This window comes from Streptomyces sp. NPDC002838, from assembly GCF_040295365.1.
Classification (GTDB): Bacteria; Actinomycetota; Actinomycetes; order Streptomycetales; family Streptomycetaceae; genus Streptomyces.
Genome location: NZ_JBEOVF010000025.1, coordinates 56,160 through 113,393 on the forward strand (window position 1 = coordinate 56,160; position 57,234 = coordinate 113,393).

General features: G+C 71.8%; 48 protein-coding genes and 1 pseudogene (2 of these 49 running past the window's edge). 24 read left to right on the top strand and 25 right to left on the bottom strand.

Annotated features, from left to right (window positions below):
• The 6 genes from ABT063_RS28705 to ABT063_RS28730 form a co-directional block, all read right to left on the bottom strand.
• Positions 1-338: the 5' portion of a glycosyltransferase gene (locus tag ABT063_RS28705; protein ID WP_351062130.1), read on the bottom strand. The gene continues 613 nt to the left of window position 1, outside the view; only the first 338 of its 951 coding nucleotides appear in the window; the start codon lies at positions 336-338; its stop codon lies beyond the left edge, outside the window.
• Positions 335-1,351, bottom strand: coding sequence for a glycosyltransferase family 9 protein (locus tag ABT063_RS28710; RefSeq protein WP_351062132.1), 1,017 nt, complete (start codon positions 1,349-1,351; stop codon positions 335-337). The genes ABT063_RS28705 and ABT063_RS28710 overlap by 4 nt, the downstream gene beginning before the upstream one ends.
• Positions 1,348-1,941 (bottom strand): D-glycero-alpha-D-manno-heptose-1,7-bisphosphate 7-phosphatase, encoded by a 594-nt coding sequence (locus ABT063_RS28715; RefSeq protein WP_351062133.1) that lies wholly within the window; start codon positions 1,939-1,941, stop codon positions 1,348-1,350. The genes ABT063_RS28710 and ABT063_RS28715 overlap by 4 nt, the downstream gene beginning before the upstream one ends.
• Positions 1,938-2,975: a glycosyltransferase family 2 protein gene (locus ABT063_RS28720; protein ID WP_351062135.1), complete on the bottom strand. Its 1,038-nt coding sequence runs from the start codon at positions 2,973-2,975 to the stop codon at positions 1,938-1,940. The genes ABT063_RS28715 and ABT063_RS28720 overlap by 4 nt, the downstream gene beginning before the upstream one ends.
• The gene (locus ABT063_RS28725; protein ID WP_351062137.1) at positions 2,972-4,597 is read right to left on the bottom strand and encodes a carbamoyltransferase family protein; all 1,626 of its coding nucleotides are present in this window, start codon (positions 4,595-4,597) and stop codon (positions 2,972-2,974) included. The genes ABT063_RS28720 and ABT063_RS28725 overlap by 4 nt, the downstream gene beginning before the upstream one ends.
• 160 nt (positions 4,598-4,757) lie before the next feature.
• The gene (locus ABT063_RS28730; protein ID WP_351062139.1) at positions 4,758-5,720 is read right to left on the bottom strand and encodes a UDP-glucuronic acid decarboxylase family protein; all 963 of its coding nucleotides are present in this window, start codon (positions 5,718-5,720) and stop codon (positions 4,758-4,760) included.
• 154 nt (positions 5,721-5,874) lie between these two features.
• On the opposite strand from ABT063_RS28730, the gene ABT063_RS28735 reads away from it, so the two are divergent.
• Positions 5,875-6,315 (top strand): SRPBCC family protein, encoded by a 441-nt coding sequence (locus tag ABT063_RS28735; RefSeq protein WP_351062140.1) that lies wholly within the window; start codon positions 5,875-5,877, stop codon positions 6,313-6,315.
• 21 nt (positions 6,316-6,336) lie between these two features.
• On the opposite strand, the gene ABT063_RS28740 is transcribed toward ABT063_RS28735, so the two are convergent.
• The 5 genes from ABT063_RS28740 to ABT063_RS28760 all read right to left on the bottom strand — a co-directional run bounded on the left by ABT063_RS28740 (position 6,337) and on the right by ABT063_RS28760 (position 13,003).
• Positions 6,337-7,488 (bottom strand): XdhC family protein, encoded by a 1,152-nt coding sequence (locus tag ABT063_RS28740; RefSeq protein ID WP_351062142.1) that lies wholly within the window; start codon positions 7,486-7,488, stop codon positions 6,337-6,339.
• Between the two features lie 51 nt (positions 7,489-7,539).
• Positions 7,540-8,997: an NCS2 family permease gene (locus ABT063_RS28745; protein ID WP_351062144.1), complete on the bottom strand. Its 1,458-nt coding sequence runs from the start codon at positions 8,995-8,997 to the stop codon at positions 7,540-7,542.
• A 138-nt stretch (positions 8,998-9,135) separates the two neighbouring features.
• Positions 9,136-11,520 carry a xanthine dehydrogenase family protein molybdopterin-binding subunit gene (locus ABT063_RS28750; RefSeq protein WP_351062146.1) on the bottom strand — a complete coding sequence of 795 codons (2,385 nt, stop codon included), beginning with the start codon at positions 11,518-11,520 and terminating at the stop codon, positions 9,136-9,138.
• Positions 11,521-11,522: 2 nt separating this feature from the next.
• A complete protein-coding gene (locus tag ABT063_RS28755) occupies positions 11,523-12,113 on the bottom strand; it encodes a (2Fe-2S)-binding protein (RefSeq protein WP_351062148.1) in 591 nt (196 codons plus the stop codon).
• Positions 12,113-13,003, bottom strand: a complete 891-nt coding sequence (locus ABT063_RS28760; protein ID WP_351062150.1) for an FAD binding domain-containing protein — start codon at positions 13,001-13,003, stop codon at positions 12,113-12,115. The genes ABT063_RS28755 and ABT063_RS28760 overlap by 1 nt, the downstream gene beginning before the upstream one ends.
• A 374-nt stretch (positions 13,004-13,377) precedes the next feature.
• Here ABT063_RS28760 and ABT063_RS28765 point away from each other — a divergent pair, with 374 nt between their 5' ends.
• A complete protein-coding gene (locus ABT063_RS28765; protein ID WP_351062152.1) occupies positions 13,378-15,051 on the top strand; it encodes a PucR family transcriptional regulator in 1,674 nt (557 codons plus the stop codon).
• A gap of 128 nt (positions 15,052-15,179) precedes the next feature.
• Entirely contained in the window at positions 15,180-15,953 is a 774-nt protein-coding gene (locus ABT063_RS28770; protein WP_351062154.1) for a hypothetical protein, read from the top strand.
• Between the two features lie 42 nt (positions 15,954-15,995).
• On the opposite strand, the gene ABT063_RS28775 is transcribed toward ABT063_RS28770, so the two are convergent.
• Positions 15,996-16,793 (bottom strand): GntR family transcriptional regulator, encoded by a 798-nt coding sequence (locus ABT063_RS28775; protein WP_351062155.1) that lies wholly within the window; start codon positions 16,791-16,793, stop codon positions 15,996-15,998.
• 156 nt (positions 16,794-16,949) lie between these two features.
• On the opposite strand from ABT063_RS28775, the gene ABT063_RS28780 reads away from it, so the two are divergent.
• On the top strand, positions 16,950-17,795 hold the full coding sequence (locus ABT063_RS28780; protein WP_351062157.1) for a (2Fe-2S)-binding protein: 846 nt from the start codon (positions 16,950-16,952) through the stop codon (positions 17,793-17,795).
• Between the two features lie 302 nt (positions 17,796-18,097).
• Complete coding sequence (locus tag ABT063_RS28785) at positions 18,098-19,141, top strand: DUF2637 domain-containing protein (protein WP_351062159.1); 1,044 nt, start codon at positions 18,098-18,100, stop codon at positions 19,139-19,141.
• A gap of 87 nt (positions 19,142-19,228) precedes the next feature.
• Here ABT063_RS28785 and ABT063_RS28790 read toward each other — a convergent pair whose 3' ends face one another.
• Positions 19,229-19,690, bottom strand: coding sequence for an ATP-binding protein (locus ABT063_RS28790; RefSeq protein WP_351062161.1), 462 nt, complete (start codon positions 19,688-19,690; stop codon positions 19,229-19,231).
• Between the two features lie 252 nt (positions 19,691-19,942).
• Here ABT063_RS28790 and ABT063_RS28795 point away from each other — a divergent pair.
• Positions 19,943-22,957 (top strand): annotated as a pseudogene (locus ABT063_RS28795) (alpha-mannosidase).
• 74 nt (positions 22,958-23,031) lie between these two features.
• Here the strand turns inward: ABT063_RS28795 and ABT063_RS28800 are convergent.
• Positions 23,032-23,652: a hypothetical protein gene (locus ABT063_RS28800; protein ID WP_351062162.1), complete on the bottom strand. Its 621-nt coding sequence runs from the start codon at positions 23,650-23,652 to the stop codon at positions 23,032-23,034.
• A 240-nt stretch (positions 23,653-23,892) separates the two neighbouring features.
• Between ABT063_RS28800 and ABT063_RS28805 the strand changes: the two genes are divergently transcribed.
• Entirely contained in the window at positions 23,893-25,209 is a 1,317-nt protein-coding gene (locus tag ABT063_RS28805) for a helix-turn-helix domain-containing protein (protein WP_351062164.1), read from the top strand.
• Positions 25,210-25,221: 12 nt separating this feature from the next.
• On the opposite strand, the gene ABT063_RS28810 is transcribed toward ABT063_RS28805, so the two are convergent.
• Positions 25,222-26,796 (bottom strand): protein phosphatase 2C domain-containing protein, encoded by a 1,575-nt coding sequence (locus ABT063_RS28810; protein ID WP_351062166.1) that lies wholly within the window; start codon positions 26,794-26,796, stop codon positions 25,222-25,224.
• Between the two features lie 162 nt (positions 26,797-26,958).
• Between ABT063_RS28810 and ABT063_RS28815 the strand changes: the two genes are divergently transcribed.
• The 3 genes from ABT063_RS28815 to ABT063_RS28825 all read left to right on the top strand — a co-directional run bounded on the left by ABT063_RS28815 (position 26,959) and on the right by ABT063_RS28825 (position 28,716).
• A complete protein-coding gene (locus tag ABT063_RS28815) occupies positions 26,959-27,717 on the top strand; it encodes a LuxR family transcriptional regulator (protein WP_351062168.1) in 759 nt (252 codons plus the stop codon).
• A 46-nt stretch (positions 27,718-27,763) separates the two neighbouring features.
• On the top strand, positions 27,764-28,246 hold the full coding sequence (locus ABT063_RS28820) for a DUF456 domain-containing protein (protein ID WP_351062170.1): 483 nt from the start codon (positions 27,764-27,766) through the stop codon (positions 28,244-28,246).
• Positions 28,247-28,341: 95 nt separating this feature from the next.
• Positions 28,342-28,716: a PPOX class F420-dependent oxidoreductase gene (locus tag ABT063_RS28825; RefSeq protein ID WP_351062172.1), complete on the top strand. Its 375-nt coding sequence runs from the start codon at positions 28,342-28,344 to the stop codon at positions 28,714-28,716.
• On the opposite strand, the gene ABT063_RS28830 is transcribed toward ABT063_RS28825, so the two are convergent.
• The 6 genes from ABT063_RS28830 to ABT063_RS28855 all read right to left on the bottom strand — a co-directional run bounded on the left by ABT063_RS28830 (position 28,713) and on the right by ABT063_RS28855 (position 36,357).
• Positions 28,713-29,201 (bottom strand): methylated-DNA--[protein]-cysteine S-methyltransferase, encoded by a 489-nt coding sequence (locus tag ABT063_RS28830; protein WP_351062174.1) that lies wholly within the window; start codon positions 29,199-29,201, stop codon positions 28,713-28,715. The genes ABT063_RS28825 and ABT063_RS28830 overlap by 4 nt on opposite strands.
• Complete coding sequence (locus ABT063_RS28835) at positions 29,201-30,601, bottom strand: DNA-3-methyladenine glycosylase 2 family protein (protein ID WP_351062256.1); 1,401 nt, start codon at positions 30,599-30,601, stop codon at positions 29,201-29,203. Before ABT063_RS28835 ends, ABT063_RS28830 begins: the two co-directional genes overlap by 1 nt.
• An 82-nt stretch (positions 30,602-30,683) precedes the next feature.
• Positions 30,684-31,784, bottom strand: coding sequence for a ribosome small subunit-dependent GTPase A (gene rsgA / locus ABT063_RS28840; RefSeq protein WP_351062175.1), 1,101 nt, complete (start codon positions 31,782-31,784; stop codon positions 30,684-30,686).
• Positions 31,785-32,049: 265 nt separating this feature from the next.
• Positions 32,050-33,537 carry a cellulose binding domain-containing protein gene (locus ABT063_RS28845; RefSeq protein ID WP_351062177.1) on the bottom strand — a complete coding sequence of 496 codons (1,488 nt, stop codon included), beginning with the start codon at positions 33,535-33,537 and terminating at the stop codon, positions 32,050-32,052.
• Between the two features lie 393 nt (positions 33,538-33,930).
• Positions 33,931-35,250, bottom strand: a complete 1,320-nt coding sequence (locus tag ABT063_RS28850; protein ID WP_351062179.1) for a radical SAM protein — start codon at positions 35,248-35,250, stop codon at positions 33,931-33,933.
• Positions 35,251-35,379: 129 nt separating this feature from the next.
• Positions 35,380-36,357 (bottom strand): hydroxyacid dehydrogenase, encoded by a 978-nt coding sequence (locus ABT063_RS28855; RefSeq protein WP_351062258.1) that lies wholly within the window; start codon positions 36,355-36,357, stop codon positions 35,380-35,382.
• Between the two features lie 136 nt (positions 36,358-36,493).
• On the opposite strand from ABT063_RS28855, the gene ABT063_RS28860 reads away from it, so the two are divergent.
• From ABT063_RS28860 to ABT063_RS28910, 11 genes are all read left to right on the top strand, one after another.
• A complete protein-coding gene (locus ABT063_RS28860; RefSeq protein WP_351062180.1) occupies positions 36,494-37,747 on the top strand; it encodes an FAD-binding protein in 1,254 nt (417 codons plus the stop codon).
• A gap of 113 nt (positions 37,748-37,860) precedes the next feature.
• Positions 37,861-39,105, top strand: a complete 1,245-nt coding sequence (locus ABT063_RS28865; protein WP_351062181.1) for an ROK family transcriptional regulator — start codon at positions 37,861-37,863, stop codon at positions 39,103-39,105.
• A 122-nt stretch (positions 39,106-39,227) separates the two neighbouring features.
• Positions 39,228-39,644 (top strand): glycoside hydrolase, encoded by a 417-nt coding sequence (locus ABT063_RS28870; RefSeq protein ID WP_351062182.1) that lies wholly within the window; start codon positions 39,228-39,230, stop codon positions 39,642-39,644.
• Positions 39,645-39,909: 265 nt separating this feature from the next.
• Positions 39,910-41,175 (top strand): ABC transporter substrate-binding protein, encoded by a 1,266-nt coding sequence (locus ABT063_RS28875; protein ID WP_351062184.1) that lies wholly within the window; start codon positions 39,910-39,912, stop codon positions 41,173-41,175.
• Positions 41,176-41,195: 20 nt separating this feature from the next.
• Positions 41,196-42,161 (top strand): carbohydrate ABC transporter permease, encoded by a 966-nt coding sequence (locus ABT063_RS28880; protein ID WP_351062186.1) that lies wholly within the window; start codon positions 41,196-41,198, stop codon positions 42,159-42,161.
• Positions 42,158-43,054, top strand: coding sequence for a carbohydrate ABC transporter permease (locus ABT063_RS28885; RefSeq protein ID WP_351062188.1), 897 nt, complete (start codon positions 42,158-42,160; stop codon positions 43,052-43,054). Before ABT063_RS28880 ends, ABT063_RS28885 begins: the two co-directional genes overlap by 4 nt.
• Positions 43,055-43,066: 12 nt before the next feature.
• Positions 43,067-45,934 carry a glycoside hydrolase family 2 TIM barrel-domain containing protein gene (locus tag ABT063_RS28890; protein ID WP_351062190.1) on the top strand — a complete coding sequence of 956 codons (2,868 nt, stop codon included), beginning with the start codon at positions 43,067-43,069 and terminating at the stop codon, positions 45,932-45,934.
• A 128-nt stretch (positions 45,935-46,062) separates the two neighbouring features.
• On the top strand, positions 46,063-47,058 hold the full coding sequence (locus ABT063_RS28895) for an ABC transporter ATP-binding protein (RefSeq protein ID WP_351062192.1): 996 nt from the start codon (positions 46,063-46,065) through the stop codon (positions 47,056-47,058).
• Positions 47,058-47,861 carry an ABC transporter permease gene (locus tag ABT063_RS28900; RefSeq protein ID WP_351062194.1) on the top strand — a complete coding sequence of 268 codons (804 nt, stop codon included), beginning with the start codon at positions 47,058-47,060 and terminating at the stop codon, positions 47,859-47,861. Before ABT063_RS28895 ends, ABT063_RS28900 begins: the two co-directional genes overlap by 1 nt.
• Positions 47,862-47,866: 5 nt before the next feature.
• Positions 47,867-48,667, top strand: a complete 801-nt coding sequence (locus ABT063_RS28905) for an ABC transporter permease (protein WP_351062260.1) — start codon at positions 47,867-47,869, stop codon at positions 48,665-48,667.
• A 38-nt stretch (positions 48,668-48,705) separates the two neighbouring features.
• Positions 48,706-49,842, top strand: coding sequence for an MFS transporter (locus tag ABT063_RS28910; protein WP_351062196.1), 1,137 nt, complete (start codon positions 48,706-48,708; stop codon positions 49,840-49,842).
• A gap of 506 nt (positions 49,843-50,348) precedes the next feature.
• Here ABT063_RS28910 and ABT063_RS28915 read toward each other — a convergent pair.
• Positions 50,349-51,035 (bottom strand): TetR/AcrR family transcriptional regulator, encoded by a 687-nt coding sequence (locus ABT063_RS28915; protein WP_351062198.1) that lies wholly within the window; start codon positions 51,033-51,035, stop codon positions 50,349-50,351.
• 152 nt (positions 51,036-51,187) lie between these two features.
• On the opposite strand from ABT063_RS28915, the gene ABT063_RS28920 reads away from it, so the two are divergent.
• Both ABT063_RS28920 and ABT063_RS28925 read left to right on the top strand, forming a co-directional pair.
• Positions 51,188-51,817, top strand: a complete 630-nt coding sequence (locus ABT063_RS28920) for an NADPH-dependent FMN reductase (RefSeq protein WP_351062200.1) — start codon at positions 51,188-51,190, stop codon at positions 51,815-51,817.
• Positions 51,818-51,831: 14 nt separating this feature from the next.
• Positions 51,832-53,241 carry a DHA2 family efflux MFS transporter permease subunit gene (locus ABT063_RS28925; protein WP_351062202.1) on the top strand — a complete coding sequence of 470 codons (1,410 nt, stop codon included), beginning with the start codon at positions 51,832-51,834 and terminating at the stop codon, positions 53,239-53,241.
• A gap of 75 nt (positions 53,242-53,316) precedes the next feature.
• On the opposite strand, the gene ABT063_RS28930 is transcribed toward ABT063_RS28925, so the two are convergent.
• Positions 53,317-54,603, bottom strand: a complete 1,287-nt coding sequence (locus ABT063_RS28930; protein WP_351062204.1) for an MFS transporter — start codon at positions 54,601-54,603, stop codon at positions 53,317-53,319.
• Between the two features lie 147 nt (positions 54,604-54,750).
• On the opposite strand from ABT063_RS28930, the gene ABT063_RS28935 reads away from it, so the two are divergent.
• On the top strand, positions 54,751-56,205 hold the full coding sequence (locus ABT063_RS28935) for a phytoene desaturase family protein (protein ID WP_351062206.1): 1,455 nt from the start codon (positions 54,751-54,753) through the stop codon (positions 56,203-56,205).
• Between the two features lie 30 nt (positions 56,206-56,235).
• Here the strand turns inward: ABT063_RS28935 and ABT063_RS28940 are convergent, their stop codons facing one another.
• Together ABT063_RS28940 and ABT063_RS28945 are read right to left on the bottom strand one after the other, a co-directional pair.
• Positions 56,236-57,075 carry an SDR family oxidoreductase gene (locus ABT063_RS28940; protein ID WP_351062208.1) on the bottom strand — a complete coding sequence of 280 codons (840 nt, stop codon included), beginning with the start codon at positions 57,073-57,075 and terminating at the stop codon, positions 56,236-56,238.
• Between the two features lie 139 nt (positions 57,076-57,214).
• On the bottom strand, positions 57,215-57,234 hold the 3' end of the coding sequence (locus ABT063_RS28945; protein ID WP_351062210.1) for a hypothetical protein. It continues 493 nt past the right edge of the window; only the last 20 of its 513 coding nucleotides appear in the window; the start codon falls outside the window, past its right edge; its stop codon occupies positions 57,215-57,217.

The following is a 57,234-nucleotide window of genomic DNA, read 5'->3' on the forward strand; positions in this document are numbered from 1 at the left end:
ACGAGGGTGACGCCGGGGAGGCCGGCGGCCGGGTGGCGGGTGTCGGGCACGGCTCCGTGCGGGGCGTTGTGCTCCAGGTACACCAGCGGCGGGCGACGGCCCAGCCACCGGTCGACGAGGGCGAGTTCGTGCGGGCGTTGCAGCACGACGACGTCGATGTCCGTCTCCCGCAGCCGCTCCGGCGGGACCTCGACGACGGAGTCGGGCCAGTCGAAGGTGCGGGCGCGGCCCAGTCCGTCGGGTCCGCGGTCCGGGGTGACGGGGACGACGTAGGTGTGCGGGCCCTGCACGAAGGCCGTGGTCCACGACCCGTGCACATGCCAGAGCAGGATCCTCATGCCTGCCCCACCTCCCCCACCTCCGCCACCTTCGCGACGAGCTTCTCGACGGCGGACACCACGTCGTGCGCGGTCACCGACTCCAGGCACGGATGCCCCGGTACGGGGCACTCCCGGGCCCTGCTGTCGGCGCAGGGCGCCCGCTGGTCGCCGAGCAGCACGTAGGGGACGCCGTACGGCCGCCAGCGCTCGGCGGGCACGACCGGGGCGAAGAGGGAGACGACCGGGGTGTCCACGGCGGCGGCGAGGTGCGCCGGGGCCGTGTTGCCGGTGACGACGGCGTCGGCCCCGGCAAGGACGCCCGCGAGTTCCGTGGCGCCGGTACGGCCGCCGAGGTCGAGGCCGTGCTCACCGGCGACGTGCGCGGTCAGGTCCCGTTCGTCCGGGCCGCCGGTCACCACGACCCGGTGCCCGGCGGCGGCCAGGTCGCGCACGGCTTCCGCACTGCGCTCGGCGCTCCAGGCCCGGGCCGGGACGCTGGCGCCGGGATGCAGCACGACGTACGGCCCCGGGCCGGTCAGCGCCGTGGTGGGGGGCGGCTCGAGCACCCCCAACCGCCCGTCGTCGACCGCCGGGAACCCCGCGGCCTCCGCGAGGTCGAGCATCGCCTCCGCCTCGTGGGCGTGCGGGGCGCGGTGGTGGCGGACGTCGAGCAGGGACCCGGGGTAGTCCTCGCTGTCCGCGGCGATGTGCTCCACCCCGGCCAGGCGCAGCAGCAGCGCGGCGGGCAGCGGGGACTGGTGGAAGGAGGTCAGGATCAGGGCCGTGTCGGCGTCGATGGTGTCGATGAGCTGCTCGACCTCGCCGCGGCCGACGGGCGGGGGCGCGAACCCCACCCAGGGCGCGTCCCAGACGAGGAGGTCGTCCACGCCCGGCAGCAGCCGGGCTGCGGGCGCGCCGCGCGGCCCGCACAGCAGGGTGACGGTGTCGGCCCGGGCGGCGACGGCACGTACGGCCGGCCCGGCGAGCAGGACGTCACCGAAGCTGTCGAGACGGCTGACGAGGGCTTTCATCGAGGCCGCCCTCTCCCGGTGTCGTAGGCGGCCTCGATGGGCCGCTCGTCGGCCAGGACGCGGCCCTGCGGCGGCCCGTTCAGCACGGCGCGCACGGCGGTCGGCAGGTCCTTCGCCACGTGGTCGGCGTCCGCCGTCTCCTCCGGCCGGGTCGCGGGCGTCGGGACGAGGATCCCGTGGGCGCCCGCCCGGCGTGCGGCCTCGACGTCCGCGCCGATGTCGCCGACGACGACGCAGTCCGACGGCGCGACGCAGACGCGTCCGACGGCCCACAGGATCAGGCCCGGTTCGGGTTTGCGGCAGTGGCAGCCGTCGTCGGGACCGTGCGGGCAGACGGCCCATACGTCGAAGGGGCCGAGGAGCTCGTCGATACGGTGGTTGACGCGGCGCACGTCGGCGTCGGTGAGCAGTCCGCGTGCGATGCCGGACTGGTTGGTGACGACGCCGGTGCGGATGCCCCGCAGGCGCAGCAGGCCGAGGGCCTCGCGGGCGCCTGCGACGGGGCGGACGCGGTCGGGGTCGGCGTTGTAGGGCACGTCCTCGACGAGGGTGCCGTCGCGGTCGAAGAGCACGGCCTTGACGCGGCTCACTGCGCCACCTCCTGCCATGCGGGGGCGTTCCGGTACCGCCACCGGCCACTGAGCCAGTGCCAGGTGGCGATGGGCGGGATGAGCGCGCTGGTCGCGAGCATGGTGGTCACCTCGTACCGGGTGCGCGGCCCGGGGACGATGCGTGACCGGGCGAACTCGCCGGTGCCGGCGGCCCAGCCGAGCGCGGCGACCGTCGCGGCCCTGCGGCGGCCGAGGGCCGCGAAAGCGCAGGCGGCGGCACCGGCCGCGGTGATCGCGACGTGGGTCCGCAGCCGGCCGCGCGGGGCGACCGCCTTCTGCCACCAGTCGGGGCCGTGCAGATGCCGCATGAGGGCGTCGTCGGCGTTGCCCCGCTGGGCGCGCAGGGACACCCAGCGGGAGGCGGGGCGCACCGGATGGCGGGTGGTGCGGCGGCCCTGCCGGACGCGCCACCCGGCGTCGAGGACGCGCAGGGCTAGGTCGGCGTCCTCGCGGAAGGCGCGCCGGAAGCGTTCGTCGAAGCCCCCGACCTGCCTCAGCGCGTCGGTGCGGTAGGCCATGTCGGCGGTGATCCAGCGGGCCTGCGCGAGGCCGGCGGTGTTGCGTTCCCAGTCGGTGGGACGGCGCTCGCCGGGCAGCGGTACGGCGATCACGCCCTGGACGCCCGCGGTGTCGGGGGTCGTGTCGGCGAGGTCCTGTGCCAGTTGCTCGCACCAGTGCGGGCCGACCTGGACGTCGTCGTCGAGGAAGGCGACCCAGGGCGAGGCGACCGCGCGCAGGCCGGCGTTGCGGGCGGCGGCGGGGCCGCGTCCGCCGCCCCGTACCACGGTCGTGCGGTCGCGCAGGTCGCCCAGCACGCTGAGCGGGTGTTCCAGCGGGCCGGGATCGGGATCGGGCCGGTCGTCGACGAGGACGATCCGCTCCGGCTTCGGCCCGGTCGCGGCGGCGAGGGCGGCGAGGCAGTCGGCGAGGGTGTCGCGCACGAGGGTCGGGATCACCACGGCGTAGGCCGTACTCGTGCCGGTCGTCCTGGGGATGCTGGTCGTGCGGCTCATGCGAACGCCCTCCTCCGGCGCACCGCGTACGGCCCGATCGCCAGCAGGTCGACGGGCGCGGAGCCGAAGCACTCCAGCGCGTCACGCGGGTCGTCGACCATGGGCCGTCCGGCGGTGTTGAGGCTGGTGTTGACGACCACGGGCAGCCCCGTACGCCGTTCGAAGGCCCGCAGCATCCGCGCCACCAGCGGCTCCTGCCGCTCCTCGACGGTCTGGATGCGGGCGGTGCCGTCGACGTGCACGACGGCCGGGACGCGGTCGCGCCACTCCCGTACGACGTCGTGCACGAACAGCATGTACGGGCTCGGCAGCGGCCCGGCGAACAGTTCGTGGGCCCGCTCGGCGACCACCATGGGTGCGACGGGCCGGAACTCCTCGCGGCCCTTGACGTGGTTGAGCCGCTCCAGGTTCTCGGCCCGGCCGGGATGGGCGAGCAGGGAGCGGTGCCCGAGGGCGCGCGGTCCGTACTCGCTGCGCCCCTGGAACCAGGCCACGATGCCGTCCCGGGCGAGTTCCTCGGCGACGGTCTCGGCGATGTCGTCCGGCCGCTCGTACGGTACGGCGGCCTCGTCGAGCCGGGCACGCAGTTCCTGGTCGCTCCAGCCGCGGCCGAGGTCGGCGCCAGGCATGGCCTGCGGGTTCTCCGACATGTGGAGCGCCCCGCCGAGGGCCGTGCCGGCGTCCCCGGCGGCCGGCTGCACCCACACGTGCCGGTACGGCCCACGCGCGGCGATCTTGGAGTTGGCGACGCAGTTGAGGGCGACGCCGCCGGCCAGGGTGAGCGCGTCGCCGCCCGCCCTGCCGTGCAGCCAGTGGACGAGTTCGAGGAGGACCTCTTCGAGCACGGCCTGGGCGCTGGCGGCGAGGTCGGCGTGGTCCTGGGTCCACTCCTCCCCCTTGGCGCGGGGCGGGGCCAGGGCGGCCCAGTCGACGCCGTGGGCGCTGAAACCGCCGTCGCCGGTCGGGTGGACGTACTGCCGCAGCTGGGGCAGGAAGCGCGGCTTGCCGTAGGAGGCGAGGGCCATCACCTTGTACTCGTCGCTGCTGCGGAGGAAGCCGAGGTGCTCGGTGAGCTCCTCGTAGACCAGGCCGAGGGAGTGGGGCAGCGCCTGCGCGGCGAGGGTGTCGAGCCTGCCGTCGCGGTAGCGGCCGGCCAGGTGGGAGGCGGCCTCGCCGCGTCCGTCGAGGACGAGGACGGCGCTGTCCGGGTGCGGGGAGGCGGGCCCGGCGGAGGCGGCGTGCGCCACGTGGTGCGGGACGAAGACGACCCGGTCGGGGTCGAGGCCGGGCAGGGCCTCGGCCAGGAACTCGGGGGCCCGGCGCGCGTACTCCAGGCGCAGCGGGTCCCAGGGGTCGTCCAGCCCCATCTCCCTGGCGGGGCGGGCCAGTCCGGGGTCGAAGGAGTAGGTGACGGCGTCGAGTTCCTCGGGTCGCAGGCCCGCCCGCCGAAGGCACCAGCGGGCGGAGAGTTCGGGCAGCTCCCACGCGGAGAACGGCACCGGGCGCTTGCCGTGCTTGCGGCGGCTGAAGCGCTCCTCCTCGGCTGCCGCGACCGTACGGCCGTCGACTACGAGTGCGGCGGCCGGGTCGTGGAACAGGGCGTTGATACCAAGGATGCGCATGGGGTGTGCTCCGTCCCGTGCGGCTCGTGGGGGCTCTGAGCTTGGCGAGTGCCGCACTGCAGTTGTCTCAAACACTTGGAGACAACTTGGCATGAAATGCGCCGATTTTTCACCGTATGTACTGCCCTGATCCGCGCTCTGTCGCGGGTCCGGATCCGTCTCAGGCGGCCAGGGAGCGCGAGAACCAGCCAATCGTCCGCTCCAGACCCTCGCTCCACCCGACCCGCGGCTGCCAGCCCAGCCGCTCCCGGGCCAGCCGGGTGTCGGGCCGGCGCCGGGCGGGGTCGTCGGCCGGGCGCTCCACGAACCGGATCCGGGACGAGGAGCCGGTGAGCTCGATGATGCGGCGGGCGAGCTGGAGCATGGTGATCTCCTCGCCGCCGCCGATGTTCACCGGCCCGCTCTCGGCGGACGCGGCCAGGGCGAGAACACCGTCGACCGTGTCGTCGACGTAGCACAGCGACCGGGTCTGGCCGCCGTCGCCGGCGACCGTGAGGGGGGCGCCGTCCAGGGCCTGCGAGACGAAGGCGGGAACGGCGCGGCCGTCGCCGGTGCGCATGCGAGGGCCGTAGGTGTTGAAGATGCGCACGATGGCGGTGTCGGTGCCGTGCACCTTGCGGTGGGCGGTGACCAGGGCCTCGGCGAAGCGCTTGGACTCGTCGTAGACGCTGCGCGGGCCGATCGGGTTGACGTTGCCCCAGTAGTCCTCGTGCTGCGGGTGCTCCAGTGGATCGCCGTACACCTCGGAGGTGGAGGCGAGGACGAAGCGGGCGCCGTCGGCGCGGGCCCGCTCCAGCGCGTTGCGGGTGCCGGTACTGCCGACGTCGAGGGTCTCCAGCGGCAGCCGCAGGTAGTCGACGGGCGAGGCCGGGCAGGCGAAGTGCAGGACCAGGTCGAAGCGGCCGGGCAGGCCGCGCAGGGCGGCGGGATCGGTGGCGTCGGCGCGCACGAAGCGGAAGCCGGGGCGCTGTTCCAGGTCGGCGATGTTGGCGCGGGATCCGGTGGCCAGGTTGTCGAGGCACACGACATCGGTGTCCTCGGCGACCAGTCGTGCGCACAGATGGGATCCGACGAATCCGGCTCCGCCGGTGACCAAGGCCCGGCGCCGGGCGAAAGCGCTCATGGGGCTCTCCTCCCTCTCGGCTTCACTTTGGTGTGGGCGCGAGTAACCCGGCGGCGTTGGGACATGCGTCGCCCGAACGTTCGGTCAGTGCCGTGCGGGGGTCTGCCGTATACGAACGCACAGATCAGCGGCCCGGAGTCCTTACGATCGTCCTGTGGTCAACTTCCTCCTCGAACGCACGGCACCGCTCCCCCTCGACGAGGCGTGGCGCCGCCTCACGGAGTGGCCCCGGCACGCCGATGCCGTCCCGCTGACCCGCGTCACCGTGGTCACGCCCCCGCCGACGGACGAGGGCACGCGCTTCGTGGCCCGTTCGGGGCTCGGCCCGCTCGGCTTCGACGATCCCATGGAGGTCACGCTCTGGCGTCCGCCCACGGACGGCCTGCCCGGCCTGTGCCGCCTGGAGAAGCGGGGCCGGGTCGTCCTGGGGTGGGCGGAGATCGAGGTGCGGCCGGGTCCGGGCGGCCGCAGCCGGGTGATCTGGCGCGAGGAGTTGCGGGTCAGGCTGCTGCCCGGCTTCTTCGACCCGCTTCTGAGGGGTGCGGCGCGTTACACGTTCGGGCGGGCGGTGAACCGGCTGCTGAGGCGGGGGTGACAGGTACGGCGGAAACGCCGTTCAGGCCACCGACCCGATCCGCCCCGACGGCTCCGACGGCACATCGTGATGGATCGGCGTGTGGGCGCCGGTCAGTGAAACCCCGCTGCCTCCCCGCCGGTTGGCGACGATCTCGGCGGCGATCGACAGGGCCGTCTCCTCCGGCGTACGGGCCCCGAGGTCCAGGCCGATCGGGGACCTGAGCCGCGCCAACTCCATCTCGGTGACGCCGACTTCGCGCAACCGCTCGTTCCGGTCGAGGTGGGTGCGCCGGGAGCCCATCGCGCCGACGTACGCCACCGGCAGCCGCAGGGCGAGCTTCAGCAGGGGTACGTCGAACTTGGCATCGTGGGTGAGGACGCACAGCACCGTACGGCTGTCGACCTCCGTGCGCTCCAGGTACTCGTGCGGCCACTCGACGACTATCTCGTCGGCCTCGGGGAAGCGGGCCCGCGTGGCGAACACCGGGCGCGCGTCGCACACCGTCACGCGGTAGTTCAGGAACTTGCCGATCCGCACCAGCGCCGAAGCGAAGTCGATCGCGCCGAAGACGATCATCCGGGGCGACGGCACGGACGACTCGACGAGCAGCGTCAGCGATGCTCCGCAGCGAGAACCCCGCTCTCCGATCTCCAGGGTGCCGGTGCGTCCGGCGTCCAGGTAGGCGCCGCCCTCCGCGGCGACCGTGCGGTCGAGTTCGGGATGGGCGCCGAAGCCGCCGTCGTACGAGCCGTCAGGGCGGATCAGCATCGCGCGGCCCAGGAGGTCCGCGGGGCCGGACACGATCCGCGCGACCGCCGCCGTCTCCCCGCCCGCCGCAGCGGCGAGCGCGGCGGCGACCACCGGACGGACCGGGTCGCCCACCCGTACCGGCGTGACGAGGATGTCGATGACGCCGCCGCAGGTCAGGCCCACGGTGAAGGCGTCCTCGTCGCTGTAACCGAAGCGCTCCAGGACCGACTCCCCGTCCTGAAGCGCCTGTTGGCACAGCTCGTAGACCGCACCCTCCACACAGCCGCCGGAGACCGAGCCGATCGCCGTGCCCTCGGCGTCGACCGCGAGGGCCGCGCCGGGCTGTCGGGGCGCGCTGCCGCCGACGGCCACCACGGTGGCCACGGCGAAGTCGCGTCCCTGCTCGACCCACCGGTGCAGCTCTTCGGCGATGTCCAGCATCTGTCTCGGTCTCCTTGACTGCGGTTGTGTGGAGTGCGGTCGGGGGCGCGGCTAGTGCACGCCGAGCCAGCTCTCGATGGGGTTGAGGGCGAAGTAAACCAGGAAGATCGCCGTCAGGCCCCACATGAAGGCGCCGATCTCCCGTGCCTTGCCCTGGGCGAGCTTGATGGCCACGTACGAGATCACTCCGGCCGCGACGCCCGCGGTGATGGAGTACGTGAACGGCATGATCACGACGGTCAGGAAGACCGGGATCGCGGTGGCGCGGTCGCCCCAGTCCACATGGCGGGCGTTCATCATCATCATGGCGCCGATCACCACCAGGGCGGCGGCAGCGACCTCGCCGGGCACGATCGCCGTCAGCGGGGTGAAGAACAGGCAGGCCGCGAAGAACAGGCCTGTGACCACGGACGACAGTCCGGTACGGGCGCCTTCGCCGACGCCGGTCGCCGACTCGACGAACACCGTCTGACCCGACGCACCCGACACGCCGCCGATCGCGCCGCCCGCGCCGTCGATGAACAGCGCCTTGGACAGGCCCGGCATCCGGCCCTGCTCGTCGGCCAGCTTGGCCTCGGTGCCGACGCCGATGATGGTGGCCATCGCGTCGAAGAAGCCGGCCAGCACGAGCGTGAACACGATCATGCCGACCGTCATCACGCCGACGTCGCCCCAGCCGCCGAACTCGACGTCGCCGAAGATCGAGAAGTCGGGCATGGAGACCGCGCTGCCGTGCAGTTCGGGAGCGCCGCTCGCCCACTGCTTCGGGTCGATGACGTCGAGTGCGTTGAGGAGTACGGCGAGTACGGTGCCGCCGACGATGCCGATCAGGATCGCGCCGGGGACGCGGCGCGCCTGGAGCATGAAGATCGCGAGGAGGGTGACGGCGAACAGCAGCACCGGCCAGCCCGCGAGTTCGCCGGAAGGGCCCAGGCTGACCGGGGTCGCCTCGCCCTGGTGGACGAAACCGGCCTTGTAGAAGCCGATCAGGGCGATGAACAGGCCGATGCCCATGGTGATGGCGTGCTTGAGCGCGAGCGGGATCGCGTTCATGATCATCTCGCGCAGGCCGGTGACGACGAGCAGCATGATGACCACGCCGTACATCACGCACATGCCCATGGCCTGCGGCCAGGTCATCTGGGGGGCGACCTGGGAGGCGAGGACTCCGGAGACGGAGAGGCCGGCGGCGAGTGCGAGGGGCACCTTGCCGACGAAGCCCATGAGCAGGGTGGTGAGGGCCGCCGCGAAGGCGGTGGCGGTGATCAGGGCCTGCTGGCCGAGCATGGCCCCCGCGGCGTCCTTGCCGGACAGGATCAGGGGGTTGAGCAGGAGGATGTACGCCATCGCCATGAAGGTGGTGACGCCGCCGCGCACTTCTCGCGCGAGCGTGGATCCTCGGTGGGATATGTGAAAGTACCGGTCGAGCCAGGACCTGCCGGCCGGGACGCGGGTGCCTTCGCCCGCGTCCTCGGCCGTGGTTCTGGGCTCCAGTGACTGCTGGGTCATGGTGCCGTCTCCCAAGTTTCAGAGGGGATTGGGATGTGCACGACCCGGGGGACGGCCCGAGACGAACGTGTGGGGTGTGGTGGTGCGGCCGGCGCCGGGGTGGCCGTGGGTGTAGCAGTTGCCCGGCGGCGGCCGGTGTTACGCGGTGCCCGTCAGGTGTTCCGGACGTACCGGCGTGCGGTTGAGCTCCAGGCCCGTCGCGTTGCGGATCGCCGCGAGGACCGCTGGAGTGGACGACAGAGTGGGGGCCTCGCCGATGCCGCGGAGCCCGTACGGGGCGTGGGCGTCGGCGAGTTCGAGCACGTCGACGGGGATGGTCGGCGTGTCGAGGATCGTGGGGATCAGGTAGTCCGTGAAGGAGGGGTTCCGTACCTTCGCGGTCTTCGGGTCCACGACGATCTCCTCCATGACCGCGACGCCGAGCCCCTGGGTCGTACCGCCCTGGATCTGGCCGAGCACGGACAGCGGGTTGAGTGCCTTGCCGACGTCCTGTGCACAGGCCAGTTCGATGACCTTGACCAGGCCGAGTTCGGTGTCGACCTCGACGACGGCACGGTGGGCGGCGAAGGAGTACTGGACGTGGCCGTTGCCCTGGCCGGTGCGCAGGTCGAAGGCCTCGGTCGGCCGGTGCCGCCATTCCGCCTCGACCTCGACGGCCTCGCCTTCGAGCACGTCCACCAGGTCGGCGAGCACTTCGCCGCCGTCGGTGACGACCTTGCCGCCCTCCAGGAGGAGTTCGGCGGTGGCCCAAGCCGGGTGGTAGGAGCCGAACTTGCGGCGCCCGATTTCCAGGACCTTCTCGCGCACGAGCTCGCAGGAGTTCTTGACGGCGCCACCGGTGACGTACGTCTGCCGCGACGCCGACGTCGAACCGGCGCTGCCCACCTGCGTGTCCGCCGGGTGGATCGTCACCTGCGCGACGCCCAGCTCGGTGCGGGCGATCTGCGCGTGGACGGTGACACCGCCCTGGCCGACCTCGGCCATGGCCGTGTGCACGGTCGCGACGGGCTCGCCGCCCACGACCTCCATGCGCACCTTGGCGGTGGAGTAGTCGTCGAAGCCCTCGGAGAAGCCGACGTTCTTGATGCCGACCGCGTAGCCCACGCCCCGTACGACGCCTTCGCCGTGCGTGGTGTTGGACAGACCGCCGGGCAGCTGCCGTACGTCCGCGCCCTCGCTGCTCTCCCACTGGCGCTCCGGCGGCATGGGCATCGCCTTGACGCGGCGCAGGAGTTCGGCGACCGGCGCCGGGGAGTCGACGGGCTGGCCCGTCGGCATGATGGTCCCCTGCTCCATGGCGTTGAGCTGCCGGAACTCCACCGGATCCATGCCGAGTCGCTTCGCCACCTTGTCCATCTGCGCCTCGTACGCGAAGCACGCCTGGACCGCGCCGAAGCCGCGCATGGCGCCGCAGGGCGGGTTGTTGGTGTAGAGGGCGAGGGCCTCGATCTCTACGTCGTCGACGACGTACGGGCCGATGCCGAGCGAGGCCGCGTTGCCGACGACCGCCGGGGATGCGGAGGCGTACGCGCCGCCGTCGAGCACGATCCGGCACTTGACGTGGGTCAACTTCCCCTCGCGCGTCGCGCCGTGCTCGTAGTACAGCTTGGCCGGGTGGCGGTGAACGTGCCCGAAGAACGACTCGAACCGGTTGTAGACGATCTTCACGGGCTTGCCCGTGCGCAGCGCCAGCAGACAGGCGTGGATCTGCATCGACAGGTCCTCGCGCCCGCCGAACGCGCCGCCGACGCCGGACAGCGTCATCCGCACCTTGCTCTCGGGCAGGCCGAGGACGGGCGCGATCTGGCGCAGGTCGGAGTGGAGCCACTGGGTGGCGATGTAGAGGTGGACACCGCCGTCCTCGTCCGGTACGGCGAGGCCCGACTCCGGGCCGAGGAAGGCCTGGTCCTGCATGCCGAAGGTGTACTCGCCCTGGACGACGACGTCGGCGCGTTCCCGGGCGGCCGACACGTCACCGCAGACGATCGGCTGGCGGTGGACGATGTTCGGATGCGGCACATGGCCGATGTGGTGGTCGGTGCGGCCCTCGTGGACGAGGATCGCGTCCGGCGCGGTCGCGGAGGCCTCGTCGGTGATGACGGGAAGTTCCCGGTACTCGACCTTGATCTTCGCGGCGGCGCGGCGGGCGGTCTCCGGGTGGTCGGCCGCGACGATGGCGACCGGCTCACCGTGGTGACGGACCTTGCCGTGGGCGAGCACGGGGGTGTCCTGGATCTCCAGGCCGTAGTTCTTCACCTCGGTCGGCAGGTCGTCGTACGTCAGGACGGCGTAGACGCCCGGCAGGGCGAGCGCCTCGCTCGTGTCGATGGACACGATCTCGGCGTGAGCGACCGTCGAACGCAGGATCTGCCCCCAGAGCATGTCCTCGTGCCACATGTCGGACGAGTACGCGAACTCGCCGGTGACCTTGAGGGTGCCGTCGGGGCGGAGCGTGGACTCGCCGATGCCGCCCTTGGTCCGGGAGCCCTGGGTGATCTTCGTGGGTGCGCCGTTGGTGGGCATGCTCAGACCGCCTCTGACTGCCGGGCGGCCGCCAGGCGGACCGCGTCCATGATCTTCTCGTAGCCGGTGCAGCGGCACAGGTTGCCCGACAGCGCCTCGCGGATGTCCGCGTCGGTCGGGTTCGGGTTGCGCTCGAGCATCTCGTCGGCTGCGACCAGGAGACCCGGGGTGCAGAAGCCGCACTGCACGGCGCCGGCGTCGATGAACGCCTCCTGGATGGCGGAGAGCTGGGTGCTTTCGCCGGTCTGGGAGTCCTGTCCCTTGGCGGCCCACTGCTTGGCCTCATCCAGAGATGTGCCACATTCCGCGGAAGTGTCACACTTTTCGGAGCCACATGCCCGCTGCCTGGCGTACTCCGCGAGCCCTTCGACCGTGACGACCTCACGGCCTTCCACCTGGCCCGCCGCGACCAGACAGGAACACACCGGCACGCCGTCCAGCCGGACCGTGCACGACCCGCACTCACCCTGCTCGCAGGCGTTCTTCGAACCCGGCAGACCGAGCCGCTCCCGCAGCACGTACAGCAGGGACTCGCCCTCCCACACGTCGTCGGCTTCCTGCGGACGACCGTTGACCGTGAAATTGACGCGCATTACGCGACTCCCTCCGTGCGGGCGGCGGTGCCGCAGTACGACTCCCAGGTCCAGGTCAGCGTCCGGCGGGCCATCACGCCGACCGCGTGCCGGCGGTAGCTCGCCGTGCCCCGGACGTCGTCGATCGGGTTGCAGGCGGCGGCGCACAGGTCCGCGAACCGCTTGGCGACCGACGGGGTGATGATCTTCCCGTTGTCCCAGAAGCCGCCCTCTTCGAGGGCGGCGTTCAGGAACTCCTCCGCGGCCTTGGCGCGCACGGGCGTGGGCGCGGCGGAGCCGATCCCCGTCCGGACCGTACGGCTGCGCGGATGCAACGCGAGCCCGAAGGCGCACACGGCGATGACCATGGCGTTGCGCGTACCGACCTTCGAGAACTGCTGCGGCCCGTCGGCCTTCTCGATGTGCACGGCCCGGATGAGCTCGTCGGCGGCGAGCGCGTTGCGCTTCACGCCGGTGTAGAACGCGTCGATCGGAATCCGGCGCGAGCCGCGCACCGACTCCACCTCGATCTCGGCACCGGCCGCCAGCAGGGCGGGGTGGGCGTCGCCGGCCGGGGAGGCGGTGCCGAGGTTGCCGCCGACGCCGCCGCGGTTGCGGATCTGCGGGGAGGCGACGGTGTGCGAGGCGAGGGCGAGCCCCGGCAGCTCGGTGCGCAGGTTCTCCATGATCTTCGTGTACGGGACGGAGGCGCCGAGCCGCACGCTCTCCTCGCCGACCTCCCACTCGTAGAGGTCGCCGATGCGGGTCAGGTCGAGGAGGTACTCGGGCCGGCGGTGGTCGAAGTTGATCTCGACCATCACATCGGTGCCGCCCGCAATCGGCACAGCGGTGGGGTGCTCGGCTTTCGCGGCGAGCGCCTCCTCCCAGCTGGCGGGGCGAAGGAAGTCCATGACCGGCTCTCTTCTTCGTCTCGTGGATCGTGCGGATTGAGCCAATCCGTGTGCGGCGGGCCCGGCTCGTTCATGTGCTGTTCACGCTCAGTGGGGCCAGTACACAGCGCCGTGCGCCGACCGGGTCAGTCACGGAAACCATGAAGGAGTTGGCTGGCCAGGGCGGGCATCTTGTAGATTCGTATGAACGGAGGCCGGCAGAAACCCCCCTGTTTTCCCGTGGAAACGCGAGCCACACCGCGTGTGACCAGGGCCACAGCCGGAAAGCAGCCACGGCGACGGCGGCACCGCTCACCACCCCGCCGAACGGCCCCTCACCCCACACCCTCCACGACTCATCGTAGATTTCGAGACAAAGAACGGCGGCGACGAGAATGCGGCTGCGCGCACTGCTGGACACCGACGCGCTGGGCCTGCGGCTGCTCGGCGGCGAGGACGAGCTCGACCGCACCGTCCGCGGCGTCATGACCACCGACCTGAGGGACCCCAGCCGCTATCTCTCGGGCGGGGAGCTGGTCCTGACCGGCCTGGCCTGGCGCCGGAACGCCGCCGACTCCGAGCCGTTCGTGCGGATCCTGGTGCAGGCCGGCGTGGCCGCCCTGGCGGCCGGCGAGGCAGAACTGGGCGACATCCCCGACGACCTGGTGGTCGCCTGCGCGCGCCACCACCTCCCGCTCTTCGCGGTGCACGAATCAGTGGCTTTCGCGACGATCACCGAACACGTCGTACGGCAGGTCTCGGGCGAGCGGGCCGGAGACCTCGCGGCGGTGGTCGACCGGCACCGCCGGATGATGACGTCGGGCCCGGCGGGCGGCGGCCCGGACGTGGTCCTGGACCTGCTCGGCTCGGACCTGGACCTGCGCGCCTGGGTGCTCTCCCCCGCGGGCCGCCTGATCGCGGGCCCGAAGGCCGCGGCCCCCGGCCTGCCCGCCGACGTGTGCGCGACACTCGCGGCCGAACACCTGGCGGCCGTCCGCACGGGCCGACGCCGCCCCCACCGGGCGACGCTCGGCTCGACGACGTACTCCCTCTTCCCGGTCCGCAGCAGCGGCCGCTCCCCGCAGGCCTCCCGGGACGTACGGGAGACGGTCCTGTCGGACTGGCTGCTGGCCGTCGAGGCGGACGCCGGGGACTGGCCGGAGGAACGCCTGGACCTCCTCCAGGGCGTCACCCAGCTCATCGCGGTCGAACGGGACCGCAGGGACGCGGCCCGCACGGTCCGCCGCCGCCTGGCCCAGGAGGTCCTGGAACTGGTGCAGGCCGGCGCGCCCCCCGCCGAGATCGCGGCCCGCCTCCGGGTGGCCGCCCCCGTACTCCTCCCCGGCCTCGGCGCGGCCCCGCACTGGCAGGTGGTCGTGGCCCGAGTCGAATGGCAGGACGGAGACCTCGAAGGCGGCCCGGTGGCCCAGTCCCTCCTGGAGGAAATCCTGGTGGACCCGCTCGCCACGGGCCCCGAGCCCTCCGACCGCATCGCGGTGGCCCACACAGGCGACGAGGCCATCGCACTCGTACCCCTTCCCGCGGTCTCCTCGGAACACGACGGCTCGGAAGCGGGCATCGTCGCCGACGTGCTCCTGGAATCCGTACGGGATCCCCTGTCGGCCGGCCTGGACGACGACGGCCGGGTCACACTGGGCGTCAGCGCGTCCGTCCACTCGGCGGAGGGCCTGCGCGGCGCACTGGAAGAAGCCCGCCACGCGCGCCGGGTGGCCGCCGCCCGTCCCGGCCGGGTCTGCGCGGCAGGCCACCAGGAACTGGCCTCCCACGTCCTGCTGCTCCCCTTCGTCCCGGACGACGTCCGCCGAGCCTTCACGGCCCGCCTCCTGGACCCCCTGCGCGACTACGACCGCCGGCACCGCGCCGAACTGATCCCCACCCTGGAAGCCTTCCTCGACTGCGACGGCTCGTGGACGCGCTGCGCGACCCGGCTCCACCTGCACGTCAACACGCTGCGCTACCGAGTGGGGCGGATCGAGCAGTTGACGAGTCGGGACCTGTCGCGGCTGGAGGACAAGCTGGACTTCTTCCTGGCACTGCGCATGAGCTGAAACCTCAGGGCCCCCTAAGTCCCACGACTTTGTGAAATCCTTCACCCACCCCCTTGGCCAGGCCCGTCGATTCGTGCTGAGATGCCGCCACCACTCAACAGCTCGATGGCGTGCTCGGGGAGGGCAACGTGGCGCTTACCGCCATGTCTGGTAACGGAACGACCGCCGGTGACGATCCACTCCAGACCGCGGTATGGCGGCTGCGCTCACGCGCCTGCTGGGGCGACGCGGCCGCCCTGCTCCAACCGGTCACCGCGCCGGCCTCGCTCCAACGGGCCTCCCTGCTCGTGGAACGCTGCCTGTACACGGAGCAGGGCTGGGAGGAGGCCGAGGACGCGCTGCGCACGGCCGAGGCGCTGGCCCACAGTGACGACGAGCGGGGCGCGGCCGCTTGTGAACGCGGGCAACTTGCGTACGCGGCGACGCTGCACGGCGTACGGGACCGCGCGGACGAGGCTCGGGCGGCGCTCGGCCGAGCGGCGGCGCTGATCCCTCCGGGATCTCCTCAGCGGGCCCTGCTGGACTTCCGCCGGGGCCTGCTGGCGGAGAACCTGACCGGCTCGCCCCAGGCGGCACGCGCCGCCTACCGCCGCGCGCACGCGGGCGCCACGGCCCACGCCGACCCGCTCCTGCTCTCCTTCACCTGGCGCCACCTGGCCGGACTCGCCCTGCGGGACGGCGAGTTGACGGAGGCCCGGCACGGCTTCACCGAATCCCTGCGGATCCGTGAGGAGTTGGGCTACCTGGTCGGTACGGCCCCGGCACTGGCCTCCCTGGCAGACGCGGAAGCGGAACCGGAGGCGTCCCGCCTCCGCGAGGAGGCCCGCCGCTTGTTCCGCCTGCTCGGCGGCGTCCCGACCTGGCTGGCCGGCCAGTTGGCTCCGCCGGCGGCGACGGCGTAACCCTGACCGGTGAAGGCAGCCGTCGTGAGGCCCGTCAAGGCCTCACGACGCTCCGGCGAAGTGCTCCCCCACCAGTTCCCGCACCACATCCACGTCCCGCGCGATCAACGCGTCCAGCAACGCCATGTGCTCTGCCGCGTCCGCCAGCAGCTCCGCCCGCCCCCGCGCCCCGGGTGGTCCGCCCACAAGCGGCCACTGAGCCCGTCGATGGAGGTCCTCCGCTATCTGGACCAGCTGTTCGTTGCCCGCCAACGCGAGCAGCGCGCGATGGAAGGCCCGGTCGGACTCCGCGTACGTGGCCCGGCACCCGGAGGACGCGGCCCGAACGGTCACCTCGGCAAGGGGCCGTAGCTCGGCCCAGCGTTCGGCCGGCACCGTACCGGCCAGCCGCAGCATCACCGGCACCTCGATCAGCGCCCGCACCTCCGCCAGCTCCGCCAGCTCCCGCGCCCCCCGCTCGACGACCCGGAACCCGCGATTCGGCACGACCTCGACCGCACCCTCCAGCGCGAGCCGCTGCATGGCCTCCCGCACAGGAGTCGCGGACACCCCGAAGCGGTCACCGAGCGCGGGAGCGGAGTACACCTCGCCGGGCCGCAGCTCACCCGTCACCAAGGCGGTACGCAGGGCGTCGACGATCTGCCCCCGCACAGACGACCGCTGAACAGCGGGACGAGCACGCTCGTCGCCCGGGCACGGTATCGGCTGCTCGCTATGGGTGTGCTCACCCCGTGCGGCCCCAGCCGCGGCGCCCCGCTCCCGATCCACGTCCGCGGCCCGGGCTTGCGACGGCACCCGCACCGCCCCCACCCCGGAGGAGCCCTGCACACCCTGCTTCACGGGCTTCTCCTCCGGACGTGTCAGTACTTGGGGTCATTACGGCGGCTTGTTACTCGTCCGTCAAGCACCTTAGGCGCAGAAGCCACCAGTTCAAATCCCAATGATGTTCGATAAGGTAAGCCTTACCTCAAGACGTCAGCGAATCGGTGGTCCCGTATGTCAAGCCCCCACTCGCCCGTCACGGCCGCGTACACCCGCGTCACCCAAGCCCTCCCGGCCCTGACCGTCACGGAGCTCACCCCCGACCAGCAGGCGCCCGAAGGCGGTGGCTGGGTCGCCGCGACCGCCCTGGCGGAAGGCGGCCCCGGCCTCGACACCTTTCTCGCGTGGGACGACGCACAAGTACTCCGGGACCACGGCCGCCATGCGCGCCCCGACGTGATCGCCGGCTTCGGCCTGCACCGCTACGCCTGGCCCGCCTGCCTCCTGATCACCGCGCCCTGGTTCCTGGACCGCCGAGTCCCCCGCTACCCCGTGACGAACGTCTCGTACGACCGCACACAGGGCCCCATGGCCTTCGCCCTACGCCCCGGCCCCTTCGCCTGCCTGCCGGACGACCCCGCGGCGACACTCCCCGGCGCCCGCCCCGTCCCCGACGAGGAGGCCCTGCGGGCCGCGGTCCGCACGGCCGTCGCCGAGCACATGGAACCCGTCCTCGCCGGCTTCGGCCCCCGCATGCGCCGCCGCGGCCGCGCCCTGTGGGGCATGGTGACCGACGAGATCGTGGAGAGCCTCTGGTATGTCGCGGAGCTGCTCGGCGAGGACGAGCAACGGCGGGCCGAGCGCGAGCTGGAACTCCTCCTGCCGGGCGTGACCAAGCCCTACGTCGGCTCGGCCGCCTTCCGTGAACTGACCGGTCCGAACGGCGAGTCGCTGCCCACCCGGGACCGGGCGAGCTGCTGCATGTTCTACACGCTGGAGCCGGAGGACACCTGCGTCACCTGCCCGCGGACGAGCGACGCGGACCGCGTCACCAAACTCACGGCCGCCGCTGCCGGTTGAGCCACCCTCAGAGCCGAGCACACTGGGGCATCCCGTAAGATCCCGCGAGCAGGACTCCCGCCCAGGTAACAGGCAATTCACAATTTCCTCACCAGTCTCAGGAACTTTCCGAGGAACCACCCGTACGGGTAGTCTTATTCGAACTCAACTCCCGCCCCTCAAGCGGCAGTTCGAGCAGAACGTCGCCCTGGGCATCCCCTTGCACTTCCTTGGCGGCCTCTTGCCCCGAAACCCTCTGAGGGCCGGTGGGATTGGGTCACTATGGCGGGCGTTACGCCCTATCCCAATGCAAGGGACCCCAGATGAGACTGACCGACATATCGCTGAACTGGCTGCTTCCGGGCGCCGTACTGCTCCTGGGCATGCTGGCGGCGGTGGCGGTGCTCGCGCGCGGCAAGCGCTCCTCCGGGGAGAACGCGAGCGCGGACGACTCGTGGGAACGCAGCGAGGAGCGCCGAAGGCGCAAGGAGGCCATCTACGGCACCGCCTCCTACGTCCTGTTGTTCTGCTGTGCGGCGGTGGCCGCCGCCCTCTCCTTCCACGGCCTGGTCGGCTTCGGCCAGCAGAACCTGAACCTGTCCGGCGGCTGGGAGTATCTCGTCCCGTTCGGCCTGGACGGTGCGGCGATGTTCTGCTCCGTACTCGCGGTGCGCGAGGCCAGCCACGGTGACGCGGCGCTCGGCTCCCGGATACTCGTATGGACGTTCGCGGGCGCCGCGGCCTGGTTCAACTGGGTGCACGCGCCCAGGGGCCTCGGCCACGACGGTGCCCCGCACTTCTTCGCCGGCATGTCCCTGTCGGCGGCCGTGCTGTTCGACCGCGCGCTGAAGCAGACCCGCCGGGCCGCCCTGCGCGAGCAGGGCCTGGTGCCCCGTCCGCTGCCGCAGATCCGCGTGGTCCGCTGGCTGCGGGCGCCTCGCGAGACGTACAAGGCCTGGTCGCTGATGCTCCTGGAGGGCGTGCGCAGCCTGGACGAGGCGGTCGACGAGGTGCGCGAGGACAAGCGTCAGAAGGAAGCGGCCCGACTGCGCCGGCGCGAGCAGGAGCGCGTGGAGCGCGCGCAGCTCAAGGCGATCAGCCGGGGCCACCGCGGCTTCGTCGGCCGCGGCCGGCAGCTGGAGGCACAGACCACCCTGGAACGGGCCTCCGACCGAGTCTCCGCGGAGCCTGCCATATCGGCGCCGGAGCAACTGCCGCCCGTACGCCAACGGCCCTCCCTGCAGCCCGTCCGCAGCGGATCTGACCCGGTCACCGTCGACCTCACCGCGGAGGACGACACAATGGCCCTGCCGCGCCTCGACTCCCTGGAGCGCAAGCTCAAGGACCTCGAGCAGCAGTTCGGCTAGGCCCGCCGAATATCACGGGAGGGGGGAGCGGCTTCTTCGAGCCGCTCCCCCCTCCCGTTTGTTGATGGCCCGTCTGTTGATGCCCCGTCAGGCAACCCCCGCGTCCAGCTCGAACCACACCGCCTTCCCCACCCCGTGCGCCCGCACGCCCCACGCGTCCGCGAGGGACTGCACGAGGATCAGGCCCCTGCCGTGCGTACCGTCGTCGGCGTTCGGTACGCGCAGAGTGGGCCTGTGGGCCACGAAGTCCCGCACCTCCACCCGGAGCCCACGGGGTCCGACGGTGGCCGTCAGGACCGCGTCGTGGTCGGTGTGAATGAGCGCGTTGGTGACGAGTTCGCTGGTCAGCAGTTCCGCGATCTCCGATCGTCCGGGCCTGCCCCAGTGCCGTAGCAGCTCGCGCAGCGCCTTGCGTGCCTCGGGCACCGCCCCCAGGTCCGCCCGTCCGAGTCTGCGCTTGAGCTGCGGCGACGGAGCCTCTTCCCCGGCGCTTTCGGCGTTGTCGGCGTTGTCCCCCACGGTCTCCACCGAGAAGGCCCCTATCGCCATGGGACCGCCTCCTCGTGCCTGCCTCTTCATGACCCCCGCCCGCGTGCCGATGTCGGTTCCCCTCCTGCTCGAACACGTTCACGGGGATCCATGCCCCGCTGCACACGCGGCAGTCATGTCGAGTCCTTGACGACCAGGTGTTCGGCCAAGCTGCCGGCGCCTCCGTCGGCCCCTTCGCCGGCCACGGATGCGCCCCCGCCGTCCGGGTAGATGAACCTTCGACTGTGTCTCCCGAGCCGCCGAGGAGCCGCCGTGCACGACGATCGAACTCTGGTGGAAGCACGCCTGGAGCGCGCCCTCAGGCAGTTCGTACGGCCCGCCCGGTACGCGGCGCGCGTGCCGCTGGTCCTGTCCGTGTGGCATGTGCCCGGCGAGCCGGTGCCGGTGGACCAGGCGGTGCAGGCCGCCTACGAGCCCTTCACGACCGGCACGGCGTGGGGAAAGCCCTGGTCGACGAGCTGGTTCCGGTTGGCGGGGCAGGTGCCCGAGGAGTGGGCGGGCCGCCGCGTGGAGGCGGTGATCGACCCCGGATTCACCGGCGACGGGCCCGGCTTCCAGGCCGAGGGGCTGCTGTACGACGCCGCGGGCGTGCCCCTGAAAGGCATCCATCCCCGCAACCGCCACCTCCCGGTCGCGTCCCCCGCGAGCGGAGGCGAGCAGGTGCATCTGCTCCTGGAGGCGGCGGCCAACCCGGCCGTCCTGCACGGCTTCGAGCCTACGCACCTGGGTGACGTCCTGACCGCGGGCGATGGGCCCATCTACCGATTCCGCTCTGCCGACCTCGCCGTACTCGACGAAGAGGTGTGGCAGTTGGTCCTGGACGTCGAGGTGCTGTCGGAGCTGATGCACGAGCTGCCCACGGACCGGCCGCGGCGGCACGAGATCCTGCGCGCCCTGGAGGACATGCTCGACGCGCTCGACCTGCACGACGTCTCCGGTACGGCGACGGCGGCCCGGGCGGCCCTGGTCGACGTACTGTCCCGGCCGGCTTCGGCGAGCGCGCACCGGATCTCCGCGACCGGCCACGCCCACATCGACTCGGCGTGGCTGTGGCCGCTGCGCGAGACGGTCCGCAAGGCCTCGCGCACCTTCGCCAACGTCACCGCGCTCGCGGCCGACTACCCGGAGCTGGTGTTCGCCTGCTCGCAGGCGCAGCAGTACGCCTGGGTGAAGGAGCACCAGCCGCACATCTGGGAGCGGATCAAGCGGGCGGTGGCGGACGGCACCTGGGCGCCGGTCGGCTCCATGTGAGTGGAGTCGGACGCCAACATGCCGGGCGGCGAGGCGCTGGCCCGGCAGATCGTGCACGGCAAGCGGTTCTTCGCCGAGGAGCTGGGCGTGGAGACGGAGGAGATCTGGCTGCCGGACTCCTTCGGTTACACGGCCGCCTTCCCGCAGCTGGCGAAACTGGCCGGAATCCGCTGGTTCCTCACCCAGAAACTCAGCTGGAACCAGTCCAACCGGATGCCCCACCACACCTTCTGGTGGGAGGGCATCGACGGCACCCGCGTCTTCACCCACTTCCCGCCGGTCGACACCTACAACTCCCAGCTCCACGGCCGTGAACTCGCCCACGCGGAGCGAAACTTCGCCGACAAGGGCCGCGCGACCCGCTCCCTGGTCCCCTTCGGCTGGGGCGACGGAGGCGGCGGCCCCACCCGCGAGATGCTGGAGAAGGCCCGCCGGCTGCGCTCCTTGGAGGGCTCGCCACGAGTCACCGTCGAGCGGCCGTCCGCCTTCTTCGCGGCCGCCGAGGAGGAGTACGGGGCTCAGGCGCCGGTGTGGTCGGGCGAGCTGTACCTGGAGCTGCACCGGGCGACGTACACCACGCAGGCGAAGACCAAGCAGGGCAACAGGCGCTGCGAACACGCCCTGCGGGAAGCCGAGTTGTGGTGCGCGACGGCGGCGGTGCGCGTCCCGTCGTACACCTGTCCGTACGGCGACCTGGACCGGCTGTGGAAGACGGTGCTGCTGCACCAGTTCCACGACATCCTGCCCGGGTCGTCGATCGCGTGGGTGCACCGGGAGGCCCGGGAGACGTACGCGCGGGTGCTGGCGGAGCTGGAGGACATCACGGCGGAGGCGGTACGGGCACTGGGGCCGGGCGGCGGCGGTCCGGTGGTGCTGAACGCGTCGCCGTACGAGCGGACGGAGATGGTCGGGGACGGCGTGGTGACCGTGCCGGGGCTCGGGACCGCTCCAGTGACGGACACCCCTGCCGGGCAGGTACGGGCCGAACGGGACGGCGACGCGCTCCTGCTGGAGAACTCCCGGCTGCGCGTACGCGTCGATCGCGACGGCCTGCTCGCCTCCGTCCACGACCTGGCCGCCGACCGTGAGGTGCTGTCGGCCCCCGGCAATCTCCTCCAGCTGCATCCCGACCATCCCAACGCCTGGGACGCCTGGGACATCGACCGGCACTACCGGCGCCGGCACACGGACCTGACGGACGCCGAGTTGGTGGCACTGGTGGAGAGCGGGCCGCTCAGGGCGGCGGTGCGGGTGACGCGGACGTTCGGGAAGTCCCGGATCACGCAGGAGATCCGGCTGACGGCGGTCAGCCGCCGCCTGGACATCGTGACGGAGGTCGACTGGCAGGAGTCGGAGAAGGTGCTGAAGGCCGCCTTCCCCGTCGACGTGCACGCCGAACGGTCCACCGCGGAGATCCAGTTCGGCCATGTGCACCGCCCGACGCACACCAACACGTCCTGGGACGCGGCACGCTTCGAGATCTGCGCCCACCGCTGGCTCAGGGTCGCGGAGGAGGGCTACGGCGTGGCGGTCCTCAACGACTCGACGTACGGCCACGACGTCACCCGTACTCCGCACGCCGACGGTCTGGGCACGACCGTACGTCTGACACTGCTGCGTGCCCCGCACAGCCCCGATCCCGAGACGGATCTCGGCACGCACCGCTTCACGTACGCGCTGCTGCCGAACGCCGGCGTGGGAGACGCCGTAACCGAAGGACTGGCGCTCAACCTGCCGCTGCGGATGGCCGAGGCGCCGGAACTCGCCCCTCTGGTCAGGGTCGACAACCCGGCCGTGACGATCGAGTCGGTCAAGCTCGCCGAGGACCGTGGCGGTGACGTGGTGGTACGGCTGTACGAGTCCCGGGGCGGCCGGGCGCGGGCCGAGCTGACGCCCGGGTTCGCCGTCTCCCGCGCCGAGGTGACCGACCTACTGGAACGGCCGCTGCACGAATCCCCCCTGGCGTTCGAGCTGCGGCCGTTCCAGGTCCTGACACTGCGGCTGCGGCCGGCGTAGCCGCTGCCGCCGCGGAGCCGCCCGCCCGACCCCCGTGCGGGAGGGCGGCCCCGGTCCTTTCGATGGTCGTGCGGTCAGTGGAGCTTGGTCACCGCCGTGGTGGTCGTCTTCTTGAAGGCCTTCACCGGCGCGTCGTCGAAGTCGCCCAACTGGCCCCAGTCGACGACCGTCACCGTCCGGCCGTCCCGGCCGACCGAGAGGAGGCGGATGTCGGTGGCGCCCCAGGAGGCCTCGGTGTGCAGGCCGTAGACGTGGGCGCTTTCCTCGACGGGCAGCGATCCGTAGTCCTCGAGGGCGGCGTCGATCTCCGGGTCGTTCTGCTCGATCCACGCCGGGCAGGACCGGATGTCCTGGTTCAGCCGTGCGGCCAGGCCCTTCGCCGAGCGGATGTCCGGCAGGACGACGGTGATCTGACGGGCGCTCGCGTCGACGTCGGTCCGGAAGTCGCGGTGCCAGGAGGAGTCGTGGCCCGGCAGCGCCATGCTCAGGCAGCTGTCCACCTCCACTTCCTCCGGTACGCCCGCGGTGACCCTGCCGGCCGTCCAGGACGAGGTGGGGTGGGGCGGCAGGTCCGCGGCCGAGAGGAAGCCGGGCGCCTTGGTGGCGGCGCCCGCCGGGACGGCGAGCACGGAGCCGAGGGCGAGGCCCGCGGCGGCGAGTACGGTGAGCGGGCGGGCTCGGGTGTGGTTGGGCATGGGTGTTCCCCCGTGAGTGTGTGCATGGGTGTGGTAAGTGCATGAAGGTGGATGCCGCCACGACGCCGGATGGTCGGTCCGGTCCTGGTCGGTGCGACACCAAGAGCATCAGCGGTCACAGCGGGCGGACGCAACAGGGGACGCCGAATCCACCACGGTGGAACCGTCCCAGCCCGTCTGACGTGCAGGTACAGGGAGTGCCTGGGACGCCGTCCCGGGTCGGGAGGACACGGGGGAGCGGTGTCGGAACCACACGAGGACGTCGAGGAGTTCGCGGCGCTGCTGCGACGGCTGAAGGAGCGCACGGACCGCAGTTACGGTTCGCTGGCCCGCCGTCTGAACATGAACACCTCCACGCTGCACCGCTACTGCGCCGGTGAGGCGGTCCCCGTGGACTTCGCCCCGGTGGAGCGGTTCGCCGCGTTGTGCGGGGCGTCGGCGCAGGAGCGGCTGCAACTGCACCGGTTATGGCTCCCGGCGGTGGCGGCACGGCAGCGGCCCCGTACGGCGCCCGCGGCGCAGGACGATGCTTCGGAGCCGTCGGAGGAACCCGGCGCGAAGGAGGATCCCGCTCCCGCGAAGGACGATCCCGCTCCCCCACCCCGCCCCTGGTACCGCCGCCGGCGCACCCTGGTGGGCACGGCCGTCGCGGCGGTGCTCCTCGCCACCCTGGGCAGCCTCTCGGCCCTGCCGTCCGGCGGTCGCTCCCCGGCGGACGCCCCCGCGCGGGCCCAGGCCACGGGCCCGTCCCGGATGACGGCGCCGGGCGCACCCCACCGCCCGACGACCACTTCGCCGAGCCCCTCCGCCGGCACCCGGTCGCCCTCCCCCTCCTCCTCCCCGGCCGAGGGCACCCCGGCGAAGCCCTCCGGAAAATCGCCCGCCGAGAGCCGCGCCCCTTCCGGAAGCGGCACGTCGGACCGGCCCGCCGCCTCCGCCGCCGTCCCCCTCACCTGGACCGCCGACTCCCAGGTCTGGGCGATGGGCTGCGGTCACGACTACGTCATCGCCAAGCCGCCGCGGCAGGTCCCCCCGCCTCCGGCCCCGCAGGACGCCGGAACCTGGGCGGGAACCCAGAGCGCGGTGCACGGACGCGAGACGAACGTACGGATCTCGGTGCAGGGGCGGACCTCCACGGCCGTAGTCCTGGAGGCACTGCGCGTCCGGGTCGTCGGACGCGCGGACCCCGCCTCGGGCAACGCCTACGCCATGGACAACGGCTGCGGCGGTGCGGTCACCCCCCGCTACTTCGGTGTCGACCTGGACATCGACCGCCCCATCGCCCATCCGGTCGACGGCAACGACACGGGCACGCCGATCCCGGCCATGCGCCTGCCCTACCGCGTCTCCGCCGAGGACCCCGAGGTGCTGCTGGTCACCGCCCGCACCGAGGGCTGCGACTGCCGCTGGTACCTGGAGCTGGACTGGTCCTCCCAGGGCCGCACCGGCACGGTCCGCATCGACGACCACGGCAGCCCGTTCCGCACGAGCGCCATCAAGGGGCTGCCGCGCTACGCGTACGACACGTCGACGCGCCAGTGGGCGCCGTACGCCTGATGAGGCTGCAGGTCAGGCCTCCCAAACGGCGGCAGCCGTACGGTCGTCCGAGTACCCCTTGACCCTCACCTGGGCGTCGGCGAGGAACGCGGCGAGGCCCGGCGGGGTGGGGCCGGACCACCGGCCGGTCAGGTACTCGCACAGCTCCGGCTCGCCCCGCAGCGGCTCGGCCAGGCCGCCGGTGCACATCAGGAGCGTGTCGCCCGGGCGGGCGACGGAGGCACGGAAGCGGAAGGGTTCACGCAGCGGTGAGGGGGCGGGCTCGTACGGGCTCGGGGGCGTGGGTATGCCCAGGTCCATGGTGAGCCGGTCACCCTCCGGCGTCTCGGAGGGCAGGGAGCCGAAGCCGACCACGGGCTCGCCGGTGACGTCCTGGACGCGCGGCTCGATGTCCTGCCACTCGCCGTCCCTGAGCCGGAACAGTCCGCCCGCGCCGACGCCGAAGAACACACGCGTACGGCACCCGGGGTCGGCGGGGAGCAGCAGGCAGCGCAGGGTGGCCGCGTACTCATCCGGATCGATGCCCTGCTCGGCGGCGCCGGCGCGGAGCTTGCCGAGGCTGCGGTCGGTGAGACGGTGCAGGCCGGACTTCAGATCGCCGCGGCGGCCGGCCCTTATGTCCTCGGCGAGCCGTGCGTGACTGCGGCCGACGGCCTGGCCGATCCAGTGGCAGGCCTCGGCGGCCGCGCGGTGCGCGCCCGGCGTGGCGCGGGCACCGGTCGCCATCGCCACCAGGACCAGCGCGTGCTCGCCGGAGCCGAAGCGGGCGGTGAGGAGGGAGTCCCGGCGCGGCTCGCCCCGAAACCGCGCGGAGTCCCCACGGACGGAGACGGCCCGCAGCGTGCAGGGCCCGTACCGGGCTCCGTCGAGGACGGTGTCCGCGACCAGATCGTCGAGTTCGTCCGGGTCGGCGGGGGGCAGGGCGGTGGGTTCGGCCTCGTAGGTGGGCGGTCCGGAGCCGACGTAGTCGAGGGGCTCGGGCGGGAGCACGGGGAGGTCGACGCGGGTGGCGGTGCGGGGGCCCTGCGGGGCGGGGTCGGCGGGGGGCGAGGGGTCCGCGGGCGGGCGCTGCGGCGTCGGGCCGGCGGGGTGTGGGGGGTCCGCCGTGTCCTCCGGTGTGGGCGGCGGGGCCGCGGGCTGCGGTGGGCCGAACGGAGGCGGCGGGGGAGGTGGCGCGGACGGGGGTGGGGGCGTGGCCGGGGCGACCGGCGCGGTGGGTGTGCGGGCCTCCGTCGAGGTGCGGCCACCGGTCGGGGAGGGCGTACGGCCCCGGGGGGTCTGTTCCTCGAATCCCGGTGGCTTCGGTCCGGGCGGGAAGGTCGCGGGGCCCGGAGGAGGGTCGGGTGGCGGCTCCCAGGGGGCACGCCGTTGCGCCGGAACGCCCGACCGCGCCGGGCGCGGCGGCTCGTCCGCCGTATTCACGGCATCCACCGCGTCCACCGCCTCCACCGCCTCCACCGCCGAGGCGAACCGGTCGTCCAGTGAGTCGGGCGTGGCCGTGGGGCCCGTGTCCGCGGTGGAGTCGTCGTACAGCTGGCCCCACCAGTCGTCCTCGTGACCGGTGGGCCTTCCCCCCTGCTGGTTCATGCCCCTAATTGTCCACCGCACGGGCCATATGAAAACGGGGCAACCGGAAAATCCGGGGAGCCACGGCGCATCGAACAGGATGCCGAGTGAGCCCCCGAACGCCGGTCCGAAGGCGATGATGTGCCGAGGCGGGTTCTTGTTGTCAGGGAGGGGCGGCGCCAGGTGCTGGGAGCCACAGGTCTCGACGAGACGCACGAGTCGGCGTACCGGGCGCTGGTGTCCGTGGGCGCCGCCGGCCTGCCCGCCGTACCCGACCTGGTCGAGGTGGTGACCGGCGCGGCCGCGCTGTCGCAGCGCTTCCTCCAGCTCCGGCTCGGGGCGCGCGAGGAGGTGTGCACGCTGGTCACCGGCCATCCGGTCGTCGTGTCTCCCGAAGGGACCGACGCGGAGGAGCGGGCGGCCGAGCGCGGGGTCCGCCACCGCGTGGTCGTCGAGCGGTCGGTGCTGGACCTGCCGGACGGGATCACCGGGCTGACCGCCGCGCTCGGCCGCGGGGAGCAGGTGCGGGTGGTGGACAAGGTGCCCACCAAGCTGGTGGTCGCCGACCGTTCGCTCGCCCTGCTGCCGCTCACCCCGCACACCGCGGAGCCCGCCGCGCTGGTCGTGCGCGCGAGCGGGCTGCTGGAGCTGCTGTCGGGCGTGTTCGAGTCGGCGTGGCGGGACGCGCTGCCGCTCCGGCTCGGCGCGCGCGGCGTCACCGAGCGGGGGCCGGACGCCCCCGACGGCGTCGACCTGGAGGTGCTGTCCCTGCTGCTGGCCGGACTGACCGACGCGAGCGTCGCCAAACACCTCGACCTGGGCCTGAGGACCGTGCAGCGCCGGGTGAAGCGGCTGATGGAGCTGACCGGTGCCACGACCCGGCTGCAGCTGGGATGGCACGCGTACGAGCGGGAATGGGTGACCCGGGAGCGGCCCGAGTGAACATGGCCGGCCTGCGCCTTCTCCCGTACTCCGGCACTCTGGACAAATGGGAGTGGTGGACCTCCTGCTGGTCGGCCTGGTCATGCTGCTCGGCGTGGGCGGAGTGCTGGTGCCCGGTGTGCCGGGGTCGTGGCTGGTGTGGTCCGCGGTCCTGTGGTGGGCGCTGAAGGATCCGCAGCCGCTGGCCTGGGGCGTGCTCGTGGCCAGCACCGTCGCGCTGCTCCTCTCCCAGGTGGTGCGCTGGGCACTGCCGCCCCGACGGCTGCGCACGAGCGGCGCCACCCCCCGGATGGCGGTGTACGCCGGCGTGGGGGCGTTCGTCGGCTTCTTCCTGATCCCCGTGCTCGGCGCGATCCCCGGCTTCGTGGGCGGCATCTACCTCTGCGAACGCCTGCGGCTCGGCCGGCACGGCGAGGCCATGGCGGCGCTGCGGACGGCGATGCGCTCGGGCGGCTCCAGCGTGCTGACGGAGCTGTTCACCTGCCTGCTGATCATGGGGGCGTGGCTGGGGGCGGTGCTGTGGGGGTGAACCGGTCCCTCGCCGCGTGGGTCCCGCCGTAGGTCCCGGGACGTAGGACGAGGTTCCGATGCGCCGGGCGGAGCCGGAGTGTTTGGCTGGCTGCCATGACCGAATTCAGCGAGGCCGAACTCGCGTACCTGAAGTCGCAGCGGCTCGGGCGCCTGGCCACCGTCGACCAGCACGGGCAGCCACAGGCGAACCCGGTCGGCTTCTACCCGCGGGACGACGGGACCATCCTCATCGGCGGCTACGCCATGGGCACCACCAAGAAGTGGCGCAACCTGCGGAAGAACCCGAAGGTCGCCCTGGTCGTCGACGACATCGTCAGCCTGAGGCCGTGGAAGGTACGCGGCATCGACATCCGCGGTGAGGCAGAACTCCTCGTCGGTCCGCACGACTTGGGTCCGCACTTCAGCGAGGAGCTGATCCGCATCCTTCCGCGGCGGATCCACAGCTGGGGGCTGGAGGACGACGACTAGAGCGCACCTTCGAGCGTGAGCAGCCGCGTCTTGCGCTCCAGGCCGCCCGCATACCCGGTCAGAGACCCGTCGGCCCCGATCACCCGGTGGCACGGGCGGACGATCAGCAGCGGGTTCGCGCCGATCGCACCGCCGACGGCGCGTACAGCGGCCCGAGAGGCGCCGACCAGCGCGGCGATCTCGCCGTACGTCGCGGTCGCCCCGTACGGCACGGTCTCCAGGGCGGCCCACACCCTCTCCCGGAACTCGCTGCCCTCGCTCCGCAACTCCAGCCGGAACTCCTTCAGGTCCCCGGCGAAGTAGGCGGCGAGCTGTTCCTCGGCCGCGCGGAAAAGGGTCGGGTCGTGCCGCCAACCGTCCTGGACGGTACGGCCGTTCTTCTGGCCGGGCACGGAGAGGGAGGTCAGGGTGCCGTCCGGGCCGGCGGTCAGCAGGAGCCCGCCGACGGGGCTGTCCACGGTCGTGTAGTGCGTCTCGATGGTCATCAGTACTCCAACTCCCCTGCCGCACGCAGGTGTCGCAGGGCGTATGAGCGCCAGGGGCGCCAGGTGTCGGGGATGTCCGGGCCGGGCGGGGCGACGTCCGGGTCGCCGAGGGCGCGGGTGCGGATCGCGGCGACGGTGTGGGCGTCCAGGCCGGGCACGGCGAGCAGGGCGTCCTGCGCGTCGTCGCGGTCGGCGCCCGGGTCCAGGCGTACGGCGCCGTCGGCGAGGGCGGCTGCGAGCGCGCCCAGGGTGCCGTCCGGCTCGGCCTCGGCGAGGACGGCCGGTTCGGGGAAGACGTGGGTGAGGCTGCCGCAGGGGGCGTCGAGCGCCTTGCCGTACCGCCGCACCAGTCGCTCGGCCTCCGTACGCCCCACCAGTGCCCGCACCGCGAGCTCCTCCGGGTCGGCGGCGCCGGGCGACCGCAGTCCGGGGCGGGCGGCGACGAGCGGGGCGAGCCGTTCGTCGGCGCCGAGCCGCTCGTCCACGGCGTACGGATCGGCGTCGAGGTCGAACAGCCGTCGCAGCCGCTGGACGGCGGTGGTCAGGTCGCGGGGGTCGGTGAGCTGCAGCAGGGCGTCCAGCCAGCCGCCCGGATGGGCGCCGGACGCGGACCTCGCCGAGCCCGGCCGCTCGTCGACGGCGACGATGCCGGTGCCGTGCGGAAGGCGCAGGGTACGGCGGTACGTCCGCCGCCCGCGCGGCCCGCTCACCTCCTCTGCACCGGCCACGGCCTCGCCCTCCAGCAGGTCGAAGACGGCGCCCGCCTGGTACGGCCCCCGGTGGGCGAGCCGCAGCGGGATCCCCGCGGTCGGTGTGGCCGTACGCCGGGCGGCCCGGCCGCCGTGCGGGGCGGCGGCCCGCAGCTCGCTCGGCGTCGAGGCGTAGATCTCCCGCATCGTGTCGTTGAACTGGCGCACGCTGGCGAACCCGGACGCGAACGCGATCTGCGTGATCGCCAGGTCGGTGGTCTGCAGCAGCACACGCGCGGTGTGCGCCCGCTGGGCCCGGGCGAGGGCGACGGGTCCGGCGCCGAGCTCGGCGGTGAGCTGACGCTGCACCTGCCGCGCGCTGTAGCCGAGCCGTGCGGCGAGCCCGGCGACGCCCTCCCGGTCGACGACACCATCACCGATCAGCCGCATGGCCCGCCCCACGACATCCGCGCGGACGTTCCACTCGGCGGAGCCGGGCACGGCGTCCGGCCGGCACCGCCGGCAGGCCCGGAAACCCGAGCCCTGCGCGGCGGCGGCCGTCGCGAAGAACCGGACGTTGTGCCGCTTCGGCGTCACCGCCGGGCAGCTGGGCCGGCAGTAGATCCCGGTCGTCACGACGGCGAAGAAGAACTCCCCGTCGAACCGCCCGTCCCGACTCCGCACCGCTTCGTACCTGGTGTCTTCGTCCATCACGACATCCAGTGTCGACGGTGACCGGGGCACGGGCTAGCGGAAATCGGACGTGGAGCTGACCCACCGGCCCATCTGCTCCTTACTTCCAGCGCCCGCGCTTCACCTCCATGGCCGCCCGCCCCTCCGCCCCCTTCCGCTTCCAGTCCCGCCGGATCTCCGCCCGGAGCCTCGCATCGGTCTTGGCGACGATCCGCTGGTTCTCCCGGATGAGCTTCCGATAGCTGTCCAACCGTCGCTGGGGCAGCTCACCGGAGTCGATCGCGGCCAGCACCGCGCACCCCGGCTCACTCTCGTGCGCGCAGTCGTGGAACCGGCACTGCTCGGCCAGCTCCTCGATCTCGGAGAAGACCTGCCCGACCCCGCTCTCGGCGTCCCACAGTCCGACACCTCGAAGCCCCGGCGTGTCGATCAGTACACCGCCGCCGGGCAGCGCGAGCAGATTGCGGGTGGTTGTCGTATGACGGCCCTTGCCGTCCACGTCCCGCGCGGCCTGGACCTCCATGACGTCCTCCCCCAGCAGCGCGTTCGCGAGGGTGGACTTGCCCGCACCGGACTGCCCGAGCAGCACGGAGGTACCACCGGAGACGACGGCGACCAGGGCATCGAGCCCGTCCCCGCCCATCGCGCTGACCGGCACCACCGGCACCCCCGGCGCCGACGTCTCCACGTCCTGCACGAGGTGCGCCAGCGTCACCGCGTCCGGCACGAGGTCGGCCTTGGTCAGCACGACCACGGGCTGCGCCCCGGACTCCCAGGCCAGCGCGAGGAAGCGCTCGATGCGCCCGAGGTCGAGTTCGACGGCCAGCGACACGGCGACGATCGCGTGGTCGACGTTGGCCGCGAGGATCTGCCCCTCGGACCGCTTGGAGGAGGTGGAACGCACGAAGGCGGTACGGCGCGGCAGATACGTCCGTACGTAGCGCGGATTGCCGCCGGGTTCGACGGCGACCCAGTCGCCGGTGCACACGACCCGCATCGGATCGTGCGGGGTGACGAACGCGGTGTCCGCCCGGACGATCCCGCCGGCGGTGACCACGTCGCACTGCCCGCGGTCGACCCGGATCACGCGCCCGGGCAGCAGCCCCTCGGACTCGTAAGGGGCGAACTCGTCCGCCCACGCCTCGTCCCAGCCGTAGGGAGCGAGAGCGGAGTAGGCGGAGAAGAGAGAGGTGGAAGGCAAGGGTGACCCTTCACAAGGGCGGCCCCGGCAGCCACGCGCTCAGGCGCGCGGAAGGAAAGGAGTCGGTGTGTCAGCCGGCGGCCACGGAGGTGGACTTGATGGATTCCTGGATGCGGGCAGTGCCCGTCTCAATGACAGCCATCGGTCGACACCTCCTCATACGCTCTCGCTCGACGACACGGTTCGCCGTGACGCGCGGCAACTTTAACCCGCCCTCACGGCGCCCCGTCAACGCGTTTTCGCCCTCACGCGTGCCTGCGGGCCCTCACGCCTTCGCGCAGCGGTGCCCGTTCAACGTGAACCCGTACGCCGGCGAGTTCTTCCCCTGCCACGACGCCAGGAAGCCGAAGGCCAGGGAGCCGTCCGCCGGGACCGACTTGTTGTAGTCGGCGGCCGTGGCGGTCACCCGGGCGTCGTTCTGGGCGAAGCTCGCGTCCCACATCTGGCCGACCTTCTGGCCGTCGCGGAAGGACCAGGCGACGCGCCAAGTGTCCAGCGGACGCTCGGTGGTCACCGTCACGGTGGCCTGGAAGCCGTCGGGCCATTCGCTGACCAGGTCGTACTGGAACCGGCACGTGGGCGGCTCGCTCTTGTCGGGGTCCGGGGCGCCACCGCCGGCAGCCGTGGACGACGACGTGCCCTGGGGTGTGGTCGCGGGGTTCTCGCCGTCGGATTCCTCGGGCTTGCCCGTCGCCCCGGTGTCCGACGGCTTCGGGGAGCCGGACGGCAGCGGTGAGAGGGGCGGCACGGACACGCCGGGGTCGGCGGCCACCGGCTCGCGGTCGGACGCGTCTGCGGGTGTGACGCCGCTGTCGGTGCCGCCCGGCATCATCGACACGGCGAGTGCCAGCAGGGAGACGAGGACCGCGGCGACGAGGAGCCCGTTGCGCACGACGCGCGCCTTGTGCGCGCCGGGGTTCGGGGGCGCGCCGTCGCCGTCGGCCGGTGCGGGGCGCCCGGCTCCGAGGCGGACCTCGGCGGCCCTTCTGCGTCGCTCCAGGTAGGCGAGTCCGCCCCAGCCGATCACTCCGCCGGCCAGGGCCGCGGGCAGGCCGCCGCCGTGCAGCCGCAGGCACGCGGCGGCCTCGGCGCACTCCACGCAGCGTGCGAGGTGCCGGGAGAGGTCGTTCGGGGTGTCGGCGGCCGGTGACCGGGTGACCGCGTCGAGCAGCCGGGCGTAGCTGCGGCACTGCGCGTCCATCGGCGTGTCGAGGTGGTTGCGGTGGCAGCGGTCCCGGAACAGGCGGCGCACCTCGGCGAGTTCGTCGGGCACCGTGGCCGGGTCGAGGCCGAGTCGGCGGGCCACCGCGGACAGCGGCAGCGCCTCCACCTCGGCCAGCCACAGCAGTTCCGCGTCGGCTGCCTGGAGGTCGCGCAGTCCGCGCAGTGCGAGCGGGCGGCTCAGCGGGGGTCCGGTGTAGCGGGCGGCCTTGTCCGAGTTGAGCCACAGGCGCAGTTCCGGGTCGAGCCTGTGGCCGTGCCCCTGGGTCTCCCAGTCCGCCGCCGTCTCGCGTACGGCGGTCAGCAGCAGGGGGATCCTGGGCAGGCGGGCGGGGCGGCGGCCGGCGCTGCGGGCCGGAAGGGCCTCCGCGGCGCGGGCCTCGCGCATGCCGAGGGAGAATGCCTCCGTGGCCAGTTGGGTGGCCGCGGTGGAGCCGGCCGTGCACAGGTCGGCGTAGGAGAGCACGGCATCCCAGCACTCGGAGAACAGCGCGGCCTCGGCGGTGTCCTGGGGAGTCGGCAGGTCGGGCATGGGTCTCCTGCATTCAAAAGCGAGGTCAACTCGCCATACTGGCAAAGGAGTTGGGGGGAACCTCGCGGCAGGACACGAGCTTTTCACGCCTCCCACACAACTGACAAGCGGGGTATTCAAATCCGATGACGGGCGGTTGTGCGACCGGGCTCCGCACGCCCGGACCGCGCATCCCGTCTCCGTCCACCGGTTGGAGTACACCACCTCGACGCCCCGTCCGTCGATGGCCAGGGCCTCCGTACGGTGTTCCTGCGGCCACTCCTCGTTGCTCTGTGAGTTGGTTGCTCTGTGAGTTATACGTAAGGAAGGCCGGAAAGTATCGATGCCGGTCCACTCGGATCGGGCCGTCGACGCGGCAGGCCCGCCACCCGTGGCGAACGCTGACGCCGACGGTTACACCTCGACCGGTTCTGCCGCCGGAAGACTGTCCATGAACGAGCTGACGGAGAAGACCGCGCGGCCGGGGCCGGGCGGGCCGTACCCGGGGGGCGACGAGAGGCCGAAGTCGTCCATGGTGGCGCGGTAGGCCTCCAGCAGACGGATGTGGTACTCCAGCGGCGCGCCCTGCGGGTTGGCCTTGCCGAGCGGGGTCGTCGGCTCCGGGCACCAGGTGGTGAAGCGGGGCGTGATGCCGTGCGACATGAAGAAGCGCAGGCCCTCGGTGGTGGAGGCGATCGCCTCGTCGACGGTGGTGAAGCCGAAGGGCTCGGCCATCTCCACGCCCGCCACGAAGTTGGGGATCACGTTGCGGGCGCCGAAGACGTCGGCCGAGTCGAGGATGCGCTTGTGCCACTCGTCGCGGCCGACGTAGCGCTCCTTGCCCGGGCAGTACAGCTCGAACAGCCGGCGGTCCCACACCTCGAAGTTGGGGTGGTAGATCTGCACGCCGTAGTCCTTGAACCGCTGTACGTCGTCCCTCGGCAGGGCCTGGGCGACGACCTTGCCGATCCAGCGGCCCGGGAACCGCTCCTCGATGGCCTTGGCGTAGTGCCCGTAGAAGTCCGCCTCGTCACGCCCGGCGACCTTCGACGTGATCGCGCCGCCGGTGAGCGTGTAGGCGGTGGACGCCTTCTGGGTGTCGTACCGGTCGATGATCTCCAGGGCTTCGAGGACCTCCTCGACGTCCTTGACTCCCGTGTACGGGCGCCCGGCGGCCTTGTGCTGGCGCCAGTTGTGGTTGATGTCGCAGTACTGGCACTCCTCCTTGGCGCCGAAGTACTGGCAGACGCGGAAGACGGTGAGGTAGATCAGGTAGCCCCATTGGATGGTCGGGGCGACCTCCATCACGGACTTCCCGTTGGCGAGTGTGTGCCGGTAGTACTCCGGCATGGGCGGCACACCGACGTCGGCGATCCGCTTGCCGTCGAGGTAGAGCCCGAGCACGCCGTCCTCGTTCGCGGCGACCCGGTACGGCGAGGCGGGGTTCACGCGCACCGACACGACGGTCCGCCGCAGGTCGTACGGCCCTCCGGTGAGGATGATCTCCTCGGGCGGGCGCCGCAGCGCGGCCTCGCCGAGCTCGGGCAGGGTGCCGTGGTCGAAGGAGAAGATGAAGTACGACTTCGGCTTCACCTCCCCGCCCTCGTTGTCACTGAGCGCGGATGGGTCGAAGGCCACCCCGCCGCGGAGCAGATCCTCTTTGAAGACGGCTTCCCGCGGTACGTGCGGGAACCGCTCCATCAGATCCTCGACCAGCGCGGTACGGCTGCCCATCCCGTATCTCCTCCCGGTTCGGACGTACAACTCCTCACGGTATGCCCCCGCCCTCGCATCAGCCGTGCCGGGTCCCCTCGCGCCGCGCGATATGCCCCGGTACGGGGGTGTTCGCCAGAGTCATTCCCCTCACGCCGCCCGCTCCAGGGCCCCCGGATCGACCGGGTACGCGAGTCGCTCACCCGACAGCAGCCGTACGGCCTCCTGTACGACCGTGATGCCCAGGCGGGCCACCTCGTTGCCCTGAGAGCCCGCGAGGTGGGGGGTGATGAAGGCGTTCGAAAGGTCGAAGAGGGGCGAGTCGGCGGGCAGCGGTTCGGGGTCGGTGACGTCGAGGATCGCGGTGAGGCGCCCGGTGCGCAGTTCCGCGAGGAGGGCGTCGTGGTCGACGAGCCCGCCGCGCGCGGTGTTGATCAGTACCGCTCCGTCGGGCATCAGGGCCAGCTCGCGGCGGCCTATCAGATGCCGGGTCTCGGGGGTTTCGGGGGCGTGCAGAGTGACGATCTCGGAGGTGCGCAGGAGGTCGTCCAGCTCCAGCAGCGGTACGCCGAGCGCGGCGGCCTGGGCCTCGTCGACGTACGGGTCGGTGAGCGCGGGCCGCAGGTCGAAGGGGCGCAGCAACTCGATGAGGCGGCGGCCGATGCGGGAGGCGCCGATGACTCCGACGCGGCGGCCGTGGTTGCCGATGCCGGGGACCAGCTCCCAGCCGGGGAAGGCGCGTTCGGTGCGCAGGCGGTCGCGGGCGGCGAAGACGTCCTTGCCGGCCAGCAGGATCATGGCGAGCGTGTACTCGGCGACGGGCAGCGCGTTGGCCTCGGCCGCCGAGGAGACGGCGATGCCGCGCCGCCACAGCTCGGGTGTGGCGAAGCTCTTGACCGAGCCGGCCGAGTGCAGGACCGCGCGCAGCCGGGGGGCCGCGTCGAGGACGGCCGTGTCGAGGCGGGGGCAGCCCCAGCCGGTGACGAGGATCTCGGTGCGGGCGAGTGTCTTCGCGACGAGGGGATCGGTGAGGTCCTGTGCCACCAGGGCGGGATCGATGTCCAGGGCCTCCCGCAGCCGCGCCAGGACCTCGGGCGGGAAGACGAGCGGCACGTTCTCGGCGGTCATGGCGAACAGTGCCTGGGGACGGGTCAAGTGGGTGGCCTTCCGGCTCGGTGACATGGCGATAGAAACCGCTCTCTACGGTAGGTGGCGGTAAATGAGAAGGTCAACGCACAGGTACCTTCCGGGAGGGACGACGGACATGACGGAGACGGTCACGAACTGGGCGGGCAACATCACGTACGCCGCCAAGGAGTTGCACCGGCCGCACTCGCTCGACGCGCTCGGCGCCCTTGTGGCCGACAGTGCGAAGGTGCGGGTGCTGGGCAGCGGGCACTCGTTCAACGAGATCGCCGAGCCGGGCGCCGACGGCGTCCTGCTGTCGCTGGCCACGCTGCCGCCCGTGATCGACGTCGACACGGCGGCCCGTACGGTTCGGGTCGGCGGCGGCGTCCGTTACGCGGAGCTGGCCCGGCACGTGCACGCCCATGGCCTCGCGCTGCCCAACATGGCCTCGCTGCCGCACATTTCGGTGGCCGGGTCGGTGGCGACCGGGACGCACGGCTCGGGCGTCGGCAATGGTCCGCTGGCGTCGGCGGTGCGCGAGGTGGAGATCGTGACGGCGGACGGCTCGACGCTGATCATCGGGCGGGGGGACGAGCGTTTCGGCGGTGCGGTGACCTCCCTGGGCGCCCTCGGGGTGGTCACCGCGCTCACTCTCGACCTGGAGCCCTCCTTCGACGTCGAGCAGCACGTGTTCACCGAATTCCCCCTCGCCGGGCTGGACTCCGCGACGTTCGAGAGCGTGATGGCGTCCGCCTACAGCGTCAGCCTGTTCACCGACTGGCGTGCGCCGGGTTTCCGGCAGGTCTGGCTCAAGCGACGCACCGACCAGCCGCTGTCCGACTTCCCGTGGGCCGCGCCCGCCACCGAGAAGACGCACCCGGTGCCGGGGATGCCCGCGGTCAACTGCACCGAGCAGTTCGGGGTGCCGGGACCGTGGCACGACCGGCTGCCGCACTTCCGGGCGGAGTTCGTCCCGAGCAGCGGTGCCGAGCTGCAGTCGGAGTACCTGCTGCCGCGCCGGTATGCCGTCGACGCGCTGTATGCGATCGACGGAATACGGGAGACCGTCGCCGGTGTACTGCAGACCTGCGAGGTGCGTACGGTCGCCGCCGACGAGCAGTGGCTGAGCCCGGCGTACGGACGGGACACCGTGGCGCTGCACTTCACCTGGATCGAGGACACGACGGCGGTGCTGCCGGTGGTGCGGAGACTGGAGAAGGCCCTGGACCAGTTCGAGGCCCGCCCGCACTGGGGGAAGGTGTTCACCGCGCCGGCAGAGGTGCTGCGGGAGCGGTATCCGCGCCTGGGCGACTTCCGGGCCCTCGCGCACGACCTGGACCCGAGGGGCAAATTCGCCAACGCGTTCGTCCGGGAGGTGCTGGGCGGCTGACTTTATAAAACCCCTTTCCTAAGCCCTTGTCGAAAGTCCTCGCAGCCCATAGCCTTGCGCCGCGCCGGTGCCGATGTCGTCCCGGCATGAGCTGAAGGGATGGGGCAGGCCCGGTGAAGCGCACATCACGTGACATCCGTACCGCGAACCGCTACGAGGTGCTGCGCCAGATCATCGCCGAGTCGCCCACCTCTCGGCAGGAGCTGGCGGCCGCCACCGGCCTGAGCCTCGCCACGGTCGCCACGCTCGTCGGTGAGCTGCTCGACCTCCGGATGATCACGGAGGTCGGGTTCGAGGACTCGGCGGGCGGTCGCCCCCGGGGCCTCGTGGCCGTCAACGCGTCGGGGGGCGCGTTGATCGGCGTCGACATCGCGGAGACGTACGTCCATGTCGAGCTGTTCGACCTCGCACTGAACGTGCTGGCCCGCGCCGACGAGGAGATGCGGCCCGGCGAGAGCCGGCCCGAGCAGGTGGTCGGCCATGTCGCCGCCGCCGTCGGCTCGGTGGTCGCGCAGGCCGGCATCGAGGGCGCGCGGGTGCTCGGCGTCGGGGTGAGCGTGCCGGGGCAGGTGGACCGCGCCACCGGCATCTCGGAGTACGCGCCCAACTGGGACTGGCACGACGTGCCGCTGCTGGACCTGCTCACCGAGCACATCGCCTACCCCCTCTACCTGGACAACCCCTTGCGCGCCTGCGCGGTGGCCGAGCTGTGGTTCGGGGCCGCGCGCGGGAGCGGGGACGCCGTGGTGGTCAACCTCGGCACCGGAGTGGGCGCAGGGCTGGTGCTCGGCGGCGGACTGCACCGAGGCGTGAGCAACAGCGCCGGCGAGTGGGGGCACACCACACTGGTCCTCGACGGGCGGCTGTGCCACTGCGGCAACCACGGCTGTGTGGAGACGTACGTCGGCGCGCCGGGCATCATGCTGAACCTGCGGGAGCTCAGCCCCCGCAGCACGCTGCTGCACCCGGAGGACCAGACGGCCACCATCGACGCGCTGTCCCGCGGGGTCGCCGCGCACGATCCGGTGGCGCTCAAGGTGGTCCGCGACACCGCCCGCTACCTCGGCGCCGGCATCGCCGACCTGGTCAACCTGTTCAACCCCGAAGTGGTCGTGCTCAGCAGCTGGGTCGCGGCCGCCCTCGGCGAGCCGCTGCTCGCCGAGGTGCGTGAGGCCGTCGCCCGGCACGCGCTCAGGCGGCCGCTGGCCGCCACCGAGATCGTCCTCTCCCCCATCCCCACCGACCCGGTGTGCCTGGGAGCCGCGACCTTCGCGCTCGAAGGCGCACTCCAGTCGGTCGGGCAGAGAAACGGAAAACGCACGACCCCCGCAAGAAGCCGCACCGCACCACCTTCATGACGACGGAAGGGATGCATATGCTTCGCCCTCACCCGAGGAGATCGGTCCTCCTGACAGCCGCAGCCGCGCTCGCCGTCGCCGGACCCCTCATATCCGCCCCGACCGCCTCGGCCGCTCCCCCCATGGCGGCCGAGGTTTCCCCGCCCGCCGCCCAGGCCGTCGACAACATCGGCGGCGGCGGTACGGCGGTCACCACGCCGTCCAGGGCTCCCGAGGACTTCCGGGGCGCTGACGGGACGTACGACTGGTCCAAGGACAAGGGCGGCCGCACCTTCCTCGGGTACGCGGCGAAGTACGGCGTCGAGGACCTCGTCGCGTTCGCGAACAGCGCGCCCGCCGTCACGGGCGCCTGGCAGGGCAAGCAGTCCGGCAAGTGTCTGACCGCGAGCGTTTCGGGGGCGGCGATCGCCGCCTGCATGGGTGGGGCGGGGCAGTCGTGGTCGTACGCCGCGAAGTGCGGTGAGGCGACCGCCGACGGCAGCAAAGTGACCCTTCACAGCTGCACCGGAGGGGCCAACCAGGCCTGGTTCCGCCAGTAGTCCACGGGGGGGCGGGCCGCTGGTGCGGCGTCCCACCACTCCCCATGTCCGATATTCCGAACGCTATGCAACGCTTCGAACAGCCTTCGTCCAACCCCTTGCCGAAGCCTTAGCCGAAGGTTAACGTCCCGCACCGCAACCCCCTTTGAGCCATCTGGCGCTGAGCCATCGAGCCGCAGCCGATACAAGCCGCACACGATCCGGACACAAGAGCCGTACACACATCCGTACACACGCTCCGGGCACAAGAGACAAGGACGTCAGCATGTCGGCATTGAGCAACAGCAACTGGGACCGCCGCAACGTACTGCGGGCCGCCATGGGCCTGGCCGCCGCCGGCGGGCTCGCCGCGTGCGGTGGCAACAACGGACGGGGCGGGGGCAGCGGTTCGGGCACGAACCTGACGCAGTACTTCCACGCCTACGGTGAGGCCGGGACCGAGCAGGCCATCAAGAGGTACGCGAAGGCCTACGACAAGGCCAACGTGACCACGCAGTGGATCACCAGCGCCGACTTCGAGAGCAAGCTCTTCGCGACGCTGCTCACCGACAACGCGCCCGACCTCTTCGAGTTCCACCCGCAGATCCAGATGGTCAAGAGCGGTCAGGTGGCGGACCTGACCGACATCATCGAGCCGGTCAAGGACGACTTCAACCCGGCGGACATCCAGTCGCACACGGTGGACGGGAAGATATACGGCGTCCGCATGATCGACGATCCGCAGTTCTTCTTCTACCGCAAGTCGATGCTGGATAAGGCGGGCGTCGACGTACCGACCACGCTCGACGAGCTGATGGAGGCCGCCGCCAAGCTCACCACCGGCAAGGTCAAGGGCCTGTACATGGGCAACGACCTGCACAGCGTCAACGACACGTTGATCTGGTCGGCCGGCGCCCAGCACCTCACCGAGAAGAACGAGATCGCCTACCACACGGACGGCGTCGTCGAGGGCCTGAAGAAGATGCGCAAGCTGTTCACCAGCGGCGACCTTCTCCTCGGCGCTCCGACCGAGTCCTGGGACCCCTCCTCGTTCAACCAGGGCCTGTGTGCCATCCAGTTCTGCGGCATGTGGGCGATGCCGGCGATCCAGGACGCGCTCGGCGACGACTGGGGGGTCTTCCCCTTCCCGAAGGTCACGGACTCCGGCAAGCAGTCCGTCTACAACGGCGGCTGGTCGATGTTCGTCAACGCCAAGGGCAAGAACGTCGAGGCAGCCAAGGAGTACGTCAAGTGGCTGTGGATCGACCAGAAGGAGTACCAGGAGGACTGGGCCACCTCCTACGGCTTCCACATCCCGCCGCGCACCTCGATCGCGGAGAACGCCGACAAGCTCAAGTCGGGCAACGCCGCTGAGGGCGTCAAGCTCTTCAACGAGTTCGGGCACTTCGACAACATCGGCTGGACCCAGGCCATGCGCACCGCCTTCGAGGACGTCTTCGCCAACTGCGTCCGCAAGAACATGAACCCGGAGGCCGCCCTCGACAGGTGCGACGCGGCCGTCAACCGCGAACTCAAGAAGCTGTTCGGATAGACCGCGGGACGGACCACGACATGTCGACGACCAAGACGCGCGACCTCGCGCGCCCCGCCCCGGCGAAGGCCTCCTCGGCCAAGCCGCGGCGGGGTCTGCGGGGCAGCCCCACTTTCAACTTCTGGATCTTCACCGGACCGTTCCTCATCGGCCTGGCGATCTTCGTCTACGCCCCGATCCTCTGGAGCCTCTGGCTCAGCTTCTTCGAGGCCCGCTTCACCGTCACACCCGACAAGTTCATCGGCTTCGACAACTACAAGTACATGCTGACGAACGACGACTTCGTCGGCTCACTCGGCACCTTCACCGTCTTCGCCGCGTTCATCGTGCCCACCACCTGGGCGCTGTCGCTGGGCCTGGCCCTGCTGGTGAACCGACTGCGGTTCATGCGGGCGTTCTTCCGGTCGGTGTTCTTCCTGCCCACCGCCGTCAGCTATGTCGCCGCCTCGCTGATCTGGAAGATGTCCATCTTCAGCGGCGTCCGCTTCGGCCTGATGAACACGGTCCTCGGCTGGTTCGGGATCGAGAACATCGCCTGGCTGTCCGACCCCAATCCGCCCTGGTACTGGCTGGTCATCGTCACCGCACGGCTGTGGCTGCAGGCCGGCTTCTTCATGATCCTGTTCATCGCGGCGCTGCAGAACATCCCGGACGAGCTGTACGAGGCCGCCGCCATCGACGGCGCCAAGCCCGGCTGGCAGACCTTCCGGTACATCACCCTGCCCCAGCTGCGCGCCACGTCCACCGCGGTGATCCTCCTGCTGCTCATCGCCGCCTACCAGGCCTTCGACGAGTTCTACAACCTCCTGTCGAAGACCACATGGGGCCGCCCGCCCCTCGTCGAGCTGTACTACAAGGCCCTGGGCGAGAGCCAGGACTACGGCTCCGGCAGCGCGGGCGCGGTCATCCTGACCGTGTTGATCTGTGCCGTGACCCTGCTCCAGGGCAAGATCATGGGCTTCGGAAGGGGGGAGGAGTCCAAGTGACCACCACCATGCCCGAGGTGCGGGAACCCGCGCCGTCGTCAGGCAAGCCCCGCCGCAACAGGCGCGGTGGCGGCGTGATGAGCTCCACCGGCCTCTACATCGCCACCGGAATCGCCGGCTTCCTCTTCCTGGTCCCGTTCTACCTGATCATCCGCAACGCCCTCTCCACCGACGCCGAGATCACCGGAGAGAACTGGAAGTTCTTCCCCACGGACATCCAGTGGGGCAACATCAGCGAACTGTTCACCGACGAGACGGTGCCCTTCGCCCAGTCCCTGTGGAACTCGGCGATCGTGGCCACCCTGCACACCGTCGGCGTCCTGCTGGTGTGCTCCCTCGCGGGCTACGGTCTCGCCCGCATCCCGTACAAGCACGCCAACAAGGTCTTCTACGCCGTCCTGGGCACCCTGATGGTCCCGACGGCGGTCACCTTCGTCCCGAGCTTCGTGCTGGTGTCGTCGCTCGGCTGGGTGGACACCTACCGGGGTCTGATCATCCCGGGCCTGTTCAGTGGTTTCACCTGCTTCCTGTTCCGGCAGTACTTCCTGGGGTTCCCCAAGGAGCTGGAGGAGGCGGCGCGCGTGGACGGACTGGGGTACTGGGGCGCGTACTGGCGCATCGTGGTGCCCAACTCGCTGAACTTCTTCGCGGCGATGGCGACCATCACCTTCATCAACGGCTGGAACGCCTTCCTGTGGCCGCTGGTCATCGGCCAGGATCCGGGGTCGTGGACCGTCCAGGTCGCGCTCTCCAACTACATGACCAACCAGACCGTCGTCTTCCATCTCATCTTCATGGCCACCGCCTTTTCCATCCTGCCCCTGGTGTTCGTGTTCCTCTTCCTCCAGCGCTGGCTGGTGCAGGGGATCGCCCAGACCGGCATCAAGGGCTGAGCAAGGAGACCGATGTCTTTCCGCACCACCACGGCCGTCGACTACGTCGAGGACGTCTCACCGGGCAGCGGTGCCCTGCCGCCCCGCGCCTGGTACGCGTCCTCGGACGCGAAGTCCCTGTCGCTGAACGGCAGCTGGCGCTTCCGTCTGTCGGCGACGGCCGACGCCGAGGACGAGTCGTTCGCCGAGGAGGGGTACGACGCCCGGGACTGGGCCGAGGTCACGGTCCCGGGCCACTGGGCCCTGCAAGGCCATGGCTCCCCCATCTACACCAACCACCTCTACCCCTTCCCGGTGGACCCGCCGCACGTGCCGACGGAGAACCCGACCGGTGACCACGTGCGGGTCTTCGACCTGCCCGAGGACTGGCCCGCTCTGTCCGAGGGCGGCGCCGTCCTGCGTTTCGACGGCGTGGAGTCCTGCGCCCGTGTCTGGCTCAACGGCACGGACATCGGCGAGTTCAAGGGCTCCCGGCTGCCGCACGAGTTCACGGTCGGCCATCTGCTGAAGCCTGTAGGCAATGTACTGGCGGTCCGCGTCCACCAGTGGTCGGCGGGCTCGTACCTGGAGGACCAGGACCAGTGGTGGCTGCCCGGCATCTTCCGTGACGTGACGCTGCTGCACCGCCCGGCGGGCAGCGCGGGCGACTTCTTCGTGCACGCCTCCTACGACCACCTCACCGGCGAGGGCACCCTGCGCGTCGACTCCGACGTCGACGGCCGGGTGACCGTGCCCGCCCTGGGCATCGATGTCGCGACCGGCGAGTCGGTGACGGTGGCGGTTCAGCCGTGGACTGCCGAGACGCCGACGCTGTACGACGGTGTCCTCGCGACCGAGGGCGAGCGGGTACCCCTGCGCATCGGCTTCCGCACGGTCGCCCTGGAGGACGGCCTGATCAAGGTCAACGGCAAGCCGATCCTCTTCAAGGGCGTCAACCGCCACGAATGGCACCCGGAGAAGGGCCGCGCGCTCGACCTGGAGACCATGCGCGAGGACGTGCTGCTGATGAAGCGGCACAACCTCAACGCCGTGCGCACCTCGCACTACCCGCCGCACCCCGCCTTCCTCGACCTGTGCGACGAGTACGGGCTGTGGGTGATCGACGAGTGCGACCTGGAGACCCACGGCTTCACCGAGCAGGGCTGGCGGGACAACCCCGTCGACGACGACCGCTGGACCCCGGCCCTCCTGGACCGCGCCGCCCGCATGGTCGAACGCGACAAGAACCACCCGTCGGTCGTCTTCTGGTCCCTCGGCAACGAGGCCGGCACCGGCCGCGGCCTGACCGCGATGGCCGAGTGGATCCACGGCCGGGACTCCGCGCGCCTCGTGCACTACGAGGGCGACATCAACTGCCGGGACACGGACGTGTACTCGCGGATGTACGCCTTCCACGACGAGGTCGAGAAGATCGGCAAGGGCCTGGACGGGGGCACGGGGAAGAGGCGCGAACTGCCCTTCATCCAGTGCGAGTACGGGCACGCCATGGGCAACGGCCCCGGCGGACTCGCCGACTACCAGCGGCTGTTCGAGTCGTACGACCGGCTCCAGGGCGGCTTCATCTGGGAGTGGATCGACCACGGCATCAAGCACCCGGAGCTGGGCTACGCCTACGGCGGCGACTTCGGCGAGGAGCTGCACGACGGCAACTTCGTCTGCGACGGACTGGTCTTCCCGGACCGCAAGCCCTCCCCCGGCCTCGTCGAGTACAAGAAGGTCATCGAGCCGGTCCGCATCGAGGGCGACGGCACGGACGGCTCCGTACGGATCACCAACAACTACGACTTCGCCGACCTGTCGGCGCTGGCTTTCGAGTGGTCGTGCCAGGTGGACGGCGAGACCGTCGAGTCGGGCTCGCTGTCGGTGCCGGCACTGGCCGCGGGCGAGTCCGCGGAGGTGAAGCTGCCGGAGCCCCCCATGGACGGGCGCGGCGGCGAGCGGCAGTGGACGGTGCGGGCGCTGCTCTCCGCCGACACCGCGTGGGCGCCGAAGGACCACGTGGTCGCCTGGGGTCAGTTCGCCGTGGCCGCCCGGCCGCTGCCGTCCGTCCCCGCCACCGACCGGCCCGTGCGTGGCGATGGGCGGATCACGCTCGGCCCGGCCTCCTTCGACGCCCGTACCGGGGCGCTGAAAACCATCGGCGGTGTCGATGTGAGCGGACTGCGGCTGGACGTGTGGCGGGCGCCGACCGACAACGACGACGGCGCGGAGTGGCAGTCGGACACCCGGTACGGGGTGCTGTGGCGGACGCTGGGCCTGCACCGCATGCAGCACCGCCTGGACGGCGTGGAGTTGGGCGACGACGCGCTGACGGTACGGACCCGGGTGGCGCCCGCCGCCCGCGAGGTGGGCCTCGGCACGGTGTACCGATGGACCTCCGACGGGGACCGGCTGCGGCTGACGGTGTCCGTGGCCCCGGAGGGCGACTGGACGCTGCCGCTGCCCCGGCTCGGCGTTCGCTTCGCACTGCCGACCGCCGGCAGTGTGCGGTGGTTCGGCGGCGGCCCGGGTGAGGCGTATCCGGACACCAGGATGGCGTCGATGGTCGGCCGTTGGCAGTCGACTGTAGACGATCTACAGACGCCGTACGTCCGTCCGCAGGAGAACGGCGCGCGGGCCGACGTGCGCTGGCTGGAGATCGGCGGACTCAGGATCGAGGGCGACCCGGAGTTCTGGTTCAGCGCGCGGCGCTGGACCACCGAGCAGCTGGACGCGGCGCGGCATCTGACCGACCTCGCACCCGGCGACTCGGTGTGGGTCAACCTCGACCACGGCCAGCACGGCATCGGCTCGCAGTCCTGCGGTCCGGGCCCGCTGCCGCAGTACTTCCTGCGGGCCGAGCCGACGGAGTTCTCGTTCGTGTTCTCCGCGACCGAGTAACCGGTGATCGACTAATCGATTGACTGATTGATCGACATTCTGCAACGGTCATGAGGTCGTCCGCGGCCGATCGGCTCATCAGCCGACCGGCCGCGACTCGCTTTTGCGCAAGGGAGTTGATGGGTCGAGTGAGCGGCAGTATCGAGGTCCGCGGCCTCTCCCGTACTTTCCACACCACCGTCCGCCGCCCCGGCTTCACCGGCGCGCTGCGTTCCCTGGTCAACCCCGAGCGGGTGGCCAAGCACGCCGTCTCCGACATCACCTTCGACGTCTCCCCCGGCGAACTCCTCGCCCTGCTCGGCCCGAACGGCGCGGGCAAGTCCACCACCATCAAGATGCTCACCGGCATCCTCACGCCCACCTCCGGCGAAGCGCGGGTCGCGGGCGTGGTGCCGTACGTGGAGCGCGAGCGCAACGCCCGGAACATCGGCGCGGTGTTCGGCCAGCGCACCCAGCTGTGGTGGGACCTTCCGGTGCGCGAGTCCTTCTCGATCCTCCGTGACATCTACGAGGTGCCGAAGGCCGAACACGCCACCCGGCTCAAGGAGTTCGACGAGCTGCTGGACCTGTCGTCCTTCTGGGACACCCGGGTCCGGCATCTCTCCCTGGGCCAACGCGTGCGCAGCGACCTCGCCGCCGCCCTGCTGCACGATCCGCCGGTCGTCTTCCTCGACGAGCCGACCATCGGCATGGACGTGGTGGTCAAGGAGCAGGTGCGGGAGTTCCTCAGACATCAGGTCGAGGAGCGCGGCCGCACGGTCCTGCTGACCACCCACGACATGACAGAGGTCGAGCGGCTCGCCGAACGCGTCGTCCTCATCAACCACGGTCGGCTCGTGCTCGACGGCTCCCTCGACGAGATCCGGCGCAAGTTCGGCTCGACCTGGCAGGTCCGGGCGACGCTCGCCGACGCGCACACCGACGTCGTACCGCTGCCGGGGATCGCGGTGCTGCGCCACGACGGACCGCAGGTGGTGTTCGGACCCGACGGGACCGACGCGCCCACCGTGCACCAGGCGCTGAAGGCGGTCATCGAGCGGTACGAGGTGACAGGCGTCGCCATCGACGAGGCCGATCTCGAGGACGTGATGCGGGCCGCCTACGTCCAGGCCGGAAGCGTGTGATGGCCGCCGCCCACGCCTGGCGCGCCGCGCGCGTCACCCCGCTCGGCGAGCTGCACGCCCCGCCCAGGATGACCGCCGTCCTGGTCCGGCTGACCGTGCAGGTGGTGCTGGTGGCGTCCCTGTGGCGCGGCCTGTACGCGCACACCGGCACCACCGCCGGACTCGACCGCGACCAGGCGGTGACGTACGCCGTGCTGGCCGTACTCACCTCCCGGCTGCGGGAGTTGGACCAGTACGCGGGCCGGGACTCCGTGCTGCAGCACATGCACTTCGGCACGATCGTCTACTGGTACCTGCGCCCGATGCCGCCCCAGCGCTACTACGCCCTGCGCGCCGTCGGCGAGCAGTTGTACGGACTGGCGTGGGCGCTGGGCGGATACGCGGTCTGCCTCGGGGCGGGGGTGATCGAGCCGCCCAGGTCGGCCGCCGTGGCAGGGGTGTTCGCGCTCAGTCTGCTGCTCGGCCAGTGGGTCCTGTACTACGTCATGCTCCTCCTGGACCAGCTGTGCTTCTGGACGGTGCGCAACACCGCCGCGATGCTGATCCTGATCTTCGCGCAGAACCTGCTGTCCGGGGTGTACGCGCCCCTGTGGTTCTTCCCGGACTGGTTCGTGACGCTGAGCTCGTTCCTGCCCTTCCAGGCGACGCTGAGCGTGCCGCTGTCCCTGTACATCGGCCGCATCCCGTTGTCGGACGCGGGCTTCCAGCTCGCCGTGCAGGCCGGGTGGGTGGTCGTGCTCGCGTTGTTCACCCGTTTCCTGTGGCGGCGGGCCGCCCGTCGTGTCATCTCCCAAGGAGGCTGATGCCTATGAATGCCGTCCGGATCGCGTGGCGTATCACGCGTCTCAACTTCCGTGCCCAGCTGGAGTACCGCACCGAGTTTCTGCTGATGGTCGCGATCGGCGCGATCTGGCAGGTGTCGGTGCTCGTCTTCGCGACGGTGCTGCTGTCCCGGTTCACCGGGATGGGTGGCTGGGACAGTTCGGAGGTGCTGCTGATCCCGGCGACGCGGATGCTCGCGCACGGGTTGTTCGTGCTGTTCCTGGGCAGGTTGCACGGCGCCGGCCGGCAGATCCAGGAAGGCAGGATCGACGTCTATCTGACCCGCCCCATGCCGGTGCACCGCCAGCTCCAGCTGTCCTACTTCCCCACCAACGCGATCGGCGATCTGACGGTCGCGGCGGGCCTGATGGTGGGCGCGCTCAGCCGCAGTGAGCTGGACTGGACGACGGGCCGCGTCTCGTACCTGATCGCCGCCGTGATCGGCGGCATGTTCCTGGAAGCGGCCCTGTTCACGGTGGTGACCTGTGCCTCGCTGCGCTTGCCGGCCGCCGACTACTGGGGCAGCTGGCTGGAGGAACTTCTCGGCACGTTCGGCAGTTACCCGCTGAACGTGCTGCCCAAGGCGGTGGGGGGCTTCCTGACGTACGGCCTTCCGCTCGCGTTCGTCGCGTACTTCCCGGCCGCCGTCCTCACCGGCCACGGCCACGACACCGGTGTCCCGTACTGGCTGGCGGCGATCTCGCCCCTGCTGGGGGTGCTGGCCTACCTGGGGGCGCGGCTGCTGTGGCGATGGAGCCTCGCCCACTACGCGGGGGTGAACGGATAACCACCGCCACCCGCTCCGGATTACGTCCGCGTCTCGCGGTGAGCCTCGTCTTCGTCGTCCTCGGCGCCACGCAGGGCGGCTGGATGGCCCGTATCCCCGCGATCCGGGACCAGGTCGGCGTGGACACCGCGCGATGGGGGCTGTTGAGCAGTTCTTCGGCCGCCGGGGATCTCGTCGCGATCGTGCTGATCACCTTGCTGATCGGCCGGGTGAGCTCCCGTCTGCTGAGCCTCGCCGCCGCCGCGCTGGTGCTGCTCAACGCGCCCGTGCTGGCGGCCGCTTCGGCCGTGCCCGCGCTGGTCGTGGGGTTGACGATGTGGGGTGTGGGCGCGACCTTCCTGGCCACGCCCGTCAACGCGCTCGCGGTCGCGGTGGAGCGTCACCAAGGCAGGCCGCTGATGTCGGGCTTCCACGCCTCCTACAGCGGCGGGGTGCTGGCGGGCGGCGCCCTCGGCACGCTCGCGGCGGCCACCGGCGTCTCTCCGGGTGTTCAGATGGCGATCAGCAGCGGCGTTCTCGGGACGCTGCTGCTGGCGTGGGCGGGATGGCTGCCGGAGGAGGAGGTCCCCGCGACGCACAAGGAGGAACGCCGGCCGCTCCGGCAGCGGTTCACTCCCCAGCTGGTCCTGCTCGCCTCCATCGCGTTCCTGGCGTCCTTCGTCGAAGGGGCGGCGTCACAGTGGAGTTCGGTGTTCACGGCCGACTACCTGGACGAGGGCGCGGCGCTCGGCGCGGCGACGTACACGTGCTTCTCGGTGGCGATCCTCGTGGCGCGGCTGCTGGGCGACCGGTTCGTGGCCCGCCTCGGCCGCGGCACCTTCGTACGGCTGTCGCTGCTGACCGCGGCACTGGGTACGGCCCTGGCCCTCGCCCGGCCCGGCCTGCCGCTCGCCATCGCCGGGTTCACCGTGGCCGGCCTGGGCATCGCCTGCGTGCTCCCGGCGCTGATCGCCCTGGCCGGGCGGCAGCCCGGGGTGCCGGCCGGCGAGGGCGTCTCGGTCGTCACGATCGGCCAGTGGCCGGGCTTCCTGATGGCGGGCCCGGCGGTCGGCCTGCTGACGGGGGCGGCGAGTCTGCGGGTGGCCCTGGTGTCGCTGATCGCGGCGGCCCTGGGGGCCGCCGTGCTGAGCAGGTGGGTGGTGGTTGGTCGGGAGCCGGTTCACGCGGGCCGGTAGGCCGCACCGCCCCGCCGACCAGCTGGGTGACGGTCGACCCAGAAGCGCCTCACACGACCCGACAGACCCGCACCGCCCCGCGAGCAAGTGACTGACGGACAGCCCAGAACCGCTCACCCCGATCGACAGACCCACACCGCCCCACCGACCAGCTGGGTGACGGTCGCCCCGGAAGCGCCTCACACGACCCGACAGACCCGCACCGCCCCGCGAGCAAGTGACTGACGGACAGCCCAGAACCGCTCACCCCGGTCGACAGACCCACACCGCCCCACCGACCAGCTGGGTGACGGTCGGCCCGGAAGCGCCTCACACGGCCCGGCAGACCCGCACCGCCCCGCCGAGCACATGGATGGGCGGACGGACCCGAGCCGCTCACCCGGCCCGCGAGACCCACACCGCACCGCTGACCAGCTGCTGACGGACGGCCCCGAAACCCCTCACCCGGCCCAGCAGACCAGCACCGCCCCGCCCACCAGCTGGCTGACGGACGACCCCAAGCCTGCTCACCCGGCCCGATAGGCCCGTAGAAACGCCGCGACACCTCCTCTGATCAGACGGTCCGTCTCCTCCTCCGGCAGGGGCCGGACGCCGTAGTGGGAGAGCTGCGCGATGTGGGTCGAGATCAGCGACAAGAAGTGGGCGCCCGCGAGAGCCGCGTCGCCGTGCACGTCGATCAGGCCGGCCGCGGCGAGGCCCTCCATCGCGTCGGCCATGCCGCGGCCCACCGGCCTCGGCCCGGCGTCCTGCCACGCCTCGAGGACCTCGGGCGGTACGTGGTCGGCCTCGGCGTGGATGTGGCGGACGAGGGCGAAGTGGTCCGCGAACTGGGTCATCAGGCCCACCATGGCCTGGGCCAGGGCGACGAGATCGCGCTCCAGGTCTTCCGGGCGGGGCGGGCGTTCAGGGTCCAGCATCGCCTTCAGCATGCCCAGTTGGGCGTCCCGCACCTCGCTCGACGTCCAGGTGACCACCGTACGGAAGAGCTCGGCCTTGCCGTGCGGGAAGTGGTTGTAGAGCGTGCGCGTCGAGACGCCGGCCGCGGCCGCCAGCGCGTCGACCGAGGCGCGCGCGAAGCCCTCGTGTCCGAAGACCCCGCAGGCCGCGCTCGCGATGGCTATCCGCTTCTCCAGCTTGCGGGGCGGGATCTCGCGCCGCGCCTTCTCCACCCACGCTTCATTGGTGCTGCCCACGGTCTCTCCTCACAGACTCACCGGACCACTCGACTTACAACGATCGTTGTACTTTTTACAACGCTCGTTGTAGCTTACCGAAGGGGAGGCCGCATCGGGCGACCGCCCCGCCCCATGAGGGCATACCAAGGCGCTATCGAGGGGGATCCACCATGCCTGCCACCGAAGCCACGCCCACCACCCGCACCGGCGAAGACGCTCCGCTGCGAGTCGCCGTCATCGTCGGCAGCGTCCGCGAGGGACGTGCGGGACGCGCCGTCACCGACTGGTTCCTCGGCACCGCCGAGGGCGACGACGGACTGGACCTGGACGTCATCGACCTCGCCGATGTCGATCTGCCGCTGGTCATGCCGGGCTGGGGCGGCACACCCAGCCCCGAGGCGGTCGCCGCGCTGGCCGACGTCACCCCGCGCCTGGCCGCGGCCGACGCGTTCGTCGTCGTCACGCCCGAGTACAACCACAGCTTCCCGGCCGCCCTGAAGAACTTCATCGACTGGCACTTCGAGCAGTGGCGGGCCAAGCCGGTCGGCTTCGTGTCCTACGGCGGGCTGGCCGGCGGTCTGCGCGCTGTCGAGCAACTGCGGCTGGTCTTCGCCGAGTTGCACGCGATGACGATGCGCGACGCCGTCAGCCTGCACGGGCCGTGGTCGGGGCTCACGGAGGACGGCACACCGCGCGACGAGACCGTGTGCGGGAACGCGGCCAAGGACATGCTCGGCCAACTCTCCTGGTGGGGCCGGGCGTTGCGGACGGCGCGCGTGACCCGGCCGTACACGGGCTGACGGGGGGCGGGGGGATGACCGCGACATCGGCTGTAGAGGCGCCGTCGGACGCCTCGCGGGCCGCCGCCCGGGTCCTGAACCGCACCATCACCGTCGTGATCATCGGCTCGGTGATGTCGGTGCTCGACATGACGATCGTCAATGTGGCGTTGCGCAGCCTCTCGGAGGAGTTCGCCGCGCCGCTGGAGACGATCCAGTGGACGACGACCGCGTACACGCTCGCGCTCGCCGCCGTCATCCCGACGGCGGCCTGGGCGATGGGCCGGATCGGCGCCAAGCGCGCCTATCTGACCGCCCTGCTGCTGTTCACGCTCGGCTCCCTGCTCGCGGCTTTCGCCCGGGACGCGGCCGGCCTGATCGCGTTCCGGGCGGTGCAGGGGCTCGGCGGCGGGCTGTTGATGCCCGTCGGCATGGCGATGGTGATGCGCGTCGCCGACCGGGAGCGGCTCGGGCGGGCGATGGCGTTGATGGGGCTGCCCATCCTGATCGGACCGGTGGCCGGGCCGGTGCTCGGCGGCTGGCTGATCGACGTCGCCTCCTGGCACTGGATCTTCCTGGTCAACCTGCCCGTGGGGCTGCTGGCGCTGGTGCTCGCGGCGAAGCTGCTCGCGCCCGACGCGCCGCGCACGGCGGCCCCTGCGCCCCGCCTGGACGTCCCGGGCCTGCTGATGCTCTCGCCGGGCCTCGCACTGCTGCTGTTCGGACTGGCCCGGGGCGGCGAGCGCAGCGACTTCGCCTCGTACGGCGCACTCGTGCCCACGCTCGCCGGTGCCGTGCTCGTCGCCGCCTTCGTACGGCGTGCGCTGACCGCCCGTGAGCCGCTGCTCGACCTCCGGTTGCTGCGGGACCGCACGTTCGCCGTCGGCATCGGCACGCTCGCGCTTTTCACCTGCGGCTACTTCGGGTCGATGCTGCTCGCCCCGGTGTACTGGCAGCAGGTGCGGGACACCAGCGCGACGGCCGCCGGTCTGCTGGGCGCGCCGGTCGGGCTCGCCGTCGGCATCACGATGCAGATCGCCGCGCGGCGCATCGACAAGGTGGCGCCGCGGCGTCTGATCCCGGCCGGGATCGTGGTGGGGGTGCTCGGCATGGCGCTGACGGCGCTCCAGGTCGGCACGGACGGCGTGGCCGCCTGGCGGGTCGTCGGTGCGGCGATGGTGATGGGCGTCGGCTCCGGCATGGTCCTGATGCCGACGATGACGACCGCGAGCCGCGACCTGCCGAAGGACCGGATCGCCGCGGCGAGCACCGCGCTGAACATCACCTCCCAGATGGGGGCGTCGGTCGGCACGGCCCTGATCTCCGTGGTGCTGGGCTCGGCGGGCACCGACCCGGCGGGCTTCCGCATCACGTACGCGGTCGCGGCGGGGCTGCTCGCGCTGGCCCTGGTGCCGGCGGCACTTCTTCCGGGGCGACGGGACTGACGGGGACTGACGGGGACTGACGGGGGCCGATGGGGGCCGATGGGGGCCGATGGGGGCCGATGGGGGCCGACCTGGTCAGGCCCGCCCCGACCGCCGTATCGGCGTGAACAGCGCGGCCACCGCGATCAGTACGCAGCACGCGCCGGCGGCCAGGCCGACCGGCGCGGTGCCCTGACGTTCCGCCGCCCAGGTCAGGACGGCGGCGCCGATCGGCGCGGCGGAGTACTGGAGGGTCCAGAACGCGGAGGTGACCCGGCCCAGCAGCGGCTCCGGGGTCACCTCCTGACGCAGCGACATGGAACAGGTACCGGCCATGCCGACGCAGGCCAGGAAAGCCGCGCTCAGCGCCGCGACGACGGACACGTCCCGCGCCCAGCCCAGCCCGGCGAAGGCCAGCCCGCACACCGCCACCGAACCGGTCCAGGTCCGCCCGAAGCCGAGCCGGCGCCGCACCCGGGCCACCAGCAGCGCGCCGGTGATCGTGCCGAGCGCGCCGACGGCCATGACGGTGCCGACCGTGCCGTCGTCCCGGCCGAGGTCGTGCTTGAGGTGGTAGATGACCAGGTCGTTCAGGCCGAGGGTGAGGAAGCTGAAGACGAACAGCAGGGCGGTCAGCGAGCGCAGCACCGGGTGGCCGTAGAGGAAGGCGATCCCGGCGCGCAGGTCCTGCCACAGGCCGGTCGGGCGCGCCGGGCCGTCGTCGTCCTTGGGGCGCGCGGCGAACCGTACGAAGAGCATGCAGGCGGCCGACACCCCGAAGCTGGCCGCGTCCACTCCGACCGCGGCGGCCGGTCCGGTCCAGGCGGCCACCATCCCCGCGCACAACGGTCCGAGGACGCCCGCCGCGGCGGCGGTCGCGTTCAGCCGGCCGTTGGCCTCCGCGAGCTGTTCGGTGCCGACCAGGCCGCGGACGACGGTGACGTAGCCGACGGCGAACAGCATGCCGACGGCCTCGCACAGCGGCAGCACGACGTACAGCAGCCAGACCCGCGGCCCGAACAGCCACACCACGGGGATCACCCCGTACAGCACCATGCGCACCAGATCGCAGGCGATGAGCAGCCTGCGGCGGTCGACCCGGTCCACCAACGCCCCGGCGAACACGGCCGCCAGCACTGAGGCCGCCCCGCCCGCCGCCGTCAACAGCCCCATCCGCGCGAGGGAACCGGTGGCCTCGAGCACCAGCAGGGGCAGGGCGATCAGGGCGAAGGAGTCACCGAAGACGGAGAGGGTCTGCGCGGCCCAGAAGATCCCGAAGTCCCGTTGCCGCCAGAGTGGATGTCCCTTGCCGGCCGGGCCGGTGCGGGGTGCGCGGGGCGTCCGGCTGCCGGGTTCCTCCTCGCGCTGCGCCTCGTACGGCATCGGCCCCTCCCCCGTGCCCCCGTGCCCCCGTGCCCCCGTGCCCCCGGCAACCTTATGGTTCCTGCGGCAACACGGACCGGCCACCGGCGACGCAGCCTCCGTGATGACGAGGATCAGCCGGTCCACCGTCTCGGCAAGGAGAACCCCATGAGCACAGCCGTCGTGGTGGGCAGCGGTCCCAACGGTCTCGCGGCGGCCGTCCGCCTCGCCCGCGCGGGCGTGGACGTCACCGTCCTGGAGGCGGCCGACACGATCGGCGGCGGGACCCGCACCAGTGAGCTGACGCCGGGCCTGCTGCACGACCACTGCTCGGCGACGCACCCGATGGCGGTGGGCTCCCCGTTCCTGCGCACGCTCGACCTCGGCCGGTACGGGCTGCGCTGGCGGCTGCCGGAGATCGACTGCGTCCATCCGCTGGACTCCGGCGAGGCCGGGGTGCTGCACCGGTCGGTGCGGGCGACGGCCGAGGGCCTCGGTCCGGTGGACGGGCGCAGGTGGCGGCGGCTGTTCGGACCGCTCGCCGACGGCTTCGACGCGCTCGCCGAGGACTTCATGGGCCCGCTCGCGCGCGTGCCGCACCACCCGCTGCTCCTGGCGCGGTTCGGGCTGCCGGCCCTGCTGCCCGCCCGTGCCGTGGCCGGGGTGTGGCGTACCGCGTCCGCACGGGCGCTGTACGGCGGGGTGGCGGCGCACGCCTTCCGCCCGCTGCACCTGCCCGCGACCGCCGCGATCGGGCTGTCGGTCATCGCGGCCGGGCACCGGCACGGCTGGGCGGTGGCCGAGGGCGGCTCCCGGGCGATCACCGACGCGCTGGCGGAGCTGCTGGCCGAGTTCGGCGGCCGGATCGAGACCGGTATCCGCGTCCGGTCGGCGGCCCAGCTGCCCCCGGCGGACGTGGTCCTGTTCGACCTCGCGCCGCGCGCGGTCGCGGACGTCCTCGGCGACCGGCTGCCGCCCCGGGTGGCCCGCGCCTACCGCCGGTTCCGGCACGGTGCTGCCGCCTTCAAGGTGGACTTCGCGGTCGAGGGCGGAGTGCCCTGGACCCACGAGGCCGCGCGGCGGGCGGGCACGGTGCACCTCGGCGGCACCTTCGAGGAGGTCGCCGCCGTCGAACGCGCGGTCCACGCCGGCCGGATGCCCGAGCGGCCCTTCACGCTCGTCGGCCAGCAGTACCTGGCCGATCCACTCCGGTCGAACGGCGACATCCACCCCGTGTGGGCCTACGCACACGTGCCGCACGGCTACGACGGCGACGCCACCGAGGCGGTCGTGCGCCAGATCGAACGGTTCGCCCCGGGTTTCCGGGACCGCGTCGTCGCCACGGCGGTCCGCTCCCCGACCGCGCTCGCGGAGTACAACCCGAACTACGTGGGCGGGGACATCATCACGGGCGCCAACACCGTCACCCAGCTCATGGCCAGGCCACGCCCCGCCCTCGACCCGTACGCCACGGGCGTACCGGGCATGTTCATCTGCTCGGCGGCCACGCCACCCGGGGCGGGCGCCCACGGCATGTGCGGGGCGCACGCGGCGGCGTCGGCGTTGCGCCATCTGGCACGGAGCCGGTCCCGTCTCTCGCGGGAAGGGCGACGGACCCGCTGAACCTGGCGGTGGCCCTCGGGTGATCCGTTTTCACCCGGCGTCGAAGGCCGCCATGTTCTCCTGTGCCCACTGCCGGAACGGGCTCGCCGGGGAACCCGTGACCCGCGCGACCGTGTCCCGTACCTTCAGCAGTTCCTCGTTGACGTCCCCGCCCAGCAGATCGAGCACCGCGTGCGCGGTCTCGTCGCCCATGAAGGAGGCCATCTGCCGGTGGGCCTCCTGTCGGCTGATCTCGACGAGGGAGATGTCCCGACCCAGCGCGTCGGAGATGGCCGCGACCTGGCGCCGGACCGTGATGCGTTCCGGTCCGGTCAGGGCGTACGTCCGCCCCCGGTGGCCCGGCTCGGTGAGTGCCGTACGGGCCACCGCCGCGATGTCCGCGGGATGGACGGTCGGCAGCCCGATGTCCACGTACGGCGCCCGGACCACGCCCTGTTCACGGATCGACGGCGCCCACCACAGGGTGTTGGAGGCGAACTGGGTCGGCCGGAGGATCGTCCACGCCATGCCGCTGTGTTCGAGGAGGCGCTCGACGGCCAGGTTCTCACGCGCGGCGGGCAGATGCGGATGGGTCTCGACGGTGATCGAGGACACCAGCACCACATGCTCCGCGCCCGCGTGCCGGGCGGCCTCCAGGACATCCGCCTCCGCCCCCGTGCCCGGCAGCAGGAACAGCGAGCTGGCCCCGTCCAGCGCGTCCTTCAGTGAGTCCGCCTGCGCGAGGTCCCCCTCGACCACCTCGACCCCGTCGGGGAACGAGGCCCGCCGCGCGTCACGGGTCAGGCCTCGCACGGGTCCGGCGTTCTGCCTGTGCAGCTGCCGCAGCAGAGCGCTGCCGATGTTTCCGGTCGCGCCGGTCACGAGGATCATCGTGGTCTCTCCCTGTGCTGAGCGGTGATCATGTTTCAGCACGCTAGGACCTCGACTGCGCTTCAGGTCAAGGCAGTTCATCGTGCGGCCGGTTGGTGGTCTCCGGCAGCGCTGTCCAACCCACCCCGCTGTCGGCGCGTCAGTGGTCCACGCAGCACG

Excerpts from the sequence above, each read along its gene's own strand:
- ABT063_RS28710 (WP_351062132.1), bottom strand. The coding sequence starts at position 1,351 with ATGAAAGCCCTCGTCAGCCGTCTCGACAGCTTCGGTGACGTCCTGCTC.
- ABT063_RS28720 (WP_351062135.1), bottom strand. The coding sequence starts at position 2,975 with ATGAGCCGCACGACCAGCATCCCCAGGACGACCGGCACGAGTACGGCC.
- ABT063_RS28725 (WP_351062137.1), bottom strand. The coding sequence starts at position 4,597 with ATGCGCATCCTTGGTATCAACGCCCTGTTCCACGACCCGGCCGCCGCA.
- ABT063_RS28730 (WP_351062139.1), bottom strand. The coding sequence starts at position 5,720 with ATGAGCGCTTTCGCCCGGCGCCGGGCCTTGGTCACCGGCGGAGCCGGA.
- ABT063_RS28740 (WP_351062142.1), bottom strand. The coding sequence starts at position 7,488 with ATGCTGGACATCGCCGAAGAGCTGCACCGGTGGGTCGAGCAGGGACGC.
- ABT063_RS28745 (WP_351062144.1), bottom strand. The coding sequence starts at position 8,997 with ATGACCCAGCAGTCACTGGAGCCCAGAACCACGGCCGAGGACGCGGGC.
- ABT063_RS28750 (WP_351062146.1), bottom strand. The coding sequence starts at position 11,520 with ATGCCCACCAACGGCGCACCCACGAAGATCACCCAGGGCTCCCGGACC.
- ABT063_RS28755 (WP_351062148.1), bottom strand. The coding sequence starts at position 12,113 with ATGCGCGTCAATTTCACGGTCAACGGTCGTCCGCAGGAAGCCGACGAC.
- ABT063_RS28760 (WP_351062150.1), bottom strand. The coding sequence starts at position 13,003 with ATGGACTTCCTTCGCCCCGCCAGCTGGGAGGAGGCGCTCGCCGCGAAA.
- ABT063_RS28765 (WP_351062152.1), top strand. The coding sequence starts at position 13,378 with ATGCGGCTGCGCGCACTGCTGGACACCGACGCGCTGGGCCTGCGGCTG.
- ABT063_RS28780 (WP_351062157.1), top strand. The coding sequence starts at position 16,950 with ATGTCAAGCCCCCACTCGCCCGTCACGGCCGCGTACACCCGCGTCACC.
- ABT063_RS28785 (WP_351062159.1), top strand. The coding sequence starts at position 18,098 with ATGAGACTGACCGACATATCGCTGAACTGGCTGCTTCCGGGCGCCGTA.
- ABT063_RS28790 (WP_351062161.1), bottom strand. The coding sequence starts at position 19,690 with ATGGCGATAGGGGCCTTCTCGGTGGAGACCGTGGGGGACAACGCCGAC.
- ABT063_RS28800 (WP_351062162.1), bottom strand. The coding sequence starts at position 23,652 with ATGCCCAACCACACCCGAGCCCGCCCGCTCACCGTACTCGCCGCCGCG.
- ABT063_RS28810 (WP_351062166.1), bottom strand. The coding sequence starts at position 26,796 with ATGAACCAGCAGGGGGGAAGGCCCACCGGTCACGAGGACGACTGGTGG.
- ABT063_RS28820 (WP_351062170.1), top strand. The coding sequence starts at position 27,764 with ATGGGAGTGGTGGACCTCCTGCTGGTCGGCCTGGTCATGCTGCTCGGC.
- ABT063_RS28825 (WP_351062172.1), top strand. The coding sequence starts at position 28,342 with ATGACCGAATTCAGCGAGGCCGAACTCGCGTACCTGAAGTCGCAGCGG.
- ABT063_RS28830 (WP_351062174.1), bottom strand. The coding sequence starts at position 29,201 with ATGACCATCGAGACGCACTACACGACCGTGGACAGCCCCGTCGGCGGG.
- ABT063_RS28835 (WP_351062256.1), bottom strand. The coding sequence starts at position 30,601 with ATGGACGAAGACACCAGGTACGAAGCGGTGCGGAGTCGGGACGGGCGG.
- ABT063_RS28845 (WP_351062177.1), bottom strand. The coding sequence starts at position 33,537 with ATGCCCGACCTGCCGACTCCCCAGGACACCGCCGAGGCCGCGCTGTTC.
- ABT063_RS28850 (WP_351062179.1), bottom strand. The coding sequence starts at position 35,250 with ATGGGCAGCCGTACCGCGCTGGTCGAGGATCTGATGGAGCGGTTCCCG.
- ABT063_RS28855 (WP_351062258.1), bottom strand. The coding sequence starts at position 36,357 with ATGACCGCCGAGAACGTGCCGCTCGTCTTCCCGCCCGAGGTCCTGGCG.
- ABT063_RS28860 (WP_351062180.1), top strand. The coding sequence starts at position 36,494 with ATGACGGAGACGGTCACGAACTGGGCGGGCAACATCACGTACGCCGCC.
- ABT063_RS28870 (WP_351062182.1), top strand. The coding sequence starts at position 39,228 with ATGGCGGCCGAGGTTTCCCCGCCCGCCGCCCAGGCCGTCGACAACATC.
- ABT063_RS28875 (WP_351062184.1), top strand. The coding sequence starts at position 39,910 with ATGTCGGCATTGAGCAACAGCAACTGGGACCGCCGCAACGTACTGCGG.
- ABT063_RS28880 (WP_351062186.1), top strand. The coding sequence starts at position 41,196 with ATGTCGACGACCAAGACGCGCGACCTCGCGCGCCCCGCCCCGGCGAAG.
- ABT063_RS28890 (WP_351062190.1), top strand. The coding sequence starts at position 43,067 with ATGTCTTTCCGCACCACCACGGCCGTCGACTACGTCGAGGACGTCTCA.
- ABT063_RS28900 (WP_351062194.1), top strand. The coding sequence starts at position 47,058 with ATGGCCGCCGCCCACGCCTGGCGCGCCGCGCGCGTCACCCCGCTCGGC.
- ABT063_RS28905 (WP_351062260.1), top strand. The coding sequence starts at position 47,867 with ATGAATGCCGTCCGGATCGCGTGGCGTATCACGCGTCTCAACTTCCGT.
- ABT063_RS28920 (WP_351062200.1), top strand. The coding sequence starts at position 51,188 with ATGCCTGCCACCGAAGCCACGCCCACCACCCGCACCGGCGAAGACGCT.
- ABT063_RS28925 (WP_351062202.1), top strand. The coding sequence starts at position 51,832 with ATGACCGCGACATCGGCTGTAGAGGCGCCGTCGGACGCCTCGCGGGCC.
- ABT063_RS28930 (WP_351062204.1), bottom strand. The coding sequence starts at position 54,603 with ATGCCGTACGAGGCGCAGCGCGAGGAGGAACCCGGCAGCCGGACGCCC.
- ABT063_RS28935 (WP_351062206.1), top strand. The coding sequence starts at position 54,751 with ATGAGCACAGCCGTCGTGGTGGGCAGCGGTCCCAACGGTCTCGCGGCG.
- ABT063_RS28940 (WP_351062208.1), bottom strand. The coding sequence starts at position 57,075 with ATGATCCTCGTGACCGGCGCGACCGGAAACATCGGCAGCGCTCTGCTG.